At 36.7% G+C, this 57,671-nt stretch carries 44 protein-coding genes; 27 read left to right on the plus strand and 17 right to left on the minus strand.

The window, feature by feature from the left end; translation table 11 throughout:
- The first annotated feature begins 35 nt into the window (after positions 1-35).
- From IPI15_RS01895 to IPI15_RS01915, 5 genes are all read left to right on the plus strand, one after another.
- Positions 36-1,466 carry a carboxylesterase family protein gene (locus IPI15_RS01895; RefSeq protein WP_287402875.1) on the plus strand — a complete coding sequence of 477 codons (1,431 nt, stop codon included), beginning with the start codon at positions 36-38 and terminating at the stop codon, positions 1,464-1,466.
- A 91-nt stretch (positions 1,467-1,557) separates the two neighbouring features.
- Positions 1,558-2,556, plus strand: coding sequence for a PorP/SprF family type IX secretion system membrane protein (locus IPI15_RS01900; RefSeq protein ID WP_287402877.1), 999 nt, complete (start codon positions 1,558-1,560; stop codon positions 2,554-2,556).
- A gap of 17 nt (positions 2,557-2,573) precedes the next feature.
- On the plus strand, positions 2,574-4,601 hold the full coding sequence (locus IPI15_RS01905) for an OmpA family protein (RefSeq protein WP_287419014.1): 2,028 nt from the start codon (positions 2,574-2,576) through the stop codon (positions 4,599-4,601).
- Between the two features lie 36 nt (positions 4,602-4,637).
- Positions 4,638-5,603: an isoaspartyl peptidase/L-asparaginase family protein gene (locus IPI15_RS01910; protein ID WP_287419016.1), complete on the plus strand. Its 966-nt coding sequence runs from the start codon at positions 4,638-4,640 to the stop codon at positions 5,601-5,603.
- Between the two features lie 32 nt (positions 5,604-5,635).
- On the plus strand, positions 5,636-6,292 hold the full coding sequence (locus IPI15_RS01915) for a response regulator transcription factor (RefSeq protein ID WP_287402881.1): 657 nt from the start codon (positions 5,636-5,638) through the stop codon (positions 6,290-6,292).
- Positions 6,293-6,406: 114 nt separating this feature from the next.
- Here the strand turns inward: IPI15_RS01915 and IPI15_RS01920 are convergent, their stop codons facing one another.
- Together IPI15_RS01920 and IPI15_RS01925 are read right to left on the minus strand one after the other, a co-directional pair.
- Positions 6,407-7,435 (minus strand): hypothetical protein, encoded by a 1,029-nt coding sequence (locus tag IPI15_RS01920; RefSeq protein ID WP_287402882.1) that lies wholly within the window; start codon positions 7,433-7,435, stop codon positions 6,407-6,409.
- 808 nt (positions 7,436-8,243) lie between these two features.
- On the minus strand, positions 8,244-11,612 hold the full coding sequence (locus IPI15_RS01925) for a methylmalonyl-CoA mutase family protein (RefSeq protein WP_287419018.1): 3,369 nt from the start codon (positions 11,610-11,612) through the stop codon (positions 8,244-8,246).
- A 280-nt stretch (positions 11,613-11,892) separates the two neighbouring features.
- Here IPI15_RS01925 and IPI15_RS01930 point away from each other — a divergent pair, with 280 nt between their 5' ends.
- Positions 11,893-13,986 (plus strand): T9SS type A sorting domain-containing protein, encoded by a 2,094-nt coding sequence (locus IPI15_RS01930; RefSeq protein ID WP_287419019.1) that lies wholly within the window; start codon positions 11,893-11,895, stop codon positions 13,984-13,986.
- Between the two features lie 55 nt (positions 13,987-14,041).
- Here the strand turns inward: IPI15_RS01930 and IPI15_RS01935 are convergent, their stop codons facing one another.
- Complete coding sequence (locus IPI15_RS01935) at positions 14,042-14,599, minus strand: hypothetical protein (protein ID WP_287419021.1); 558 nt, start codon at positions 14,597-14,599, stop codon at positions 14,042-14,044.
- 239 nt (positions 14,600-14,838) lie between these two features.
- Between IPI15_RS01935 and IPI15_RS01940 the strand changes: the two genes are divergently transcribed.
- Both IPI15_RS01940 and IPI15_RS01945 read left to right on the plus strand, forming a co-directional pair.
- Complete coding sequence (locus IPI15_RS01940) at positions 14,839-15,207, plus strand: SpoIIAA family protein (protein WP_287402888.1); 369 nt, start codon at positions 14,839-14,841, stop codon at positions 15,205-15,207.
- 51 nt (positions 15,208-15,258) lie between these two features.
- The gene (locus tag IPI15_RS01945; protein ID WP_287402890.1) at positions 15,259-16,725 is read left to right on the plus strand and encodes a glycoside hydrolase family 130 protein; all 1,467 of its coding nucleotides are present in this window, start codon (positions 15,259-15,261) and stop codon (positions 16,723-16,725) included.
- Between the two features lie 368 nt (positions 16,726-17,093).
- On the opposite strand, the gene IPI15_RS01950 is transcribed toward IPI15_RS01945, so the two are convergent.
- Positions 17,094-19,373, minus strand: coding sequence for a glycosyltransferase family 4 protein (locus tag IPI15_RS01950; protein WP_287402892.1), 2,280 nt, complete (start codon positions 19,371-19,373; stop codon positions 17,094-17,096).
- Between the two features lie 366 nt (positions 19,374-19,739).
- Positions 19,740-21,845 (minus strand): prolyl oligopeptidase family serine peptidase, encoded by a 2,106-nt coding sequence (locus IPI15_RS01955; protein ID WP_287402894.1) that lies wholly within the window; start codon positions 21,843-21,845, stop codon positions 19,740-19,742.
- Between the two features lie 984 nt (positions 21,846-22,829).
- Between IPI15_RS01955 and acs the strand changes: the two genes are divergently transcribed.
- From acs to IPI15_RS01980, 5 genes are all read left to right on the plus strand, one after another.
- Positions 22,830-24,737, plus strand: coding sequence for an acetate--CoA ligase (gene acs / locus IPI15_RS01960; protein ID WP_287402896.1), 1,908 nt, complete (start codon positions 22,830-22,832; stop codon positions 24,735-24,737).
- 199 nt (positions 24,738-24,936) lie between these two features.
- Positions 24,937-26,943, plus strand: a complete 2,007-nt coding sequence (locus tag IPI15_RS01965) for a S9 family peptidase (RefSeq protein ID WP_287402898.1) — start codon at positions 24,937-24,939, stop codon at positions 26,941-26,943.
- A 512-nt stretch (positions 26,944-27,455) separates the two neighbouring features.
- On the plus strand, positions 27,456-29,636 hold the full coding sequence (locus tag IPI15_RS01970; RefSeq protein ID WP_287402900.1) for a T9SS type A sorting domain-containing protein: 2,181 nt from the start codon (positions 27,456-27,458) through the stop codon (positions 29,634-29,636).
- Between the two features lie 87 nt (positions 29,637-29,723).
- Positions 29,724-30,242 carry a hypothetical protein gene (locus tag IPI15_RS01975; RefSeq protein ID WP_287402903.1) on the plus strand — a complete coding sequence of 173 codons (519 nt, stop codon included), beginning with the start codon at positions 29,724-29,726 and terminating at the stop codon, positions 30,240-30,242.
- Between the two features lie 276 nt (positions 30,243-30,518).
- Positions 30,519-31,025, plus strand: a complete 507-nt coding sequence (locus IPI15_RS01980) for a hypothetical protein (protein WP_287402905.1) — start codon at positions 30,519-30,521, stop codon at positions 31,023-31,025.
- 706 nt (positions 31,026-31,731) lie between these two features.
- Here the strand turns inward: IPI15_RS01980 and trpA are convergent.
- Genes trpA through IPI15_RS02015 form a run of 7 tightly spaced genes read right to left on the minus strand, consistent with a single transcriptional unit; the run spans position 31,732 to position 38,230 of the window.
- Positions 31,732-32,508 (minus strand): tryptophan synthase subunit alpha, encoded by a 777-nt coding sequence (gene trpA / locus IPI15_RS01985; RefSeq protein WP_287402908.1) that lies wholly within the window; start codon positions 32,506-32,508, stop codon positions 31,732-31,734.
- A gap of 7 nt (positions 32,509-32,515) precedes the next feature.
- Positions 32,516-33,700 carry a tryptophan synthase subunit beta gene (trpB, locus tag IPI15_RS01990; RefSeq protein WP_287402910.1) on the minus strand — a complete coding sequence of 395 codons (1,185 nt, stop codon included), beginning with the start codon at positions 33,698-33,700 and terminating at the stop codon, positions 32,516-32,518.
- Positions 33,684-34,325: a phosphoribosylanthranilate isomerase gene (locus tag IPI15_RS01995; RefSeq protein WP_287402911.1), complete on the minus strand. Its 642-nt coding sequence runs from the start codon at positions 34,323-34,325 to the stop codon at positions 33,684-33,686. The genes trpB and IPI15_RS01995 overlap by 17 nt, the downstream gene beginning before the upstream one ends.
- Before the next feature lie 17 nt (positions 34,326-34,342).
- Positions 34,343-35,140 carry an indole-3-glycerol phosphate synthase TrpC gene (gene trpC / locus IPI15_RS02000; RefSeq protein ID WP_287402913.1) on the minus strand — a complete coding sequence of 266 codons (798 nt, stop codon included), beginning with the start codon at positions 35,138-35,140 and terminating at the stop codon, positions 34,343-34,345.
- A gap of 12 nt (positions 35,141-35,152) precedes the next feature.
- Positions 35,153-36,193 carry an anthranilate phosphoribosyltransferase gene (gene trpD, locus IPI15_RS02005; protein ID WP_287402915.1) on the minus strand — a complete coding sequence of 347 codons (1,041 nt, stop codon included), beginning with the start codon at positions 36,191-36,193 and terminating at the stop codon, positions 35,153-35,155.
- 1 nt (position 36,194) lies between these two features.
- Positions 36,195-36,761 carry an anthranilate synthase component II gene (locus IPI15_RS02010; RefSeq protein ID WP_287419023.1) on the minus strand — a complete coding sequence of 189 codons (567 nt, stop codon included), beginning with the start codon at positions 36,759-36,761 and terminating at the stop codon, positions 36,195-36,197.
- A 56-nt stretch (positions 36,762-36,817) separates the two neighbouring features.
- The gene (locus IPI15_RS02015; RefSeq protein ID WP_287402917.1) at positions 36,818-38,230 is read right to left on the minus strand and encodes an anthranilate synthase component I family protein; all 1,413 of its coding nucleotides are present in this window, start codon (positions 38,228-38,230) and stop codon (positions 36,818-36,820) included.
- 294 nt (positions 38,231-38,524) lie between these two features.
- On the opposite strand from IPI15_RS02015, the gene IPI15_RS02020 reads away from it, so the two are divergent.
- From IPI15_RS02020 to IPI15_RS02065, 10 genes are all read left to right on the plus strand, one after another.
- On the plus strand, positions 38,525-39,091 hold the full coding sequence (locus IPI15_RS02020) for a DUF4256 domain-containing protein (RefSeq protein WP_287419025.1): 567 nt from the start codon (positions 38,525-38,527) through the stop codon (positions 39,089-39,091).
- A gap of 278 nt (positions 39,092-39,369) precedes the next feature.
- Positions 39,370-39,951, plus strand: a complete 582-nt coding sequence (locus tag IPI15_RS02025) for a YdeI/OmpD-associated family protein (protein ID WP_287419027.1) — start codon at positions 39,370-39,372, stop codon at positions 39,949-39,951.
- Between the two features lie 175 nt (positions 39,952-40,126).
- Positions 40,127-40,774, plus strand: coding sequence for a hypothetical protein (locus IPI15_RS02030; RefSeq protein WP_287402923.1), 648 nt, complete (start codon positions 40,127-40,129; stop codon positions 40,772-40,774).
- A gap of 427 nt (positions 40,775-41,201) precedes the next feature.
- Entirely contained in the window at positions 41,202-42,929 is a 1,728-nt protein-coding gene (locus IPI15_RS02035) for an ABC transporter substrate-binding protein (RefSeq protein WP_287402924.1), read from the plus strand.
- Positions 42,930-42,952: 23 nt separating this feature from the next.
- The gene (locus tag IPI15_RS02040) at positions 42,953-44,245 is read left to right on the plus strand and encodes an ABC transporter permease subunit (protein ID WP_287419029.1); all 1,293 of its coding nucleotides are present in this window, start codon (positions 42,953-42,955) and stop codon (positions 44,243-44,245) included.
- Positions 44,242-45,381 carry an ABC transporter permease subunit gene (locus tag IPI15_RS02045; protein ID WP_287419031.1) on the plus strand — a complete coding sequence of 380 codons (1,140 nt, stop codon included), beginning with the start codon at positions 44,242-44,244 and terminating at the stop codon, positions 45,379-45,381. Before IPI15_RS02040 ends, IPI15_RS02045 begins: the two co-directional genes overlap by 4 nt.
- Before the next feature lie 630 nt (positions 45,382-46,011).
- Complete coding sequence (locus IPI15_RS02050; RefSeq protein ID WP_287402928.1) at positions 46,012-46,440, plus strand: QcrA and Rieske domain-containing protein; 429 nt, start codon at positions 46,012-46,014, stop codon at positions 46,438-46,440.
- An 89-nt stretch (positions 46,441-46,529) separates the two neighbouring features.
- Positions 46,530-47,114 carry a hypothetical protein gene (locus IPI15_RS02055; RefSeq protein WP_287419032.1) on the plus strand — a complete coding sequence of 195 codons (585 nt, stop codon included), beginning with the start codon at positions 46,530-46,532 and terminating at the stop codon, positions 47,112-47,114.
- A 50-nt stretch (positions 47,115-47,164) separates the two neighbouring features.
- The gene (locus tag IPI15_RS02060) at positions 47,165-47,341 is read left to right on the plus strand and encodes a hypothetical protein (RefSeq protein ID WP_287419034.1); all 177 of its coding nucleotides are present in this window, start codon (positions 47,165-47,167) and stop codon (positions 47,339-47,341) included.
- 306 nt (positions 47,342-47,647) lie between these two features.
- Positions 47,648-47,836, plus strand: a complete 189-nt coding sequence (locus IPI15_RS02065; protein ID WP_287419036.1) for a hypothetical protein — start codon at positions 47,648-47,650, stop codon at positions 47,834-47,836.
- Positions 47,837-48,635: 799 nt separating this feature from the next.
- Here IPI15_RS02065 and IPI15_RS02070 read toward each other — a convergent pair.
- Genes IPI15_RS02070 through IPI15_RS02080 form a run of 3 tightly spaced genes read right to left on the minus strand, consistent with a single transcriptional unit; the run spans position 48,636 to position 51,103 of the window.
- Positions 48,636-50,048, minus strand: a complete 1,413-nt coding sequence (locus IPI15_RS02070) for an MBL fold metallo-hydrolase RNA specificity domain-containing protein (RefSeq protein ID WP_287402934.1) — start codon at positions 50,046-50,048, stop codon at positions 48,636-48,638.
- A gap of 30 nt (positions 50,049-50,078) precedes the next feature.
- A complete protein-coding gene (locus IPI15_RS02075; protein WP_287402936.1) occupies positions 50,079-50,579 on the minus strand; it encodes a hypothetical protein in 501 nt (166 codons plus the stop codon).
- Positions 50,580-50,584: 5 nt separating this feature from the next.
- Positions 50,585-51,103: a hypothetical protein gene (locus IPI15_RS02080; RefSeq protein ID WP_287402938.1), complete on the minus strand. Its 519-nt coding sequence runs from the start codon at positions 51,101-51,103 to the stop codon at positions 50,585-50,587.
- A gap of 188 nt (positions 51,104-51,291) precedes the next feature.
- Between IPI15_RS02080 and bioB the strand changes: the two genes are divergently transcribed.
- The 4 genes from bioB (at position 51,292) to IPI15_RS02100 (ending at position 54,424) form a co-directional block, all read left to right on the plus strand.
- A complete protein-coding gene (gene bioB / locus IPI15_RS02085) occupies positions 51,292-52,374 on the plus strand; it encodes a biotin synthase BioB (protein ID WP_287419037.1) in 1,083 nt (360 codons plus the stop codon).
- Between the two features lie 185 nt (positions 52,375-52,559).
- Positions 52,560-53,324 (plus strand): triose-phosphate isomerase, encoded by a 765-nt coding sequence (tpiA, locus tag IPI15_RS02090; protein WP_287419039.1) that lies wholly within the window; start codon positions 52,560-52,562, stop codon positions 53,322-53,324.
- A 293-nt stretch (positions 53,325-53,617) separates the two neighbouring features.
- Positions 53,618-54,034 (plus strand): EVE domain-containing protein, encoded by a 417-nt coding sequence (locus tag IPI15_RS02095; RefSeq protein ID WP_287402945.1) that lies wholly within the window; start codon positions 53,618-53,620, stop codon positions 54,032-54,034.
- A 6-nt stretch (positions 54,035-54,040) separates the two neighbouring features.
- Positions 54,041-54,424 carry a hypothetical protein gene (locus IPI15_RS02100; RefSeq protein ID WP_287402948.1) on the plus strand — a complete coding sequence of 128 codons (384 nt, stop codon included), beginning with the start codon at positions 54,041-54,043 and terminating at the stop codon, positions 54,422-54,424.
- 745 nt (positions 54,425-55,169) lie between these two features.
- Here IPI15_RS02100 and pruA read toward each other — a convergent pair.
- A complete protein-coding gene (gene pruA, locus IPI15_RS02105) occupies positions 55,170-56,807 on the minus strand; it encodes an L-glutamate gamma-semialdehyde dehydrogenase (protein WP_287419040.1) in 1,638 nt (545 codons plus the stop codon).
- 219 nt (positions 56,808-57,026) lie between these two features.
- A complete protein-coding gene (gene coaD, locus IPI15_RS02110) occupies positions 57,027-57,497 on the minus strand; it encodes a pantetheine-phosphate adenylyltransferase (RefSeq protein WP_287419041.1) in 471 nt (156 codons plus the stop codon).
- Positions 57,498-57,671: the final 174 nt, after the last annotated feature.

The following is a 57,671-nucleotide window of genomic DNA, read 5'->3' on the forward strand; positions in this document are numbered from 1 at the left end:
CATGACTTTTTTCTACATTTATAAAATTGAATACTATGTTGAAAAATGGTCTTTTCTTCTTCCTAACAATATTTTTTGTTCAAACTGCCATTTCACAGCCTTGGGTTGATTCGGAATACGATATTGAAATACACAAGGATTCTGTCTATGGTTATGCCATCGATTACACCGGAAAAGAACAGGCATTGCGCTGCGATATTGCATTTCCCATAAATGATACTATTCCTGAATGTGGTCGACCACTTGTCCTGGTGGTGCATGGAGGTTCCTTTCTTGCAGGAAATAAAGAAGAATATGACATCCAGTTGTGGATGAAAGAATTCGCTAAAAAAGGATATGTAGCTGTGGCTATCAATTACCGGCTTGGCATGTTTCAAACGGAAGAATACATCACATGTGCTGTTCAGGATTGGGGTTGCCTTAATATGGCAGACAGTGCTGAATGGTATCGTGGCAACTATCGTGGTATGCAGGATTGCAGGGGCGCCATTAGGTACATGATTTCCAACAAAGACCAATTTAATATTGACCCGAACAATGTTTTTTTAATTGGAGAAAGTGCCGGAGGATTCATAACAATGGCAAGTGCTTATCTGGATGATGAATCAGAAAGAAGTGAGTTGACAAAAGAAATAGCTGAGGTTTCTGCTCCCGCTATGCAATATCAAAATGCTTGTGTGCCACCTGAAGCCTTTCCAATCGGAATGATGGATCTTCGGAGGCCTGATTTAGGAGGAATTCAAGGAACTATTCATTTGGAAAACAATAATTACAGAATTAAAGGTGTAGCTTCATTTTTCGGTGGAATTATGAATGACTTCTTAGCCTCACAAGACAATACTTATCCGCTCCCTGCATTATATATGTATGCGCAGCCGAATGATCTAATTGTTCCTTTTGGACGTAGTAAGGTCATGGCAGGGCTATCTGCATGCGCTGTCCAATACTCAGGTTGTAACTATCTTAAGAATGTTCCGGAAGTATATGGCAATGGAGGCATTAGAAACTTAATTGTAAATAATGAAGCTAACGGAGTTACGATGCCTACTTTCAATGCAGAATTTACAGAGAACTATGCAGATTGCTTGCTTCAGGGTTTATTTCCCGGATTAACAGGTCATGCAGTCGATGATATATTTGTTCGGACAAAATCTCTCGCTACTTTTTTTGCAAAGCAAATTGGGTCGGCCAGTGATTGTTTATCGTCGAATAAAACCGTCAACGATTTGAGCTTTGAAATTTATCCGAATCCAGTTCAAAACGTCATTCAAGTTAAAGTATCAGATAATAAGGATCGTCTCATTATAGAGGTTTTAGATATGAGTGGACATATGCTGTCAAGAAAATCGGTTGATACAAATTCGGATATTGAAACTATGGATATGACTGCTTATGGAAAAGGATTCTTTATAATTAAGTTGATCGGACCATCTTATATTGCATCGCAAAGGATTATAATTCAATAGCTTATTCTAATCTATTGATATTTTTTATTTCTAAACCATAAATTTACCTATTTTTATCCCGTTTCTAATTCTAAACAGGCAAATGACTTTTATGAATTTAAAAAGTTTACCATTTTTATTGTGCATCTGTCTATCATGGACCAATCTGATTGGACAAGATATTCACTTTACCAGATTCTATGATGCACCGATTACCTTGAATCCGGCTAAAACAGGGGATTATCTAGGTACCTTCAGAGCTGGTGGTATCATACGGGATCAAAACTATAATCTTTCACATGTATATGTCACGCCTTCCGTTTATGTAGATGCGCCCATCATAAAAGGATTTAGAGCTAATCATTGGGTAGGTGTAGGATTAACATTTCTTCAGGATCAGGCAGGAGCTGCAGGTTTGAAAACCTCAAATTTTACCGGTTCAGCGGCATATCACATCGGTTTGAATAAGGATTTAACATCCTCAATAACCATTGGAGCCTCTTATGGTCTGGTCGCAAGATCTGTAAGTGATAAAAATAAGATCTTATTCGAAGATGGGATCAACAATCCTGTGCCATCAACAGATCTCATGAGCATCAATGATCAGAAAGTAAATTATGGGGACATTAACGCAGGTCTGCAATATACCCTAGGACTTCAGGAAGGTGGTGTAGTAAAGATGGGCTTTGCCGTCATGCATATAAACAAACCGAAATATGGCTTGGTCACATCAAGTGCAAGCCGAATGCCAATGCGCTTTAATATATATGGTACGGCTGATGCACCTATTGCAGAGAAAATTGACATAATACCTGCATTATATGTCAGCACGATGGCAGGCCAAAGAGATATCGCCCTTCAAATCGCCGGAGGTTATAAATTAAATAGCTTAAAGGGCAATCGAATCATTGGTGGAGTGGGATACAGGTTTGGAGATGCGGTCCAACTTCTTGCAGGAATGGATATTAAGAACACAAAAATAGGTATATCTTATGATATCACCTTGAACGCTATCAAACCTACAGGCGGCTTTGAACTATCAGTGAGTCATATTTTCATGATTTACAAAAAGCCAAAAGACAACCCCGTAATTTTATGTCCAAGAATCTAAAGTTTAAAAAAACATTCATGAAGGTTTTAACCATTATTATATGTATACCTATGTTGGTATTTGGAGGAGCACTACTTGCTCAGCCTTTGACAACAATTCCTTATCAGGCTCATTTGGAAAAAGCATCAGAATATTCTGAAACCAATAATTATGCCAGCCAGTTAGATGAGTTAGAGGAAGCTTATAAGAAAAAGAGAGATAAATCTATGATTCCCCTGATGGCAGATCTCAACAATAAATTGAGAGATTATGCTAAAGCAGAGACCTTATATAAAAGGATCGTAGATGCCGATAAATCAGGTAATAACATGGAAGCAATGTTCAAATATGGACGTATGCTTAAGATGAATGATAAATATGGGGAAGCTGCTGAAGTACTAAGAAAAGTTAAAGACTCTGATGATGAAAAATGGTCATCTTTAGCTATTCTGGAACTGAAAGGGATATTATTAGCAGTTCAGACTGATTCCACTATCAATCAGGTTGCAGTAACTTCTGCAGGTCCAAAGATCAATTCTAAAAGTGGCGAATATTCTCCATTTATATTTGAAAATGAATTGTATTATACATCTACTGCTTTAGAGAATGGTGCAGATCCAGGGAAAGTATATCTTGTTAAATTATTAAAATCTCAAAGAGATAAAGAAATGGCTTGGGCTAAGCCAGTCGAGGTTAGTGCAATGCTGACAGCCTCAAGTCCCGCCCTCGGCAATGTCGCGATATCCATGCAAGATCAAGTCATGTATGTTACCAAAGTGACATTCAATGGCGAAGAAGTAGCTACTTCTAGAGTTTATTATTGCGTTCGCGATGGCAATGGTTGGTCAGATCCTGCCATTGTAAAAGGGCTTCCTGACTCATCCATCGTTAAACATCCGATGCCGGGAGAATTATACGGCAGGGATGTTTTATTTTTCTCTTCTGATGCACCAGGTGGAACAGGAGGATTCGACTTGTATTATGCAACAAAGCTTTCTACTGGAGTTTTTGACTCACCAGTCAATCTGGGTTCGATGATCAATACGCCAGCTGACGAAATAACTCCGTTTTACAAGGATGGAAGATTGGTATTCGCCAGTGATGGATTGCCAAGCTTTGGAGGACTTGATCTTTATTCTACTGAATGGAATGGTACCTCATGGTCACTTCCTGTCAACATGGGTTTTGGTTACAATTCTCCGGCTGATGACATGGGATATGTGGTGGATGAAGAAGGATATGAAGGCTTTTTAGTATCGAATAGAGTAGGGACAACTTCATTGAGAGGTAAAACGTGTTGTGATGACATCTTTACTTTTCAAAAGTCAAAACCTGTCATAGACCTCGACGTATATGTTCTGGATGAAAATAAGCCTTTAAGAGGAGGTAATTTAACCATAGGAGAGCAATTCAAGCCTGAAACTAATATGACTGAAGGCAATGACAATAATTATAAATTTTCATATGAATTAGAAATCAATAAAGGCTACTTTATAAAAGTCGCTAAACTTGGCTATTTCCCTGATTCAACTTATGTTAAGACAACAGATATAAAGGTGGATACAGCTTTTGTTGTAAAGATCAATCTTGTACCAAAGCCGGAGATAGAGGTAATTAGTACGAACCAGCCGATTAGACTGAATAGTATTTATTATGACTACAATGATGCTAAGATCCTCAAAGCATCTAAGCCTGATCTTGATTATCTAAATGAGTTGATGATCCAGTATCCAACTATGGTTATTGAATTATCTTCACACACGGATTCACGTGGTAATGATGAATTTAACCAGAAGCTATCTCAACGAAGGGCTGAATCAGCTAAAAACTATTTAGTAGATAAAGGTATTGATACCGCCAGAATTCAGGCTGTAGGATATGGAGAAACTATGTTGCTTAATAATTGTGTCAATGATGCCAAGTGCACTGAGGAGGAACATCGTTTTAACAGACGTACCGAGTTCAAAATCATTTCAGGCCCCACCAGCATCGAGATCAAAAAACAAATTACAAAAGAAAGAGGTAAGGTCATAGATACCAAGACGCTCGAAACTAAGGCAAAATAATTGTCAAAATTATTTTATTCAAAATATTCAAATCTGATGGAAAGGAGAAAGTTTATCAAAAACTCAAGCATTGCTATGGGTTTGAGTACTTTAGGTCTGAATAATTTGGATTTAAGTTCGATGAATAAAAAAACTGAAAAACCTGTTGTAATTTCCACTTGGGATTTCGGACTTGCAGCAAATCAAGATGCCTGGAAAATATTGAGTAAAGGTGGAAGAGCGCTGGATGCTGTCGAACAAGGAGTAATGGTTCCGGAAGCTGATGCATCAAATTCTTCAGTTGGATTAGGTGGAGCGCCTGACAGAGATGGGAGGGTCACATTGGATGCATGTATCATGGATGAAAAGGGCAATGCCGGCAGTGTCACTGCTATAGAACATATTGTCCACCCGATAAGTGTTGCCAGAAAAGTAATGGAAAATACCCCTCATGTTATTTTAACAGGTGAAGGTGCATTGCAATTTGCGCTGGATCAGGGTTTTAAAAAAACCGATCTACTAACTGAGAAATCCAAAAAAGAATGGCAGAAATGGTTGGAGACTTCCGATTATAAACCGGTAATAAATATTGAGAATCACGATACGATAGGGATGTTGGCCATCGATAGCAATGGTGACCTTTCAGGTGCCTGCACTACAAGTGGTCTGGCATATAAGATGCATGGTAGGGTAGGAGATTCACCGGTGATCGGAGCCGGCCTCTATGTGGACAATGAATATGGTGCTGCTGTCTGCACTGGGTTAGGAGAGGTTGTTTTGAAAAATTTGTCTTCTTTTCTAGCAGTAGAATTAATGAGAAATAAAAAATCTCCGCAAAAAGCTTGCGAAATAGCTATTGAACGGTTACTGGCTAAAACACCCAATTACAAAGATCTTCAGGTTGGAATGATCGCAATTAATAAAAAAGGAGAGACAGGTGCATATGCCATTCATCCAAATTTCACCTATGCAAAAACAAGTAACACTATCAATAAAGTATTTGAAGCAGCGCATAAAATTTAGTGTGTGGCATACAACTCATTTAGGACTTTCGCATGGAAAAATTAAGTGTAGTAATCATTGATGGAAGCGAATTGTTCGCCCAAGGAATTCAAAACCAGCTGGTTCAAAACAAAATCGCACCCTTATCCAATATTTTTATATCAACTCACAGCTCAAATGTTGATCTTCCTTCTAATATTGATTTAATTATTGTAGGTCAGGCATGTCTTGATAATATTCAGTTTGAAGATATACTCAAAAATCTTAAGTCACTTAAACAAGAATCACACGTCCTTTTAATTCCTGAGATCATCAATTCTAAAACTGCCAAAGGATTATTCTCAAATAAGTTAGTTGATGGTATAATTTCCAGAAATTGCAGTCTGAATGACTTCAGAATTGCTATCGAAACGCTTACAAAAGGAGATGTTTATATCGGACCGGACATAAGTTTGCACCAAAGTAATGAAATGACCGTGCAGGTAACTAAAAAGGATAATCCTTACTACCTACTTCAAAAACTAACTATTCAGGAGAAAAAAATTATGGAGTTGGTCATCGAAGGAAAATCATCCACAGACATCGCCCAATTATTGTTTAGATCGGTGCATACTATTAAGACTCACCGAAAGAATATGCTGCACAAACTTGGAGTTAGTAATACAATAGAGTTGATTAGCTTCCTGGATTCTGTAGATTACAACAAGTAGACTATTAAAAAAATAAAAAGAGAGAACTGATTAGATTAATCAATTCTCTCTTTAAGTACAATTATTTCTAGGTATATCTCCTTGAAGGAGCCTATTATTTTAAGATCAGGTCAATTATTTCTTTACCAAAAATACTGCAGATGCAGATTTCAAAGGTATGTTAACAGTTGGATTTAAATTTCCTCCTTTTGTAGCGCCATTGAATATCAACAAACTTCCACCGCCATTGCCGGCTTCAGCTATGTAAGCGATATCTTTTGAACTATCATATGCCACATCAACAGGATTTCCAAGTAGAGTAGCAGCTCCTGAAACTCTTGTTTGTTGTGCTAATGTAATCATACCTCCGTTAGAAGCTCCATTGAATTTAGTCAAAAAGTCCTTGATAATGTGGAATCCTCCATCATCTGTTGTATTCATTGCATTCCCTATATCAGTCATGATCATCGTGGTTCCATCATATGTTAGACCATGAGTCCTGACGATGCCTTCTACTTCTACTCTTTTTGTTGCTGAGAGTGTAGTATTGGATGTATTCGATAAGAAGTTAGTATAAACTGCGATTTCATTATCAGCATCAACTACTGCATAAAGATCATTACCTATAAATGTAATTCCCCACAATTTGAAATCGGTTGTAATTACATTTCTCAAGGAGAATGTGTTTCCGCTTTTCGTATAAATGTATAATTTTCCATCTGCTGTTGCTGTATTGCCATCGGCATCAGCATTGTCTGCTACTACATAAGTATTGCCAATTACTGCCGTCTCTCTAGGGCTTTTCATGTCCAATGTTCCAACTATTCCTGTTACACCACTGGCGCCACTTGATAATGAAGATACATTAATAATCCCCTCTAAGCCAAACGTTGTCCTGGAAGCTTGAACGACAGCATCAGATGAAGCGTCATAAAATATGCCATCTGCAGCTACTGAGGGAGTCACTATATTTGTTGCAATGACATTTGAAAGGTCGGTGACGTCATAATAATTAATATTACCATCTGCATTGTTAGATGTGTAAATATAAGTTTTTTGACTTTTTACTACATCGTCATCCTCTTTACATGAGGTAACTGAAGCGGTTAGACTTAGTGCCAAAGCACCGTACATCATCATTTTTGCATTTTTTCTAAATTTCATAAGTATTTTATTTTATTGTATAAACTTCCATACCTACGAACTCAATTTTATTTCGGATTTAAATGGAGAAAAAAATAAAAGGTTATTGTGAAATTTTGAGTCAAGTTTTTATGGGGAAATGTCATCCGTTTGCCTTTTATTATTCGATACTCACCATTTCAGCATTCGACGTCCAAAATTCATCATTTCAAAATGTCACGGCCTTCGGGGTTTTGATTCCTTCACAAGATATATATTATAATAATGTCGCCGCCTTCGGGGTTCAAAAGTATTTGGGCTTTCATACTTTTGTTGGCTAACATCCAACTTCCAACTCTCTAAATTCATTATTTCAAAATGTCACCGCCTTCGGGGTTTTTATTCCTTCACAGGATATATATTATAGTAATGTCACCGCCTTCGGGGTTCTAAAATCTTTGGGCTTTCATACTTTTGTTGGCCAACATCCAACATTCAACTCTCGAAATTCATTATTTCAAAATGTCACCGCCTTCGGGGTTTTTATTCCTTCACAGGATATATATTATAATAATGTCACGGCCTTCGGGGTTCAAAAATATTTGGGCTTTCATCCTTTTGTTGGCCAACATCCAACATCCAACTCTCTAAATTCATCATTTCAAAATGTCACCGCTTTCGGGGTTTTGATTCTGTCAGAGTATTTATAATATAATAATGTCATCGCCTTCGGGGTTCAAAAGTCACTGGGCATTAATACATTTGCGATACTATTCAACACTCTTAACGCCTGCTATAAAAAAGCAGAAGTAACAATTAACAATTAACAATTAACTACTAATAATTACCGCTACATATTCCTCCTATATTGTCCACCCACCTCAAAAAGCGCATGCGTGATCTGTCCCAAAGAACAATATTTGCCGACTTCCATTAATTCATGAAATAGGTTTTTATTTGCAATGGCGGCTTCCTGTAATTTTTTAAGGCCATCTTCGATCAAATGACTATTAACTTCATTTAATTGCTTTAAAGTATTGATCTGGAATTCTTTTTCTGCTTCTGTTGCACGGATCACTTCTTTTGGCAAGACTGTTGGGCTGCCATCATCTGATAGGAATGTATTGACTCCGATCAATGGTAATTCTCCGGTATGTTTTAGTGTTTCGTAATACAAACTTTCATCCTGGATCTTACCTCTTTGGTAACCTGTCTCCATAGCTCCTAATACGCCACCACGTTCAGTAATGCGGTCAAATTCCAGCATTACAGCTTCTTCTACAAGGTCAGTTAATTCTTCTATGATAAATGATCCTTGAGTTGGATTTTCATTTTTAGCAAGACCTAATTCGTGATTGATGATCAGTTGAATGGCCATCGCGCGACGAACAGATTCTTCTGTTGGAGTGGTTATTGCTTCATCATAAGCATTCGTATGCAATGAATTACAATTATCATAAATGGCATAAAGTGCCTGAAGTGTGGTACGAATATCGTTGAATGAGATCTCTTGTGCATGCAATGATCTACCTGAAGTCTGAATATGGTATTTTAATTTCTGAGCACGTTCATCCGCACCATACTTGAGTTTCATAGCCTTTGCCCAGATTCTTCTTGCTACACGTCCTATGACAGCATATTCAGGATCGACTCCATTGCTAAAGAAGAAGGATAGATTTTTTGCAAAATCATTAATGTCCATGCCTCGTGACAGATAGTATTCTACATAGGTAAATCCATTGGACAATGTAAAGGCAAGCTGTGATATAGGATTGGCGCCCGCCTCAGCTATGTGATAACCTGAGATCGACACAGAATAAAAATTATTTATTTTATGATCGATGAAATATGATTGAAGATCACCCATCAATCTCAAAGAAAATTCTGTTGAAAAAATACACGTATTTTGCGCCTGATCTTCTTTCAAGATATCAGCTTGGACAGTACCCCTGACGGAATTTAAGGCGCGCTCTTTTATCTCTTCATACACATCCGCTGGTAATACTTTATCGCCTGTAAGCCCAAGTAACATCAGACCTAAGCCATTATTTCCTTCAGGTATATCTCCTTTATAAGTCGGTCTTTCGATTCCTTTGACATCGTACGTGTCCTTAAGTTTTTGTTCGACAAGATTTTCAAGTTGATTTTCAGTGATGTATTTTTCGCATTGCTGATCGATGGCCGCATTCATAAAATAGGCGCAAATCGTCGCTGCAGGACCGTTTATGGTCATACTCACGGAAGTTCTTGGATCGCAAAGGTCAAAACCTGAGTACAATTTTTTGGCATCATCGAGGCAACAAACCGAAACCCCTGAATTGCCAATTTTACCATAGATATCTGGTCTGTAATCTGGATCTTCACCATATAAAGTAACAGAGTCAAAAGCTGTAGACAACCTATTGGCAGGCATTCCGATACTAACATAGTGGAATCGCCTATTAGTCCTTTCTGGATGACCTTCTCCTGCAAACATCCTTGTTGGATCTTCTTCCTTTCGTTTAAAAGGAAAAACTCCTGCTGTGAAAGGGAATTCTCCAGGGACATTTTCCATCAATATCCATCTTAGCAGATCTTGCCAGCTGTGATATTTCGGTAGGGAAACTTTCGGTATGGAAATGTGTGATAGGGATTGAGTGGTTGTTTTTAATTTTATTTCTTTACCACGAACGAAGTAAGAGAAATATTCTCCTTCATAGTTTGCTTTTTTAGCAGGCCATGAAGTAAGAATTTCTTCATTTTCTTTGGTGAGTTTGTTACTTATTTCTGCTAATGAAGATTTTAAAGATCCGACAAGCGTTTCATTATTTTTTAATAGATCAATCGTAGTCTGAATGGACTGGACCTGACCTGCTATTTCGGCTTGAGATGCAGTCCAGGCATTGTATTTGCGACTTTCTTCTGTTATTTCTGAAAGGTATCTTACTCTTGAAGGTGGTATGATGTATTGTTTTTCTGAATCGCCATATTCGAGTTCCATTTGGCTGGCGAATTTCCCATCTGCTTTTATACTTACTAGATCCAAGATCTTTCTGTAAAGTGCATTTGTGCCCGGATCATTGAATTGTGAAGCAATGGTGCCGAAAACAGGCATTTCTTCGAGAGGATCATGCCATCGCTGATGATTGCGCTGATATTGCTTGCGAACATCACGGAGTGCATCAACAGCGCCTCTTTTATCAAATTTGTTGATGGAGATGACATCCGCAAAGTCAAGCATGTCAATCTTTTCCAACTGACTAGGTGCGCCAAACTCAGGTGTCATGACATACAAAGAAATGTCAGAATGATCAGTGATCTCTGTATCAGATTGCCCAATGCCACTCGTCTCGAGGATTATCATGTCGAATCCTGCGGTCTTCAGGATATCCAATGCGTTTTTAACCTGCTTAGAAAGAGCAAGATTGGATTGTCTGGTCGCCATGGAACGCATGTAAACATTGGATTTGTTGACTGCATTCATTCGAATTCGGTCACCAAGCAGTGCGCCACCTGTTTTTCTTTTACTTGGATCTACAGAAATAATTCCCAGTGTTTTTCCTTTGTATTCCATGAGGAATCGGCGAATGAGTTCGTCGATGAGACTTGATTTTCCTGCACCACCGGTGCCTGTAATACCGAGAACTGGAATCTTTGTTTCTGCAGCTCTGTCATGCAATTTGTCGAATAGATCCTGATGCAACTCCGGATAGTTTTCGGCTGCTGTAATGAGTCTTGCGATATTATGTGGGTGCTGGATGTTGAGATGGTCAATTTCATTGTTTAATGATTTACCGATTTCATAATCACATTTTCTCAATAGATCGTTGATCATCCCTTGCAGACCCATCGCACGACCATCATCTGGTGCATAAATTCGAGCGATACCATATGCATGGAGGTCAGCTATTTCTTCAGGAAGAATGGTACCACCTCCACCTCCGAAAAGTTTGATATGCCCTGAATTTCTTTCTTTAAGTAGGTCGTAGATGTACTTGAAAAACTCATTGTGTCCACCCTGGTATGAAGTGATGGCGATACCCTGAACGTCTTCCTGGATGGCAGTATTGACGATCTCGTCGGCCGTTCTGTTGTGGCCAAGGTGAATGATCTCTGCGCCTGATGCCTGAAGGATCCTGCGCATAATATTAATCGCAGCGTCATGGCCATCAAATAACGAAGCTGCAGTGACGATGCGGATCTTGTGGGTGGGTTGGTATGGTATGGTTTCTATAGACATGTATACGCTTTGTAGTCTTTAAAAGTCGACTTAATGTAATATTTACAATAAGAACGGAGCTTTAAGATTTTGGGCAAATATAAGAAATAGGGACTCAAAAGCAATGTAAGGCGGAATCATAAGTTTTAATTAAAAATAATAAAACTTGATTTTCAACTTACAATAAATCAATCCATCATATAATTGCGACCATTCGTCATGCAAATCGGTATATCCATGTAATTCAATTTTATAAATAAATTATTAAATCAATATTGTGCTGAATTTAAAATTAGCGACCATGAATCAAAATACTATTCATCATAATGGAGAGAGAATTTTACCTCTGTTAAAAAATAAAATAGTTTGTGCATTAATGCTATTTTGTTTCTTTTCGACTGATGTATCTGCTCAGAAGACTGTAGTAGATTGGGGAGAAGCAATATCATATACAGGATTCGCATTTTTTAACACTAGCGCCATAGATAAATTAGGTAATGTTTATTATTTGGGCAGTTTTTATGGGACAAATGACTTTGATCCTGGTCCGGGTATTCATAATGAATCCTCTACGAGTTCAGTCTCTAATTCCTTCATAGTGAAATTGGATAACCAGGGTAAATTTAAATGGGTAAGAATAATTCGGGGTGGTTATAATGAAGCGAGAGATATAAGTTTTGATTCAGAAAATAATTTGGTGGTCGTTGGGGATTTTAGATCGACTATAGACCTGAACCCTTTAAGTGAAAGTTTTAATATTACTAGCGCTCTACCTAATGTCAGCGATGGATATGTGGTTAAGTTAAGTTCGTTTGGTTTATTTATTTGGGGAGATCAGATCAAAGGCATTAAAGAAAAGGGGCTAAGAAAGGTAAACATAGATACATCCGATAATATTTATTTTGGCGGATATTTTGCAGGAAGTGTAGATTTCGACCCGGGAGCCGGCGAGGTTTTGGTTATGAATGATGGTGGTGCAGATGCTTTTCTGTGTAAACTTGACAAGGAAGGCCATTTTTTATTTGTGAAAAACTTTTTCTCGTCTGGCACTAATATAATGTTGGGTATTGAATTTGATCAGCAAGGAAATACCTTGTGCACAGGGACATTTTATGGGAAAATAGATCTGGACCCTGGTCCTTTAAATGATTTTCATGAAGTTTCCGGAGATGATACTCATCCTTTTTTGTTAAAACTAGACGCTTCCGGAAATTATATTTGGGGAAAGCATTTTGAAGGGACAGGATTTTTTGATCCACAAAATCTGTTTTCTAGCCCTGATAATGATATTATTTTGACAGGCACATTTAGTGATAAAATTGATGCAAATCCCAGCACAGGCACTGTAAAACATAATTCACACGGCAAGGTTGATGTTTTTGTAATAAAGTTAAATTCTACGGGCAAATTAATCTGGTCATTGACCTATGGTGGACCAAAGGCTGATGCAGCATATGAGGCCGCAATTGATAAGTTTGGAGATATTTATCTGACAGGATATTTTTCGGATAAAGTTGATTTTGACCCCAGCACAAATGTTTATGAATTGCAAACCTATGGCATTGTAGGAGATAATGCCTATATTTTAAAATTAGATCGCAATGGAAAATTTCTATGGGTTAAACATATTGGCAGCCCTGGCGTAGCGATTGGACAACAAATAGCTGTCGATCAGAACCTCTCAATTTATTGTACAGGTGAATTCGCACCGCAAGTGGATCTTAATGTAGGTGGGGCCCCTATAACTGTAACCGGCACCGCGGAAAATGATGATTATGTAGCGAAAATTGATCAATTATATGGAACTCAAAATATTACTACTTGTCACGCTTATACTTGGATAGACGGTAAAACTTATACTGAAAGTAGTAGTCCCGCTAATTATTATTTTAAAACCACTAGTGGTCAGGATACTATGGTGGTGTTGAATTTAACTTTTGTAAATCCAGATTTATCTGTTACACTTGATGACAATAAGCTTACGGCCTCTGCATCCGGGGTTAACTATCAATGGTTGGATTGCAATGATGGCTATAATCCGATATCAGGGGCTACGCAACAAACATTCAACCCCACATATAATTCTTCCTATGCAGTTGAAATTAGTTCAAACGAATGTAGAGATACATCCGAATGTTTTGATGTTAATGTATTGAGTTTAAATAATGATGAACAAAGTATCAATATTTATCCCAATCCAACAACCGGTAGAATTATTATAAATGGAATTAATAATATTAAGATGGCGCGTATAACTGATGTATTCGGACGATCACAATTTATTAAACTAACAAATAATGAAATTGAACTGTCAAATCAAATAAGTGGTTTTTATTTTGTTGAAATACAGGATGGAAGTAATAACAAATATTTTTGCAAGGTGATGAAGTTGTGATACATCTCGATTTAAGCTTAATGATAAATAGAGAAGATTACCTATTTGTATGAATTTAAGCTATTAAACCTTTAGCTAATGACTTCCATTGAGGATAAGAGAAACCAACTTTGGCACTCATTCCAACTATCATGTTCCTAAGATTGTCGGATATGATGCTTGTTTGCGAATTTACAATTTCATTCCTGCCATGCACTTCAGCTTTGACAGTATTGCCGGCTCGTGAGATTATGAAAGTTGAAGAAGCATCTGCTGTGTAAAAGTGCGATGTTTCTTGCCCATTGTTTATTGGATTTGGTGCCGGTTGGACAACAATATAAATAGCTTGATAATTTATTTCCTCAATATAGGTGACGTTTCGGATGATAACCCAGTCGAAGCCTGCACCCATTTTGGTAGCGGGACCGGGAATGTCGATTTTTATATATAGCCCAATTATTGGATCACTTTCTATTAATTGATTATAAGAATCTACGAGGTAAAATTTTGATAAAGTTGACTTACATACTTTATGCCAGTTGTTAATATCAAGTAATCGAGCTTCCATATTTTGATAAAATAATATGGCTTCTGAATCTAATCCAAAGTGCTTTATTTTCAAGAATGTCAACATGACTACCTTTCTCTTGTTTTGGTATAAGTTCCTGATTTATAAGCACCATATGTTATATAATTTAGGATTTAAGTAAACTAATTTTGAATTTCTAGCGTTCAGATTAATAGTGTTTATATTTTGCCAAAAGCTTTTATTCTAACATGTTTTTTTAATTCATCGTTTCTTTCCAAATCAAAATAAATAAATAAATTATAAACTTCATTTGAATTCTTAATATTTAAAAAAATTACTTATCCATGTTGAAAATTATTGATAACCTGCCTGAATATGTATTTGGATTGAGAGCCACGGGTGATGTATCAGGAGATGAAATAAAGAATGTTTTAGTGCCTGGCTTAGAATCATTATCTGCGAAATTTGGTGAAATTTATTATATCTTAGTTCTTGAAACCAAAGTTGAAAATTTTAGTGCAGGTGCATGGATAAGAGACATGATCACATCTATCAAACATTTCACAAAGTGGAAGAAAATAGCCATAGTTACCAATCAAACTGCCGTTAAGAAATTTGCTGACGCCTTTAATTATGTTAGCCCGGGACATGCAAAAGGCTTTTCGCCGAACGATTTAGAGGAGGCTCTTATTTGGGTTAGTTTAAAGTTATAATCTATTGCCATTTCTGAAATCAACAAAAATTGTTTTATACAAATTCTATTTATGAGATTACCGATTGAAAGAAAAAATGTTAAAGTACTGCCGGACGTAAAGAGAGTAATCGCCAGATATTTTTTTAATGGAGAAGATAGGGCGAAGGAAGTTATAAAAAAGGTGATGGCATTGAGGGATGAACGTGTTTTTGCAATTATCTCACCACTCCTTCAGGAATATTCAAAACGTCACAGAAATATCACAAAAATATTGCTCAGAAATGGCCAGAAACTCGCCGAGTTGATGAAAACCATGGATATAGATTTTGAAGCAATCGACCTTCCCAAAAAATTACTTTTGGGATCTTACTTTACACATGAATATTCTATTGAATCGGCAGCATTTTTTAATCCATCCATCGTTGAAGATCCTGATCAAAGTGACCTAGAGGATGGTGAGAGGAGGCTGATTATTAGTTTCAGAGCTGTGGGTGAAGGCCATATATCATCAATTGTATTCAGAAGAGCATTAATAGATAGGAACAATGATATCACAGTGCTCCCGGCAGGTGATTATATCGTAGAAGCTGAAGTAATTAATAATGCTATTTATAATAAAAAACATTTTATTAATAAAGGTATTGCTGCACTAATAAGTGAAAATATCCTAGCAGAATTAGATGGCAGGTTAGGCGACCATTTTGAGTATCAGACGCTTAAGGATGTTATTTCGAAACTTCAAGAAGATGATCCGGATCCTGAAAGGGACCGAGAATTTGAAAAAGTATTATGGCTTTCAGATTCTTATTATGAAATCATTTTTTCAATGGATACAGATATTTCGGACAGAGTCATCTTTCCAATATCAGAATTCGAGAAGAAAGGAATTGAGGATGCCCGTTTTACTAAGTTTCAAAATGATGATGGCACATATACCTATTATGCTACTTACACTGCTTTTGATGGCAATATCATTATTCCAAAACTATTGAAAACAAATGACTTCTACGATTTCAATGTGGGACCATTATTTGGAGCAAGCGTTTTAAATAAAAACCTTGCACTCTTCCCAAGAAAAATCAATGGTAAATATGCCATGCTTTCCAGAATCGATGGCATTAATAATTATATCATGTTTTCAGATAAGATTAATGTCTGGGAAACTGCCACTAAAATACAGGAACCGAAATATAGTTGGGAATTTGTTCAAGTTGGAAATTGTGGGCCACCGATCGAGACATCGGAAGGTTGGCTGGTCATAACTCATGCGGTAGGGCCAATGAGGCGTTATTGTTTGAGCGCCTGTTTGCTCCAATTGGATAATCCTTCTATTGAGATAGGCAGGTTGGATTCGCCTTTATTGGTGCCAAATATGGATGAGCGGGAAGGTTATGTGCCTAACGTCGTGTATAGTTGTGGTTCCATAATTAATAATGGTCAGGTCATAATTCCTTATGGTTTGTCTGATTATTCTTCCTCTTTTGTAGCAGTGGATCTTGATAAATTGTTGGCGAGGCTGAAAAGAAATCCTATTTAAGATTAATCAATGGAAGGTTGGAGATCAGATTTATATCTATAAAATTATTAATTGATTTGGAACAGCTAAAGCAGTTAAGTCTAACAAATTTATAGACCGACTAAAGTCGGGAGTTTTTGTGGGATCTTGGACCGTTGGTTAAAACCAACGGCAAATTATGGATGGATTCATAGAATAGAGAATAGAAATAAATAATGCCAAAAATCAAAATTTTGAAATGCAATATTGCAAAATATAGGATCAATATCTCCTTCGCGTTCAATTGCCGTTGACTTTAGTCACCGGATAAAAATAAAAAATTTATACATAATACTCCATAAAAAATACCCTGCACATCACTATACAGGGCACCTGAGATTATTATGTTACTATTGATACATGAGTACCTTTTCTTTCATTGTTCCAATTAGTTTCTGATCATATTCGATAGCCTTGATTACAGTCAGATGAGATAGCAGATAAGCCAAGGTGCTTTCAGCGCCTTGGTTTTTATTGACTCCATTTGATTGAAGTCCATCGCCACAACCTTTAGATTCGCTATCATAAATCGGCAGCTGCAATGAATTTTGTCCAAGGAACCATAAATGACAGTTAAACATCGTCTCAAGATGTTTGCTTTCTTTTGTCACGATGAAAGCTTGGTAATACATAAGCACCATAGCCATAACATCTATGGCCTGTTGATCATATAGAGCCATTTTGTTTGTATCTTTGAAATACCAACCATTATTTCCGACAGGATTTATAGTCCCGCTTGTAAATGTGAGATTTTCTAAATGTTTTAATGCTTCATCTGCTATTGTGACCAATTGATCATCCTCAGTAATTTCTGCTGCATGATATAATGCAAGTGGTAAAATGCCATTGTCATATGTCAAATGATTTTCAAACCAATGCCAGTTGGAATCGCTTGCACTTTGGTAGGAAGCAACTAATTTATTTATTAAATTATTTAGCTCACTATTCACGCGCTCATCTCCTGGGCAACTTCTTAAAAAATACGTAATACCAATTATTGTATTAGCAATTCCTCTAATATGAGTTAGTTTTGAAAAATGTTGTATCGAGTCCTGAAATAATTGCCTTCCAAAATCCGCGTAATGCTTATTGGGAGCGTTATTTACAAGAAATCCCAAAGACCATATAGTACGGCCAAAAGAATCATCGGAACCTTCTTCGTCTAAAAACCTTCTATCAAAACTTAGGAAGTTTCTGAAATTTCCATTTTCCAAATGCATATGATGGATATAACTCATATATACTGGTATCATTTCCAGTGATTCTATACTAGCAGTCTCCTTATATGCCATCAATGCAGTGATCAGCGCCCTCGAATTATCATCAATACAATATCCTTCATTTCTATTAGGAATGCCGTATTTAGCATGCTGAAATATTCCGGTATCATCAGTCATTCTTTTGATATAGTTTAGACTAAGATCAGGCAGAGCACTTCTGTCAATGATAGGAAATACTGAGGCATCATGTTCTACAGCTTCTTCAATTGACTTCTTTATTACTTTAATGAATGCTTTTCCAATTTTTGGCCACCTTATTTGTTTTCCATAATTGTAGGCATTCTGCTTAATTTGTTTTAATTTGTCTGGTTTTGAAAGCAAATCATTTACCACATTGGCAAGTCCAACTTCATCTTTAAATCCAAAATAAGCGCCTCTATTATTGTCAAGTAATTCTTTAGCATGCCAATATGGAGTAGACACGACTGCAGCTCCGGCACCGACTGCGTAGGAAAGAGTACCACTTGTGATTTGTGCTTCATTAGGATAAGGTGTCACATATATGTCTGCAGCTCCCAGATATTGGATAAGTTCAGCTTCTTCCACATACCTTTTTATAAATACCAGATGGTCTGACACATTCAATTCTTCAGCTAGATCCTTAAGGTAATCCCGGTATTCTTCACCGGAGTGTTTAAGTATTCCTGGATGTGTATTTCCCAATATGACATAGACCGCTTCAGGATGTTCTTTGGTGATAGCAGGAAGTGCTTTAATTACAGTTTCCAAGCCTTTGCCTCTACTTATTAAACCAAAAGTGAGAAGTATTTTTTTTCCTTTTAATGCCGGCAATTCTCTAACTGGATTGTTTTCAGGGACTTCAAGGTCGGGAACGCCGTGTTCAATAATCTGAATTTTATGTCTTGGGACATTATATACCTCTGTGAGAATAGAAACACCTTTCTTACTCATCACTACAATCTTTGAAGAAACCTTCACTATTTTTTTAATAATAGATTTTTGAATAAAAGATGGGTCATCAAGAATGGTATGAAGAATCGAAATGATTGGGACTTTAATTCTATTAATGAATGGCCAAACAAAAATTCCATTATCACCTGCGTAGATACCAAATTCATGCTGTAGAATACACGCGTCAACATCACTTGAATTGATATAATTAGCCGCTTTAATGTAATCTTCGTTGACGTTTTGTCCAACGACAAATTTTACTTCAGGAGGATATACCAACTCTTCACCACCTTCTATATTGTTGAGAGCGATCACATAACTACTATCTTCAAGGGTCTGGTTTTGAAAATTACCACTTATTGCCTTTACCAAATTCTGATTGAATGTGGCAATACCGCATTGACGGGGAGGATATGTAGAAATATAAGCTATTTTCATAAATCAATTTGCTTTTAATATTCGTTAATAAATAAGCTATAAAAAAATGCTTCACAGGACTGATGCTCAAAATGAAAAATGTTTCAAACTTATATTAAGATATAAATAAGTTTGAAAAGGTCCGTGATTTGATGAAATTGAAGTCGATAATGGATTATTGTATTGTCAATCAATACTTTAGAAACGTGAAATCCAATAACGATGATATGATTAAAAAGCAATTTGACTATATTTAGTTCCAATTAATTGTTATTGAAAACTAAATGCAATACTAGAAAGGAATAATATATCTTTTTATTCAATTAAATTTTTAAAAAAAGGCTCCGAAAATCAATTCGAAGCCTTATTAATTCTATTACCGTAAAATTACTTTTTGAATGTCGGTTGATAACCCATATTATACCATATAAAGCTATAGATGTACGCCATTGTTTCTATATTTTTTTTCGTATTACTCGCACCATGTCCTGAATTGACATCTACTCTGATCAGCAATGGGTTGGTGGTAGATTTGCCGGCCACTTCCTGCAATGTCGCTGCATATTTGAATGAATGTGCAGGCACCACTCTGTCATCGTGATCCGCTGTAGTAACCAAAGTAGCAGGATAATTTACTCCAGGTTTGATATTGTGCATCGGAGAGTATCCATAAAGTGTTTTGAATTCCTCCCCATTATCAGATGAACCATAATCAGCGACCCAGTTAAACCCAATCGTAAACTTCTGGAAACGTAACATATCCATTACGCCAACCTGTGGAATAGCCACTTTGGCGAGGTCAGGTCGTTGATTGATGACTGCTCCCACGAGTGTGCCTCCATTGGATCCACCTCTCAATGCCAAATGTTCTGTATCGCAATATTTTTCACTCTTTAGATATTCACCGGCAGCTATAAAGTCATCGAATACATTTTGCTTCTTAAGCTTCATGCCTTGCTCATGCCATGCTTCCCCATATTCTCCACCACCACGAAGATTGGCTTGCGCATATACACCACCTTGTTCAAGGAAGGGAATTAATAATGGATTAAATCCGGGGTTCAAACTAATGTTAAATCCACCATAACCATATAGCAATGTTGGATTCTTGCCATTCATCTGAGTACCTTTTTTCATGACGATAAACATGGGGATCTGAGTACCATCCTTGCTAGGATAGAAAACCTGCTTCGTCACATAGTTGTCCGCTTTAAAATCGATCTCCGATTTTCTATAGACCTTTGACTTTTTTGTCATAATGTCATATTCATATATCGTAGAGGGGCTTGTAAACGACGTATAAGTGTAAAATGTCGTCTTATCCTTTCGCTCTCCGCCGAATCCTCCCACGTTGCCTAGTCCGGGAAGCTCTATTTCATTTTCCAGTTTGCCATTGTAGTCATATACATATACTTTCGAACAAACATCCTTCATATATCCTACGAAAAGTTTGCCACCTGCTGCACTTACAAATTGCAATGGTTCCTTAGCTTCAGGAATAATGGTCTTCCATTTTTTTGTTGTTGTATTATAGCCTAATACTTTTTTATTTGGCGCATCTTCATTGGTCATAATCACAAAATCAGCCCCAGTATTGTCCACAATGCTGTAATCAATATCTGTGATTTTTTCCACGATAGGAGTCCATGCAGTTCCACCTTTTTTCATATAAAATAGGGAATTGCCATCGAGGCCTTTTCCTCTGTCTGATCTAGATAGGATAGTATAGAATTCATCTTCTGTGGTATATCCAAAGTTGAAAGCCTGCGGCATAGAAGCATCTTCGAATATCAATTTGTCTTTATCCTGAGATTGGCCGACTTTGTGAAAATATACTTTGTGATTTTCGTTGATGGAAGCTAATGCACTTCCTTCCGGAGCGGGATATCTGCTGTAATAGAATCCATCGCCCTGCCATGAAGCTCCTGAAACTTTGATCCAGCTTAAAGAGTCTTTCAAGTATTTAAGTGATGTCATATCCATTACTTTTCCGGTACTCCAGTCTGAACCTCCTTGTGAAAGGTACACAGCGGCATATTTTCCGTTTTTAGAAAGTGAAAATCCGGCCAGTTTTGTGGTGCCATCAGCACTAAGATTATTTGGATCTATTACCAACTCCGGCTTTCCTTTAGATCCTTTGGTGCGATATAATAAAGATTGGTTTTGTAATCCGGTATTATAATAGTAATAATAATATTCTCCATTTCTGAAAGGAGAGGAATATTTTGGGTAATTATATAAGGCATTGAGCCTGTCTGTCAATGCACCGATGTAAGATATTTTGTCAAAATATGCTGAAGTGACCTTATTTTGTTCGGTCACCCAATCTTTAGTTTCCTGTGAATTGTCATCTTCCAGCCATCTGTAAGGATCAGCAACAGTCGTGCCATGATAATCATCTTTCTGGTCCGATTTCATGGTGGTTGGATAGGTATATTGTGCCTGCATACAATAGGGAAGAATTAGTGCAATAATTAATGTTTTAAAATTCATATGTAAATTTTTTTGTGAGGATACAAATATGGTCAAATAATTTAAATTATTGATCTACAACAAATTTCTTGTTCAACATATTATACCTGGATGTAAAGTTTCTAACCAGGATAATGTTTAGATACTTTTATTGTTTGTATAACAAATTGCACCTACACATAATTTTTTTTGCAATTTGATTTTCAGATGAGGGCATTTAAATTTTGCTTTGATGAATTAGAATCAAAATATGATGCAGTGCAGTGTAGTCTTTGTGCCTATGTGTTTCAGGAATTTTTATAAAACACATAGGCGTTCTAATAATGAGTATTTGTTTAGAGATTATTTAAATTTTGCTTTGAAGAATTAGAATCGAAGTATTATGTAGTGCAGTGCGGCCTTTGTGTCTATGTGTTTCAAGTATTTTTATAAAACATATAGGCACATAGGCGTTCTTATAATGAGTATTTATTTAGAGATTATTTAAATTTTGCTTTGAAGAATTAGAGTCAAAGTATGATGCAGTGCAGTGTGGCCTATGTGTCTATATGTTTCAAGTATTTTTATAAAAAACTTAGGCACATAGGCGTTCTTATAATAAGTATTTGTTTAGAGATTATTTAAATTTTGCTTTGACGAATTAAAATCAAAGTATGGTGCGGTTCAATTTGGCCTATATATGTTTTCAAAATAATTTAATGAAACACATAGACATAGAACACATAGTTTCAGTTTTTAAGGTATCCCATAAAATTATTTCTAAACCTGAAAAATAGCAAAAGTCTTTAATATTTGGCGAACGGCCTATGTGCCTATGTGTTTCAAGAAAAAATGAAATTAACAAGTTACAGTTGTGAAAGAACACAGGTGTCAACATGCCATAATACCTTCTTGCGCATTAATTGTATAGATTATTATCCACACACTTTTAATTGAAACAAGTGCCTAATGTTTCATTTTCCCAAATGAAATTGTATTTTTAGCAAATATAAATCAGAAATTACGATGGGCAGTTACAACATTAAAAATCTCGAGCACTACTTCAAACAATACAATAAATCAATAAAAAACCCTGCAAAATTCTGGGGAAAAATAGCTGATAAAAACTTCGACTGGCAACAGAAATGCGATAAAGTGGTCGATTTCGACATGCGGGAAGCTCAGTTCAAATGGTTTGAAAATGCCAAACTTAACATTACTCAGAATTGCATCGACAGGCATTTGAATGAAAGAGGTGAAAAGACAGCCTTTATTTTCGAGCCAAACGATCCGAATGAAGCAGCACAGCATATCAGCTATCAAGAATTATATAGTCGGGTGTCTAAGATGTCCAATGTACTTATCTCACATGGAATAAAAAAAGGTGACAGAGTATGTATTTATCTTCCCATGATACCTGAGCTCGCGGTGGCAGTGCTTGCTTGTGCCAGAATCGGTGCTGTCCATTCTGTCGTTTTCGCCGGATTTTCTGCTTCAGCAGTCGCAGCAAGGATCAATGATTGCGATTGTCGGATGGTCATTACCTCAGATGGCTCTTATCGTGGAGCTAAAACGATCGATCTTAAGGGGATAATTGATGAAGCATTAAAAACATGTCCCGGCGTGTTGTCCGTGATGGTTGTAAAGCGCATTAATTCTAAGATAAATATGACAGAAGGCCGCGATCATTGGTTGCAACCTCTGCTGGATGAAGCACTGGGTATGCATGTGGCAGAGGTCATGGATGCCGAGGATCCACTATTTATATTATACACTTCTGGTTCTACAGGTAAGCCAAAAGGCATGGTGCACACGATCGCAGGATATATGGTTTACACCGCCTACACTTTTAAAAATGTTTTTAAATATGATTTGGACGATGTTTTTTGGTGCACAGCGGATATTGGCTGGATCACCGGTCATTCTTATATTGTCTATGGCCCATTACTGAATGGAGCGACGACGATCATATTCGAAGGAATTCCATCATTTCCTGATTATAGCAGATTTTGGCAGGTTATAGAGAAACATAAAGTCAATCAGTTTTATACAGCGCCGACAGCCATCAGAGCATTGGCAAGAGAGGATGTTGAATTTGTACAAAAAAACGATCTGACTTCTTTAAAAGTAATAGGTTCTGTGGGCGAACCGATAAATGAAGAAGCGTGGGACTGGTACAATGAACATGTAGGTCATAGAAGCTGCCCGCTGGTTGATACCTGGTGGCAAACCGAAACTGGCGGTATAATGATTTCTCCAATTTCTTTTGTCACACCTACAAAACCATCCTTTGCGACATTACCGTTACCGGGAATACAACCTGCTCTAATGGATGAATTAAGCAATGAATTGTCAGGAAATCATGTAAGCGGTTCGCTATGTATTAAGTATCCATGGCCGGCCATCGCAAGGACTATTTATGGAGATCATAAGAGATACAAGGAAACATACTTCACTGCATATCCCGGGAAATATTTCACAGGAGATGGCGCATTAAGGGATGAAGTTGGCTATTATCGAATCACGGGTAGGGTAGATGACGTAATAATTGTATCTGGTCATAATCTAGGCACAGCGCCGATCGAAGACGCTATCAATGATCACCCTGATGTGGCGGAAAGTGCTATTGTCGGTTTTCCTCACGATATTAAGGGGAGCGCATTGTATGGCTTTGTTATACTGAACGAATCAGCTGAAGACCATGATCACGAGACTCAAAGAAAAGAAATCAATAAGCACATTGCTGAGCAAATCGGAGCCATCGCCAAACTCGACAAGATCCAGTTCGTCAGCGGACTACCAAAGACCCGATCCGGAAAAATCATGCGTCGCATCCTCCGCAAAATTGCTGAGAATGATTTTTCAAATCTTGGAGATACTTCCACTTTGTTGAATCCGGAGATCGTTGAGGAAATTAAGGATGGGAAAGTATGAGTTTGAATGATAAGTGGTTAGTGATAAATGGTGGAGGATAAATTGTTGGTTATGATTAATTGTCACATTTTGCTGAATATTTATTATTGATAATTTTTAAGCAGAATGGGCTTTATTTGAAACCTTTAACATATATTTATATGAATTATTTCTGCATAAAAATCATCACTTTGGTTCATATAATAATACCTGCTTAATTATGTCATTTAATAGATCATTAATTTTAATTGCCTTACTATTGTCTTTGACTCCCAGTGTCTTCGGACAGACTAAATTTGGACTTTCAGAATATCCCAAAATGGTTAATTTATCTGATTCCCAGATTTCTCCTGATGGTAAAAGCGTCGTTGTAGTGGTCTCGCGCCCGGATTATGATAAAAATAGAAATAATGCTGAGTTGGTAATGATCGATGTGAATTCTGGTAAAAAGAGGGTTCTTACTCAGAATAGATCCGCTGTGTCCAGCCCTAGATGGTCTCCAGATGGAACTCTATTGGCCTTTATTTCAAAAGCTGGACTGACTAAAGAATCCTTGAATCAGATATTTGTACTTTCCATGAATGGGGGAGAGGCTCGGCAGGTAACTCATGCCATCAAAGGAGTCCAGCATTTTGCATGGAGTCCAAATTCGACAGACATCGCCTTTGCAACTCTAAATGAAGCAACAAATAAAGAAGAGGTTGAAAAAGGTTATACCGCATTTGAAATAACGAATAATGATATGTTTGTCAGCAGCAAACCTTTAGTATCTCATATATGGTTAGCAAATACTGAAACAGCTGAAACGAGAAGATTAACAGATGGCACCTGGACGCTGCCTCAAGTTATTCCCCCTAGTGCACCATCTTCTCCCTTTTCATGGTCTCCTGATGGGAAGAGTATTTTATTTGTTAAGGTGGAATCGCCCTACTCTGGAGATGCGATGACGAGAAGTATACAGTTGTTGAATGTGGCAGATAGTACTTTTAAGCCATTGACAAAAAGAACAAAATTGGAGGCTTACCCTAATTTCTCTCCTGATGGCAACAAAATATCATATTGGTATAAACAAGGCGATCATATATCAAGCATTAATGAGCTTTGGATCACTGATTATTCTGGGAATGAAGGAAAGGTTATTAGTTCAAATTTGAACCGGGATCTATATCTTTCTGCTTGGCTGCCTGATAGTAAATCTTTTTTGGTAGGAGGGCATAATGATAATAAGACATCATTATGGTCAATGACTATGGATGGGAAAACTACACCTATTGATCTGGGAAATATTTGTCCTTCCTGGGGTTTTTGGATGGACGCGACAGTTAGTAAAGCCGGGTCTATTGCTTTTACAGGATCCGAACCTGATAAACCGATTGAATTATATTATCTGGCATCTACTGCTTCAAAACCTAAGCAATTGACTAATTATAATGAACCAATAAGCAAGATGACTCTTGGTAAAACTGAAACTATTCGCTGGGAGAATGACAAATTTAAACATTGCGGCATAGTTACCTATCCTGCAGACTATGTCAAAGGCAAGAAATATCCTTTAGTTTTATTGATTCATGGAGGGCCGAATTCTGCATCTGTGGAGGCTTTCTCCCGCATGGGACAGTTAATGGCTAGTGAAGGATTTTTTGTTTTTGAACCAAATTATCGAGGTAGTGACAATCTGGGGTATGAGTATAAGTTGGCTATCATTGAAGATATGGGAGAAGGGCCGGGAAGGGATGTAATGGCTGGTCTGGAAAAATTGAAATCGAGTGGTTTGATTGATGTAGATAGAATTGCTGTTACTGGATGGTCTTATGGAGGATTCATGACTGTCTGGTTGGCAGGCCATTATGGCGGTTGGAAGGCGGCAGTCGCAGGAGCAGCAGTCACGGATTGGGTGGATCAATACAATCTCAGTGATGGAAATGTCATGCGTATACGCTTGCTCGGTGGATCTCCATGGGTAGGGGATAATATGAAAAAATATATTGCACAATCACCGATCACCCAGGCCAAAAATATAAAAGCTCCTACATTGATTTTATCAAATACTAGCGATCCAAGGGTTCCAGTTACTCAGTCCTACAAGCTATACCATACATTGATCGATAATGGAACAGTCACCAAATTTGTTGGCTGGCCAGTTGCTGCTCACAATGCCTCCGATCCAATCACTATACGGGAGCGGGACAAAGAGTGGCTTAATTGGTTAAAGGAATATATGAAGTAATAAAAAATTAAAAATTAGAAATTAGAAATCAGAATTTTTCCCGTCAAAGTTCATGGACAGCACGGAAATTACTTTGAATTTACCTGGCAAATTATCTGGCAAATTATACAAGGCAGGGAAATTAATTTATTCCTTAAGGCTAAATTTATCTATTTGATATGCTTTTGTCAGCTCACTTTCTCGCTTATCGCTAATTGCTACTGGCTGATAGCTGATGGCTTCGTTTTGGAAACGAGATGCTCTTATTCATAAAGACTGTTTGTGAATAATTCCTCCTCACCTTATCACTTCCTCACCTTCTCATCATACCGCCACTTTGGCTTTGGCAGGCAAGCTCCTCCATTTTCAACACATTTCTTTCATATTGCTATTATTACAAATAAAGAATAATCGATATATATGCTTTAAATACATGCTACATATAATAAAAATTCTATCTTTATTCCCAAATTGAGCGCTGTTTCGCAATTTCGAAAGAATTGATTGCTTAGAATTTTATTAAATGATGTTAGATGAATAATATTTCTACAACTATTATCTGTTTTTTGATCTTTTGTTCTGCTGTGATTACTTCTGCCCAGAATGGTCAAATAGACAGCACATACGGAAATTATGGAAAACAAAATTATGCTGATTTCCATCCTTATTTATATTCCATTGAGGAGATAACAAAGTTGCCACAAAGTGAAGAAAGTTTTCTATTGCTAGGGAATATTATTTCTAAAGACGATGAGGGGAAAATGTGGTTGCCGGTGAGTACATTCAAGAATGATTATTTGGTTAGTGAGAAACAAATGCCTTTGAGTGAAACTCAACAAAATTTTAATCTTAAATGTGCCATTGCTTCTACAGCTGGATATGCCAGTAGGTTTGTGATCGCAGGAGGTCGAAATGGTAATTTGTTTTTAAAACAATTTGAAGTAGACGGCACTCCTGTTGATAATTTCGGTATCCACAGTGAGGTGGTTAGAGACCTTGGAAGTGATGACTATGTAAGTTCTATGGTCCGGTTATTCGACCGTACATACGTAGTTTTTGCCAGGACAAAAAATAAGATTGTTTGTTTAAAATTGGATGATGCCGGTGAATGGGATCCTAGTTTTGGTGTGGGCGGGAAACTTGAATTTCCAGTTTCGGGAGACTTTAAAGTTTATTCAACTATTACTTCGCACAATGATATTTATTTTACAACAGGAATTCAGCAACTGCGCAAAATGAATCAATATGGAGTGGAAGATTTAGAATTTTTCTCATTAGCAAATCAATATGCAGATCTGAAAGTATCGAGCATGCAGATAATGGATGATGGGAATTTATTGTTAGGCGGTAATGAATTATTCAGCCCGAAATCACTTATTTTACTAAAATTAACCCCGGATGGAAGTCCTGTAAATTCATTTGGTAACCAGGGAAAAACGTTGATCAATTATCAAGGTAATTTTAATACAATTAATTCTGTTCGCATCTTTAAAAATAGAATTTTTGTAGTTGGGGGTATTGACCTGAATTTTTTTGTAGCCAAAGTTTCAATCGATGGGTTGCTTGTTCCTGAATTTGGGGTGGATGGGATTGTAAAAATCAAATATGGCAATAGCATTACAACTTGTCTTGACATAAATTTAAATAATAATGGCACAGCATTGTTAATGGGTTCAAGGGAAGGCTGGCTTGCCACTGCAAGGATTAAAAGTGGTGCTCTTCCAACAGTTAATGCTTCAATTTCTGCGGAATTTGTCTGCCCGGGAGATATATTTCAACTGTCAGCAACTGGCGCTGACAGCTATCATTGGGTAGGAAGCGATGGTTTTGAAAGTTTTATTGCCAATCCAACTATCAGTATTAATGACACATTCTCAGGCGCAGACGTCCTTTATACGGTGACGGGACAGAATGCTGATGGCTTTTCTGATGAAGCTCAAACTGCAGTTTTTCTGAAGAATGATATTGAATTTAGTTATACAGAAAAATTACCATGTTTTGGCTCGGAAGCTGGACATTTAGTGAAGATTTTGAAAGGATCAAACTTTGACTCTAATATCCAATTAAATTACAATCCAGCATTCGCTACCAAGGTCTCAGAAGATGATGAAAGTGTTATTATGGCTTTTAATTTTGCAGCGAGCCCACTCGAATTATCCTTCAATGATTCTGAAGCGAGATATTGTCCTAAGACGTTGTCCGTAGATTTTAGAACGCATGAGGCAATACTGGCCACATTGGAAGTTAACTCCATTGATAGCACATGTATAGGTGTGATAAATCCATTTGATGAATCAGATCCATTGACTTATCTATGGACCAATAGCAGTACAGGAAAGATTGCGGCCGGCCTATCTGCTGGGCCATTTGAAGTAACTATAACTAATACAGTGACAGGATGTACCGCAACCTTTGGCGCTGAATGTGCACCTGTATTAAGTTCTGATAATCTTCAAAATAGTATAAACGCAATTTTCCCTAATCCTACATCTGATGAGGTAAGTGTTGTATTAGACAAGTCATTCAACGATGCATCTTTAATGACTTTCATGGATAGTCAAGGTAAGATCATTGTAATTCAAAAATTAAATAATCAAGCTAATGGAATTTATAAGATAAATGTCGGGGAATTTAGTGCCGGGCTTTATTTTGTAAAAGTCCAAAATACTGAAAATAAGCTCTTTACTGGCAAATTTATTAAGATAAGTAATTAGTATATTTACAATAGTCTTTAGCCTTAAGATTTCTTTTATTTAGAAATGATTTTTAATACATCAATTATAAATTCAAACAAATAAAACATGAAAAACTCAATGAAACTATTTTTATTTATTTTTTTTGTATTTCCATTTATCGCTTTTTCTCAAAATGAAATTTCAGGTAATATTCAATACAAAAATTTCTCAAATTCTGCCAATTTGCACTTTATGGAATTACCTACTTCTCCAGACATTTTGTTGGGCACCAACTATGGAATGAAGGCTCCAAAAGATAAATGCATCACTTACAAGAGGATGAAAACTACAGGGCTTATACTTACTATTGCAGGTTCTGTTGTAATGGCTGGTGGTATAGCTCTAATCTTAAGTGTAGTTGAAACAGAAAATCTTCTAGGATTAGATGATGGTGATGACACTGATCTCAACAGATTGATAGCAGGATATGGATGTAGTTTGATGGGCGGTGCGAGTCTATCTGCGGGTATTCCACTTTTGATAATAGGAAATATAAAATCTAATAAATTCTGCTCCGGAAAAGAAAGCTCTTACTTGAGTGCTGGTGCTCAGGATAATGGAGTTGGGATGAAATTGACGTTTTAGTCGATGTGAGATGTGAAATGCCTAAAAGATTGGGGAGTATTATTCTGAAGTCTGGTTGTGGCTTTCAATTAATTATTATTAATTTTCTAATGCGCCACCCAGTCTTTGGCCCCCCCGCCTGATTAGTCGGGCAAGCATCCGACCGGAGGGGAAGTATAGTCGTAATTTTGCTAAAATTAAAATTTTGAAAAGATAAAGTTTATTTTTCTAATTGAGAAATTCTTACTAAATTGTTTAATATTTATTGATATTTAATTTAAATGTAAATTATAACAAATGAAAAATAATTCAAACCCCCTTCTTTTCGTAGTATTTCTTTTTCCAATATCTTTATTTTGCCAAAAAGAATTAGCCTCTTCCACTAATTATAAATCATATTCATCTTCTTTGAACAATGAATTTTCAGAATCGAGTACAACTTTAGTTTTACCCATTAATATGAAACTAAACTTAGTAGCCAAAGACAAATGTAGAACCTATAAATCGATGAATACAGCAGGAGCTGTTATGACAATTTTCGGTTCAATTTTCTTTGTTGGAGGAACTGCTATGCTATTTATTTCTGCAGGTGATAATTATGAAGATAAAAGTGGCAACAAAATTGGTGGATTGGTGATAGCAGGAGTGTCAGGTGTGGTAGTTGGTGGAATGGCACTGGGTGGCGGTATTCCTCTAATGATCATTGGCAAATTGAAATCTAGGAAATATTGTAGCGGAAAAGAAAGCTCTTACCTGAGTGTGGGTGCTCATGATAATGGACTTGGGATGACATTGACGTTCTAGTTGATGTGAGATGTGAGATGTGAGAGGTGTGAGATGGGGCAAAGATTTGGGAGTATTACTATGTGGTCTGGTTGGCTTTTTAAAAAATTATTATTAATTTTCTAATGCGCCACCCCGCCTTTGGCACCCCTCCGACCGGAGGGGAAGTATAATCATACCTTTTATAATATTTTGAACTACAGTTGTAACGAGATTCTTCCCATTTTCGAAAGTATTGTTTATTCCAGAAACGAAGGCCATACTTCCCCTCATGCTGAGGGGTGCCGAATGGCGGGGTGAGATCTTTTTTTTGTCAATAGACTTGACTAAGGGCAGATGGTTCTGATGTAAAACCGAGATTAGTTTTTCTTATTCTGACCCGCCGCCGCTAAAGCTTTGTCGGGCAAGATTCTGACTTCTAATTTCTTCCTTTAATTTCGTAATTGTAATACTTTTAGGATTTATTCATTAGAAAGAAAATTCAGTTGTTAATTATCTAATACGCCAGCCCGCCTTTGGCCTCCACGACTCTATGCGCAGGCAAGCCTCCGACCGGAGGGGAAGTATAATCGAATTTTTGTTAATTGTATCTACCTAATTTGCATCTAAATAAAATAATTATAAGCGAAAAATTAGAATTTAGAATTGCGTTCCCTAAAACATCAATCTTTGTGATTACCACTCATCATTTATCATTTATAATTCACCATTTATAATTCTTTGCCCATCACCCTTTTCTCAGCTCACTAATACATTTATTTACATTATTTTTCAAGTCACCATCCTGAGAAAGTGCATTTACAAAATGACTACCAACGATAGCTCCACTAGTATAATGGCCAAGTACCTCAAGGTCTTCCTTGTTTTTTACACCAAATCCTGCGATCAAAGGATGTTGTAAATTCATTGAATTTACCCTTTCAAAATATTGCTGCTGATCTGCATCATTTTTTAGTCCTCCTCCTGTCGTTCCCGGAGCTGTAACCATATAAATAAAACCTCCACTTGCTTCATCTATTGCTTTAATACGCTCGGGAGAAGTGTTAGGTGTAATTAAAAAGATCATGTGAAGTCCATGTTTTGCAATAATTGGCTTCCATTCTCTTTCGAAGACGATGAGCGGAAGATCGGGAATTATGAATCCATCTATACCTACATTTGCCGCCATCCTGCAAAATTTTTCAATTCCAAATTGCATCACAGGATTGATATACCCCATCAAGATCAGAGGCAGTGTTGTTTTGGTTCTGATTTCTTTTAATTGATCCATTAATAGATCGATGGACATCCCATTAGCTAAAGCTGCCATGCTGCTATGTTGTATGACAGGACCATCAGCTATTGGATCAGAAAATGGAATTCCTATCTCTATCATGTCCACCCCTGCTTCATCCAATGCTTCTATGATGCTGACTGTATCGTCTAGATTAGGATATCCAGCCGTCATAAAAATGGACAAAATGCCATTGTCTTTTTTTTCAAAAAGTAAGTCAATTCTATTCATTATTATTTCATTTATTTGGAGCATGTTCCATGAAGGCAGCGAGGTCTTTGTCCCCACGGCCTGATAAACATAATACTATTTTATTCGATGGATTTAACTCAAGTTTCTCAAGAGCGGCTATGGCATGAGCAGATTCCAACGCTGGAATGATGCCTTCGAGTTTCATTAATAAATATGCTGCATCCAGTGCTTCCGTATCGGTAACTGAGACGTATCTGGCACGACCGGTTTCATTCAAGTGTGCGTGAATAGGTCCTATGCCTGGATAGTCCAAACCGGCTGATATGCTGTATGGTTCTATGATTTGACCATCTTGTGACTGTATAAGCATTGTTTTGGCACTGTGGATGATTCCAATTGAACCTTTGGCAATGGTTGCAGCATGTTCTAAAGTATTTATTCCTATTCCTGCGGCCTCTATTCCAATTAATTCTACTGAAGGATTATCAAGGAAATGAGCAAATGATCCGGCAGCATTTGAACCACCACCTACACAAGCGAGCACGGTATCAGGAAGTTCAGAACCAGTTTGCTCTTTAAGCTGGGTTTTGATTTCTTCACTTATGACAGACTGAAAATGCATTACCATCTCAGGATAAGGTGCTGGTCCAACTACAGACCCAATAATGTAGTGCGTATCAGAAGGATGGCTGATCCAGTACCTTATGGCTTCATTGCAGGCATCTTTCAGTGTTTTATTACCACTGGTGGCAGGAATTACTTTCGCTCCCAGTAGCTTCATCCGATCTACATTGGGTTGCTGCCTTGCAATGTCTGTTTCACCCATGAATACCGTGCATTCCATATCCATAAGTGCGCAGACAGTAGCTGTAGCGACTCCATGCTGTCCAGCCCCGGTCTCAGCGATGATCTTTCTTTTCCCCATCCTTTTGGCAAGAAGTACCTGACCGATGGTATTATTGATCTTGTGAGAACCTGTATGATTCAAGTCCTCTCTTTTTAGAAATATGGAAGTTTTATAATGATCAGAAAGTCTGGTTGCTAAGTAGAGTGGACTTGGCCTGCCTACATAGTCCTTTAGTAATGCATCAAAATCATTTTTAAATGAAACATCATTTTTTAATTGATCAAAATGAAGATTTAATTCTTCGATATTATGATGTAATATTTCAGGTATATATGCACCGCCAAAGTTGCCATAATATCCAAATACATCAGCTGTGTATTGCATGTACGAAAGATTTAATTTTATCAATATTTTTCATTCCCGGCTTTGTTTCGAACCTACTATTTATATCTATTCCCCACAAAAGAGGTAAACTCAATTGACTGATCCTTTGGTCAAGGTCGGCATGGATTCCTCCAGAAAGGATAAAAGGCAACGGTATATTTTTATTGTCTAACAGTTCCCAATCAAACAGTTTGCCACTGCCGCCTTGCTGCAAACTGTATGTATCGAAAAGTATATAATCGCAAGAGGTTTTATATTTTTCCAATATTTTAAAATCAAAGAACTCATCAACTCCAAAAGCTTTGATCACCTTAACTTTATTTGTAAAAAGTGAACAAAAGTCAGCGCTTTCCTGGCCATGCAGCTGAATATAATCAAGCTTATACTGATCTATTTGCTTTGAGACTAGCGCAGCAGATGGGTTGACGAAAACACCAACTTTCTTTACTTGAACTATTTGAGAAACAAAATCAATGATAGCTTTCTTGTCTTTTAAAAATCTTTTTGATGTGGGGACGAATATTAAACCGATCATATCCACGCCAATGTCCAATACCTTTTTTATATTTTCTTTTGAGGTCATTCCACAAACCTTGATCTTAATTTTCTCCTTATCACTATTCATATCCTCATTTTTAAATTTTAATTTTGTTGGTGCAGCTGTTGTACAAAGCTGGAAAAAGCTAGCCCGGGATCCGGTTCACTCATAAACAACTCCCCGATCAAGAGTCCCGTAAAACCCGCATCAAGCAGCATTCTGGCATCCTGTACATTTCTAATTCCACTCTCTGAAATACATGGTTTATGTTTCGGAAGCAGCTTTATTAATTCCAATGAAGTATTCAAGTCCGTTTTGAATGTTTTAAGATCCCTGTTATTAATGCCAATGATGTCCACCGATTCATGATATTTATTTAATTCTAACTGATCATGTATTTCCAAAATTACTTCCATATCCAATGCATGGGCCAATTCAGTAAAGGAAATTATTTCATCTTTATCCAGAATTGAAGCGATCAAAAGGATGACATCAGCACCGATAGCTCTAGCCTCTATGATCTGATAAGGATCAATGATAAAATCCTTACGTAACATAGGGCATAATGGATTAACTACTTTGGCTGAAAAAAGATCTTCTACAGAACCGCCGAAAAATTCTTCATCGGTCAGAATGCTAATCCCGCTTGCCTGGGCCAAAGCATATTTGGGAATGATATCAAGTACATCCGCGAATTCATTCAGAAATCCCTTTGAAGGGGACTTCCTTTTAAATTCTGCTATAATTGATGTCTTTAATGGGTCTTGAAGTGAATTTACCATTGAAACTACAGGAGCTGATTGCATGGCTAATTGCTCAAGAATGTCCATTGGTGTATGTAATTCTTTTTCTTTTACTTCTTTAATTTTCGACTCAACGATCGTATTTAATTGATTTACCATCTTTTTTCTATATTAAGTATTACTGATAATTTTTTTGAAGGTATTAAGTGCTGCACCATTTTCAATTAATTCTCTGCTTAGTTCTACAGCGTCAGACAGAGAAAGTTTATGATTAATTAATTGCATTGCAATGGCGCTATTAGCAATAACTACATTAATCTGTGCCGCTGTAGCATTGTTTTCCAAAACTTCCATAAAGATACGCGAAGCCGAGTTAGCAGTTTCTCCGCCAGATATTTCTTCCGGTTTTATTTTATTAAAGCCGAAAGATCTTGGGTTAAGGAGTTTTTCTTCTTTATTGCTATAAATCTTGCATTCTGCTGTCAAAGAGATCTCATCATATCCATCTATGTTGTGCAATATGAGGTAATCTTTTTTTGTATCCTGAAGCAAATAGTGATACATCCTGGCGATACTCAGCGAATTCGTGCCGAGAACCTGGTAACCTGGCTGAACAGGATTAGTCAATGGCCCTAATAGATTGAAAAATGTTCTTATTCCTAGGTTTTTTCTGATAGTTGCAACATTTTTCATCGCAGGGTGGAAGAGGGGAGCATGAAGAAAACAAATATTAGCCTCATCTAACTGTCGTTGTAGAACATCCTGCTGATTAGAAAATTTATAGCCAAATGATTCTAGTACATTGGAGGAACCACTTATAGACGTCGAGCCATAATTTCCATGTTTTATTACCTTTTGCCCCGAAGCTGCTAATACGATGGAAGTCAAGGTTGAAATATTAAAGGTGTTTTTGCCATCTCCTCCTGTCCCCACGATGTCGAGTGCAGCCTCCTGGCCATCTAGTTTTATCTTGAGACATTGATCCAATAATGCTTCTCTAAATCCTTTCAACTCATCAAAAGTTATCCTGCGCATTACGAATGCGGAGATAAAAGCTATTGTTTGCGCCTCATTGATGAGTCCATTAGTGATGCCCTGCAGTGTATCATAAGCTTCATCATGCGAAAGACTGTCATAATTGGCTAGTCTGTTAAGGATCTTTTTCATGAAATGTGGTAAGACACCTTCTGTATATGTCGTTGTTTGTACCATGTTATATTTTTATCCAGTTTTGAATTATTTTTTTTCCATCTGGTGTCAGAATGCTTTCAGGATGAAATTGTACGCCTTTTATATCTAATGAGTTATGACTGATGGCCATGATGAGCCCTTCATCATCAACGGCAGTGACGCTAAGGTCGACAGGCAAACTTTCAGGATCTATGATCCAGGAATGGTATCTACCTACTTCGAATCGCGATGGCAGACCTTCAAATAAATCATCTGTACCTTTATGTTCTATCGGTGTGGCAATGCCGTGAAACACCTTTGAAATATTAATTAATTTTCCGCCAAATGCTTCCCCTATAGCTTGATGTCCGAGACAAACCCCTAATATGCTTTTGGAAGAGGCATAATGCTTTATTACATCAAGTAAAAGTCCTGCTTCTTCCGGGATTCCCGGACCTGGAGAAAGTACGATCTTATCAAATTGGTCAAGGTCGCCTATTTCAAACTGATCATTGCGCAAGACGACAGGTTTACATCCTGCGACGACCTCAACGAGTGAAGCGAGATTGTAGGTAAAGCTGTCATAATTATCAATAATGACTATGTTCATTTTATTCGTTTTTATGTTAGTTGCATTTAATGCACTATTTGTTAGTTGTGACATAGCTAGTTGGTTGATGTTTCCTGAGCTAATTGAATAGCTGTCCTCAGTCCGCGCAACTTATGACTGACTTCATTTAATTCATTCAAAGGTATTGAATTAACGGTGATGCCGGCTCCAGCCCTGTAGTGCAATGTATGCCCTTTGCTAAGGAATGATCTGATCATGATAGCTTGATTTGTTTCTCCTTGCGGCTGAATATAACCAACGCAACCTCCATAAAAAGAACGGTCTGAATGTTCTAATTTATCTATGAGTTGAATTGCTTTATATTTTGGTGCTCCTGAGAGTGTTCCGGCTGGAAATGTTTCAGCGAGTACTTTTAACGAATTATCATGCGTCATTTTTTCACCAACCACTTCAGAAACCATATGGATGACATGAGAGAATTCTTGAATATTTTTATAGTAAGATACGCTCACCTCCTTGAAAGATTTACTTAGATCATTGCGCGCCAGATCTACCAGCATCACATGTTCTGCATTTTCCTTTGCATCATTTTTCAAAGCAATGAGTGCAGCATTATCTTCTTCTGGAACACCGGTTCTACTAGCTGTACCAGCTATAGGATGAATAATGGCTCTTCCTTCATTGACCTTAATTTGTGCCTCAGGGGAGGACCCAAACAACCTGTAATCGCCGTAGTCAAAATAAAATAGATAAGGTGAAGGATTGACCATTCTCAAAGCCCTGTAAACATTAAAATCATCTCCTTTAAAATCAATTTCAAATGCTCTTGATAAGACAATCTGGAAGGTATCGCCCCTGCGACAATGATCTATGCCTAGATTTACTATGTCCATATATTCCTGGTCATTGCAACTGGTTCGTTCCTCCCCGGAAACTTTGAATCTGAAATTATTAAAATAATTGATCCTGAGTGATGACTCTATATGTATCAATTCGTCTTCAGCTGCTTCAGAAAAATTATGTTGCGTCAAATAAATAGCATGATGATAATGATCAAATACGATTACAAACTTATATGCGTATAGTCTGATGTCGGGAATATCTATTTTATCATCTGCAGCCGTAAGCGTCATAGAATCGAAATACTGAACTGCATCATAATTAAAGTGACCAAAGAAGCGACCTTGGGTGGCAGGTCTTTGTGCTTTGATGAAATGAAATGATGTTAAGTACTGATTGACCTCTTCCAGGACCTCAGCATTGGGAGTGGTCTGCTTTTCAGAATATGGTAATTCCTCATTCAGATAAACGATCTCTCCATTTTGCACACTTATGCCACATAAGGGTTGGAAACAGATATAAGAGTAGTTTTTTTCATTGCCATAATAATCTGAGCTTTCCAGCAGAATGCAGCTAGGGTACAGATCGCGCATCTTGAGATACACACTCACAGGAGTGTGGGCGTCAGAAAGGATTTTCTTTTCAAAGTGGTATATAGTATTTGACATTTTAATATTTTAGAGTGGAATAGGCATAAAAAAAACCGACTGGCATGTACAGCAGTCGGTTTAATATTATTTTAACTTTCTATGATTCTTTCAATATAAATCGCTGTCCATGCCTTGCCAGGTTGGACGCCACCATATATTTAGAAGAATAGAATGTTTCATTAGACTCAATTTCGTGGTAAAGATAGTTTTTAATTTAAATTATGGTAAAAAAATAAATCTTTGAATTTTTAAAGCACTTATTTAAGTTTCTAAAGCCAAATAAATGATTAATTTTAATTAATAAATATATAAATGGACAAAGTTAGCAGGGAATTAAGCAACGATCAAAAGCGAGATATACTTAAAGTGCTGCAAAGCCGTTTTGAAAAAAACATAGATCGTCATAAGGGAATTAATTGGGCAGATGTTCAAGCAAAATTGGAAACAAAGCCATCAAAACTTTGGTCACTGCATGAGATGGAACTAACAGGTGGAGAACCGGATGTGGTTGGAATGGATGAAACTTCTCATGAATATATTTTCTTTGACTGTTCGCCGGAAAGCCCTAAAGATAGAAGAAGCATTTGTTATGACAGGAAGGCGCTTGATTCCAGAAAAGAAAATAAACCAAGAGATAGTGCTTTGGACATGGCGGCAGCAATGGGTGTTGATTTGTTGACAGAGGCCCAATATAGATCACTGCAAGAGTTTGGGAGTTTCGAATTGAAGACTTCAAGTTGGGTAGTGACTCCGCCTGAAATCAGAAGACTGGGTGGAGCATTATTTTGTGATCGGCGATACGATACAGTATTCACCTACCACAATGGGGCAGAATCCTATTATACTGTCAGAGGCTTTCGTGGAGTTTTGAAGGTTTAATTTAGAATATGAATTTAATTTAATTCATGTTTCGGCAGTTGATAAACGATGGTAGATGGCTGATGTTAGAAGGTAGATGGTAATTAGTTAATTGATTAATATTTTTCCTCTTATTTGATTTATAAGATAAAAATTCCCATTAATTGATGAAAAGCCAGCTAAAATCTACCCCGCCTTGTTCGGCGGACAAGCTTCTAGCATCTAACATTTTATTAAGATTCTAATTTTCCTTAAATTTAGGCTAATTTGATCATCGAAATTTGAGTAATTTAATTGAAATGAATTCCAAAGTAAGTATTTTTATAAGCGAGTCTAAACAATGGCGCGCAGAAATGGAGGCATTGAGGTCTATTCTGCTTGATTGTGGTTTGGAGGAGGAAGTTAAATGGAGCAAGCCATGCTACACGTTGGCCGGTAAAAATATCGCAGTGATTCAGCCATTTAAAGATTATTGTGCACTGTTGTTTATGAAAGGGTATTTGCTAAAAGATAAAGACAATATTCTTGTTAAAACTAGTGAAAATACTAGAGTTGGAAGGCAAGCTCGTTTCACAGAGGTTCAAGATATTTATGATTCAGTAAATAAGCTCTCATCAATAATTCGTGAGGCGATAGAAGTTGAAAATTCAGGAAAAAAAGAAGAAAAAATTGAAAAAAGCAAGCCTGAATTTACAAAGGAGTTGACTGAAGAATTTGAAAAAGATCTGTTATTCGACAAGGCTTTTAAGGCCTTGACTCCCGGTCGTCAGCGCTCTTGGATTTTTTATTTTGCTTCAGCTAAGCAATCCTCAACCCGCATATCTAGAATAGAAAAAAGTAAAAAGAAAATCTTTGAGGGTAAGGGTTATAATGAGTATTGAAGGGAGAAATCCTAAAGCGAAATTTTAAAATTTAATTTGGATGGTTTTTGAAAGATTTCTCAAATATCTGCCATACTATTAAGATTATAATCTGCTTATTTGGCCCTCTAAAAAATCTTTCATTTTCCGACATTCTTTCAAATTATATATATTTGCCTTATAAAAATACTTGACTATGTCTATTCTCGTTCTCGGTCTTATTGCCTTTTTGGGATATTCAGTTTACTCGAAGGGATATTTCACATTTCAACCTGAGGGTAAAAGATATCAGAAAAATTCTGGCTTGGTGCAAGATTATTTATTAAGCCAGCAGCCATATCTTGTAGATTTCGGTGATGATGAATTGGAATTACTTTCCGGCAATAAACAAAGGGAAAAGAATCGTTCCTTTTTTAGTCAACCGACTGAAGGGATATTACTTTCTATTTATCATGAACCATTTATCGCTTTCAAATCAATCTTTCATACCAACGAATTAAAAACTGGTGTCATTGGTGTTGCTACACAAAAAGAGCAATATGTCTACATCCTCAAAAAGGACCATGTAGATATTTTTGTCAATAAAAAACCATTCGGCACTATCAAAGGTGATGGTCAACTCATTAGTCCAAATGATAAAGAGGCACTCGCCAGCTATACTTTAAAAAATGATACTTCCTATCTTATCCGAGTGAAAAATTCTCCAGAGGCTGAAGTCAAACTTAATATAGAATCTAATAGTTTGCCACAAAGAATCCTCGATCTATATGGCCCCTCCACACCTGAAATAAATGATCTTGTGAAAATTTTGTCATTTTATTTAATTGGGTTGGGCGTTAAGTAGGTAAAAAAAATTGAAAATTGAAAATGAAGATGAGAAAGGGCGTTACTGTTCGATCTACTTCATAACTTAAAGCCTATTTCTATGGCTTATGGAATATAGTGATGGTTGATAGCTCCGTTGCGAAAATGAGGTTAGTTTTTCAAAATAAGGACTATAAAAAGTTAGAATTATCTCACAGAAGGAACTCAATTGGCTATGCTTGACTTTTTGATTACTGATTACTGATTACTGATTACTGATTACTGATTACTGATTACTGATTACTGATTACTGATTACTGATTACTGATTACTGATTACTGATTACTGATTACTGATCACTGACCACTGATTACAGACCACTGAGCCCTGATTCCTGACCACTGATCAACATCTTCTTCTCGTATGATTTCTATTTATTATCTTCACCATATGTTAATCTAATTTCTATGCAGTTTATTAAAGCATTTTATTATACTATTTCTGTTGCCCTGCTAATGTTTTCAGTTGGTTGTAAAAGTGACACCAAAACTTCTATTGACATTATAAATGTTAGGATTAATGAAGGCCCTGATGGTTTATTTCCGCTCACTTCTAAAACTGCAGTGGCGGGACAAATTAGTTCAAAGGTATATTTGCCTTTGGCAGATTTTAATCCCGAAACACTCGTTTTGGAGCCTGTATTGTTAGAGGAGATACCTGAACCGCGCATTGATACCTTAGGCGAGACTTATGATATGAGGATCCTTAAGGATGCAATATGGAGTGATGGAAAACCAGTTACAGCCAACGATGTTTTATTTACCTTGAAACTGATCGCTAACCCTTATTCAGAATTTGGTTCTATCGAATCAACCGTTAAAAATATTGTGTCTTTATCTTCAGCAGACCCTGCAGGAAAGTCTTTCAAGATAGTTTTCAATGGCAAGTATCATCTTGATCTTGAGGCTTTTACAAACCTACCTATTTTGCCTGCACATATATTCGACTCCAAAAATAGTATGAGCAATTATGATTATTCCTCTCTTGTGGAGCATGGTGATTCTCTCAAGACAACAGCAGATTCAACGATATTTAAGACAATCGCAGAAAATGCACTTGTACAAAATAAAGATTTCAAAAATATCATTGGCTGCGGAGCTTATAGTATCTCAGAATGGATGCCGGGACAGCGCTTGACTTTGATTAAAAATAAAAACTATTGGGGAGATAAGGAAGGGAAAAAACGAACTGAACTGCAAGCATTCCCTAAGACAATCAATTACCTGATCTTACCTGAAGAATCTACTGCCATGGCGGCGCTAAAGGCAGGACAAATTGATATCTTATCAGATGTACCTGAAGAAAGCGTGGATCAGATCAAAAATGATCCAAATCTTGCAAGTCATTATGAAATAGCAACTCCGGATGTGCTTCAGTATTTATATATTGGTATGAACAATAATGGAATTATTCTCCAGGATGTCAATGTTAGAAAAGCGCTGGCCCAATTAGTAAATGTAGATCAGTTGATTCAATCTCTTATGGGGGGGGAGGCCACTAAGGTATTTAGTCCAATACTTTCACAAAAACCATATGCAGTAAATAATTTAAAACCTGTTGTATATAATCCTGAAATGTCTGCTGCTATTCTGGATCAAAATGGTTATTCAAAAAAAGGAAAAGACGGCATAAGACAATTTGTGAAAGATGGCAAGACCTATAGAATGTCTTTCTCCCTGCTGACCACAGGAAAGCAACTTGGAAAAGACATCGCCGGATTATTTAGTGAAGAAGCTCGAAAAATAGGCATCGAAATTAAGTTAGAAGTAATGGATTTTCCGAAGATTCTTGAGCGCATAAAATCTGGTAATTATGATATGGCCAATCTCGCTGTAAAACAATTTCCAGGATTGGATGATCCTTATCTCGCATGGAATTCAGCTAACGCATTTGGTAAAGGGAGTAATTATTGTAATTTTTCAAATCCACTTGTGGATAGAATTACGGAGTCAATTAGAACTGTAAAATCAAATAAGGAGCGAACTACACTTTACCAAAATTTTCAGAGAGCTATTATTTCGCATTATCCTGTAATATTTCTTTTTACTCCTAAAAACAGGATCATAGTTCGAAAGGATTTGAATCCTGTGTTTTCAGTTAAAAGGCCAGGATATTTTGAAAATACAATGCATTGAATACCTGACCAAATATATTGAACGTGAAAGCTGGTCTCATCAGGTATAGTCTCAAAGCACTGCTGTCATTCTTAAAGGTAGTGCTAAAGGTAACTTTAACTATACTCACTCTTTACTTTCTCTCGATAGTCGTAAGAAAGGAGGAGATAATTGAAGTTACTACTTCCTCCAGCGTATTATTCAAAACTCAACAACCCGCTTTTTATTTTTCTTTGTCTCCATCCTGGTATGATGCAAGATTGTCACTGATAGCTCCTTCTCAACTTAAAAAGACCGGGATAGCTCTCATGCGTAATGGAATGTCATATGAGGATTGGATGAAGTGGCAGGATTATGTCACCCGATTAAGTAATATTGATGGTCAGGGAAGTAATGAATCGTTAAGGTATATTGATGATTTAAATGTTGTAAAACAAAGGGTTAGTGAATTAATAAGTCCGACTAATGATGGTGTAAAACAGTTGGGAGCACAAATGCTTCAGTTGGTCAGTAAAGTTCGGCCATTAAAATTTTCGGATTGGTTTCCGGAGATTCATTATTGGGGCAAGAAAAATGAGTTTCATCAAACTATGTTCAATACCTTTGATGGAGAACGCTTATCGGTCTTTAGACCTGCATTAAAACTCTCAGCCATCCTTAGTTTATTTGCTTTTTTATTTTCGGTAATAGGAGGAACATTAATTGCTTTAATTTATATGAATTGCTCCGGAATGTGGCAAAAGATAATCAATTTCAAACTTCAGCTTTTTTATGTTTTTCCGGTATTTTGCCTAGCAATTTTAGCAGTCCAGTTTTTAACTTCATCTTATTATAGTCCGCTTTTAAACTTATTTCCCGGTCCCGGAGCATTTTTGATGTTAAGCTCAGATAGTTCTTTTTTGAGTTTGTTAGTCAATCAAAGTGCTTATATGATATTACCTGCCATAATTATTGCCATTCCATTGAGTGCCGGTATAGCCTTGCGATGGATAGGAGGAATGAATAGCGAGATGACAAATCCATATATTACGACGTTAAGATCGAAAGGTCTTTCTGAACGTAAGATTTATAAAAGACACATTCTGCGTAATGTTGCAATTCCAATGGTCATTTATTTCGCCATGTTGCTTCCTGCGCTTTTGAGTGGCTTGGTCTTAATTGAAAACATTTTTGCAATTGGAGGTATCGGCAGATTAACATTGCAATGTGTCATGAATAGAGACCTTAGTTCACTTCTATTGATCGTTGGATTTATTGTTATTGTAAGTATTGTTTTCAATAAGATTGGTATTTTTTTCACGAGGATTGTCGATCCCAGACTAAAGGAGCGCGCGTGAAGAAGTTGAGTCAGGGAAGAAAATACAAACAATATGGATGGCTTATATTCATACTGATATTCTATATAGTTGTTAAAATGGTTATCAATTCAGAGCCATTGATCTCTATATCAAACAGTTCATTGAAAATAGGACTATTTAATTTTTATAAAAAACCTTTAGCGGTAGAGCCTGAATATCAATTTGCTCTGCGTCCATTAATCCAAATTTCAGCCTACCAGACTGATTTAACGGGCAATCATCCACTTAAGCCTTTTTCTAATGCTGATCAGCATGGTGTTAGACATTGGCTTGGAACAGATAAATTGGGGCGCGATGTTTTGGCAGGATTTATTGGAGGATTTGAGTTAGCTTTGATAATATCCTTGAGTGTGGGCATATTGAGTGGATTAATCACTGTTTTAGCGGGTGCTATGGGAGCTTATTATAGGCGGTATCCCAAAAAAACTACCAAATTAAGACGTTTTATTTTGGTTATTTGCCTTGTGAAATTCGTATTTCTGTCAGCATGGTATCTGTTGGGAATATATTCAATTATTCCCTTTATTATGTTCACATTAATTCTATTAGGAGCTGTCATTTTAATTTTGAAATTACCTATAAAATCGAATAATGTAAACGTTACTATTCCGATTTCATCATTTAACAGACGGTTTTTAGAATTTTTTCAACCTATTCCTGATTTAATATTTTTGATGCTTTTTGCATTATTATTTGAACGAATGAGCTTGACAGGTCTGATATTCATATTAATCATTCTTCGGGTTCCATATGGATCCTACTACCTCCAAAGTCTTGCTCATCAATTCGTTCATAAGCAGCATATCGATCAGGCAAAGTCAATGGGACTTTCATCCATGAGGATTGTATTTCAACACTTGATCCCATTGATGATACCCGGAACGGCGGTTTTTATGGTACTTTCTGCATCCAGGGCAGTATTGTCGGAAAGTGCTCTTGCATTTCTTGGAATTGGACCAACAGGAGATTATATCACCTGGGGCTCGATGATCAGGCTTGGATTAACGAATCTGGATATGTGGTGGGTGAGTTTCTTTCCAATCCTCGGACTTGTATTGCTTTCACTTGTTTACCAAAAAATAGCTAAAGCATTTCAAAAAGTGCAAGCTAAATAAGCTAAATTAATTATTTCTTATGTCTAAAACTTTTTATAGAAGAATTCTATAAAACTAATTTTATAATTATGATAATCAATTGAATACAAAATTATAAGTTTTTAATATTAATTGTTGTTAAAGGAAGGTAATTTCACAATGAAGTATAATATTTGTATTAAGAAAATGACTGAACGGTGTAGCTGTGGCCTTATAAAATTTAGTGAATGAATGGAGAAAATCCCAATAAATAGCTTAGCCCTATACAACGGAGGTACGGAGCCTTATAGGGTTAAGCGTAATTTATTGAGTATTTTCGAAGTGAGTGAGCGTTAAAAATTTTGCTTCCCCTCTGGTAGAGGGGTGCCGAAGGCGGGGTGTCTAGCCTTGACTTTTTTGTTACTTTTTGTGTCAAGACAAAAAGTAAAGAATAAACTTTCGAGCTTTATCCTTTTGATTTTGGAACCAAAGCATTACTGGTTAACTAATTTCTTATTTCTAACTTTAAGTTGAGTGATATCTAAATGTATATAGAAATTTATTTCCTCCGAAACTTTATCTAATTATATTGAATCTAAATATCATTATTAGTCAACTCTAACGAAAATATCATTTATCTTTATAAATTAAATAATCAAAAAAAATTGACTTATGGATCGTAGAGAATTTATCGAAAAAGTAGGTATGATGAGCATTGCAGGCATCGCAGCAGGTTCCATTATTTCTTCCATAGGCTGCAAAGCTCCGGCATCTTTATATACCAAAAGTGCATTTGAAGGAAACAGGGTTAAGGTCATTAAAACTGATTTCCCGGCCAATACTTCCTACATAGTTGTTCAGCATCCAACCAACGAGTACCCAATTTACATTCATCGCGAAGGCAATGATTATCTGGCACTGCACATGGAATGTACGCACAAGGGTTGCGGATTAAAAGCAGAAGCTACACAATTGACATGCCCGTGCCATGGAAGTATATTTGATACAAACGGTCAAGTTACTGAAGGTCCTGCTAAAAAGCCACTTGTTAGATATAATACAAGCGCTGACGCAACTTCTATCTTCGTCGAAATATTGTAATATCATCTAGAGATAATTGGTGATTTATAAATACGAAAACAAAGGAATAATTATTGAGAACTCAATTAATTAAAAGGCGAGATGAATTTTTGAGAGCCATTGAAATAGGTGACTTGATAGTTAAAAATAGTGATTGGACAGAAGCAAGAAAAGTAAATCACTTTGAATACTCACAAACAAATATTAATTACGCCTCGGGTTCAAACTTAAAGGCAGTATCTTTAAATAGCACAATAAGCACCTACTTCATTATCTGGAATGAGTCTGTAAGTGTTGAATGCGAACTCTTCTGGCAAGCACTTGAACATGAAGGTTTAAAATTTTTAAGAAAAGAACCTTTGCGATTCGCATTAAAAAAAGGGTGGTTCTACAATGTGCATGAGGCTATTGAGATCAGAATAAATTGGGATGCAGTTATTGAAGGGAAATATTTAGAAAGTCGTTATTCAGCCAAAGAAATAGAATTTCTTAATAACTTGATTAAAGCGGAGGAATTAAAACGAGTAAAAGAAATAAGACTTGCTTTAACTAAGAAAAAAATAACCTTTAGAAATATATTGCGATTTGGTGATTCAATGGCATATCTAAGACAATGCGGTTTAATAAAAAAATATTTCACCTTTTGGGAAATAGATGAGGTGATTCAAATATGGAAACATACAGGTCCAAATTAAAAAATTAGGATCAAATGTTAGGTTAAAATCAGCTATTAAAATTGAATTTTATGAAGTATTTAATTGCTGTATTTTATTTTTTAGTCGTTCAAAACTCTTTTGCCCAAATTATTGAAGGTAGGTACATTAATAACAATCAATTTCTTGAATTTAAAGGAGATTCCTTAAATTTTAGTATTCATGGAAGTGGAGGCCTAATCATAAATTATAAGGGTATTGGCAGCTAAGAAGTAATTGAAAATTTCCTTATTATACATACAGGTGAATTCAATGGACCCAAATCTAGTTTTCAAAAAATTGATAATCAGGATGTTTCCTGTATTATTGTTTCTGATATAATTGGTAATCCAATTATAGGTGCTACGATTCGTTACCTCAAACTCGATTCAAAAATTATAGGAGGAACCGTTACTTCTGAAGATGGAGTAGCTAACATTGATAAGGATAAAAATATTGCTAAATTAAGTATCAGTTACTTAGGCTATGATGGAATAATTATTGATTATAGTCCATCATATGATTATCAAGTAAATATGAATGATGGCGAAATAATCGAATTTAAGGCAGTAGTTTTTAGAATAAATAAAAGTGACGGCAATTCACTCAACTTGACTTTGTTAAGTGTAAATATTGATGAAAATCTTTTATTAAAAGAATTAAAAAGTATTGCAAATAAAGAAAAGGATTATAATGTTGATAGAATCAATTTTGTCAAATATTAATGATTAATTTTCTCTATTATTAAAAACTTATATTAATCGCTTCCGTCCTTGTTGCATTATTTTTAGTGAGCATCTTTATTCCTTTTCTTTGAATAATTTTTTTACACGATACCTGTAATACGGAATGGAAAAATTGAACCTAACCAAAAAAGAAAAGACCTTGCGAATAAAGATTCCTCGCTTCGCTCGGAAAGACGCTAAGTCGATGGGATAGTTGTAAAAAATGTGGCGGCACAGCCGCCACATTTTTTTCCCCCTCAAAACTAATGTTTTGTCATTCCGACTGAAGGGAGGAATCTGCCAAAATAATGGATGAGCCATTAAAGCTTGATCTTAATTAATTGCATAACTTACTTAAGTTTCGGTAGTCAAATTTTTCTTTTTGAAGATTTTTTTTAAATTTTAATAAAATGTTAGATGCTAGAAGCTTGCCCGCCGAACAAGGCGGGGTAGATTTTAGATGGCCTTCCATCAATCACATGGATATTTTTTCTAATAAACCTATTAAAGAAAAAATACGAATCAATTGACTAAACCCCATCTAACATCTAACATCAGCTATCAACCTTTGTTTCTTAACTGACGAAACTTGAGTAACTTATAAGAAATTAAATTATATAATTGGTCTTGTTTATATTTGCGTTTCGTATAAAACAAACCTATGTCTGGGCTGTTGCAATCACCTTATCACCTTATCACCTTATCACCTTATCACCTTATCACCTTATCACCTTATCACCTTATCACCTGATCACCTTATCACCCTCTAACTCTCTCACCCTCTCACTTCCTCTCCCCCTCAACTCCATTCAAAACTATCACCAAGTCTAGGCATCTCAATATTACTGAAACCATTACTTTCCAGGTGTGCCTTGAATGAGATCATGGCATCCTCATCTCCGTGTACGAGAAAGATCTTTTTGGATTTATCCTTCTGATTCATCAAGAATGCTGTCATTTCATCCCTGTCTCCATGCGCGGAAAAAGAGTCCATCACCTTTATTTGAGCATTAACTACTTTGGTCTGACCATGAAGTGTCAACGTAGAAACTCCATCCCTCAACATCCTGCCTGGTGTTCCTGGGGCACAGTAACCAACGATAAGAATTGTAGTATTGGGTTTTTCAACATTGTTGATGATGTGATGCTGGACTCGGCCGGCATTTGCCATTCCTGATGCAGATATTATTACACAAGGTTCATTTGACTCATTTAAAGCCTTGGATTCGTCTACATTTTTAATATAGGTCAATCCATTAAACCCAAATGGATTTTCATCTTTTAACAAATACTTCATCAACTCTGCATCATAGCATTCTGTATGGGCTATATATATAGAAGTAGCATTGACAGCAAGAGGACTGTCTACATAGACTTTAACATTATGAATCTTCCCGGCATTTGCCATTTGATCCATCATATAAATTATCTCCTGGGTTCGGCCAACACTAAAGGCAGGAATGATGAGTTTGCCTTTATTGACGATGCATGTTTCATGGATGATAGCTTGCAGTTGATTGCTATCTTCCGGAGCTGAGTCATGGAGTCTATCTCCGTAAGTCGATTCTGTAAGGATTATATCAGCTGGGTCCATAGGAACAGGATCTCTGAGTATTGGTCTGTTTGGTCTTCCAATATCTCCTGAAAATGCTAGTTTGGTTTCCTTTCCGTTTTCACGGATCTTAATATTTACCGACGCACTTCCCAGGATGTGTCCGGCATCAATGTATTTGACTTGGACATCTTCGTGAATATTGAACCACTTGTCATAACCATAGGAGATCATTAGATCCAATACAGGAGGAACATCATCAGGAACATAAAGAGGCTCCATGATGCGGGTATGATATTTGATACCTTTTTTTAGCCATTTTTTATTGGAATATTCCGCTTCCCTCTCTTGTATCATGGCGCTATCCATCAACAAGATGGCAGAAAGGCTGCGTGTGGCATGTGTACAAAAGATATTTCCTGAAAAACCATCTTTGTGAAATTTTGGAAGTCTACCTATGTGGTCGATATGTGCGTGACTCAAGACGACACAATCTACATTGGCAGGAGGATATAGCCATGTCTCATTGAATTTTTTCATATCATCGTCATGTCCCTGATACAAACCAACGTCCATGGCAAAGGTAAAGCCGTTGTCTAATTCAACGACATGGCAACTACCTGTTACCTCTCTGTTTGCTCCGCAAAAATGTATTTTCATTTTAAATCATTTTAAAAGTAAAAAGATTGATTAATTACCTTGTTTTTTTGATAAGATAAACCTAAATCCAAGACCGAAGGCGATATAGTCATCATTATCCTTACTTTTCAAATATGTGCCATATTCAAGAGATGGTTCAATGATGAAAATGCTTCCGGCATAAAAACTATAACCAACGATGCCTTGAAAAAGATTACTATTTAAATTATTAAATAAATAGGCAGCCTGAATATTTAATCCTGCCAGTAAATATTGTCGGATAAATATTCCGCTACTATATGTCGACGTAGATTTTCCCGAAATTGTTCTTCCGCTTTCCAAACCTGCCTTCAATCCAACAGAGGTTTTTTCTAAAAAATTATATTCTAATGAAAGATTTATGCTAACATCATAGGCAAAGCCCGATTTGTAAGCATCATTGTTGCCACTGAATGCAACGCCTGTTCCTAGGATGAAATGACTTTTTTTATTCACCTGAGCATGAATTCCAAATGGCAAAAAGAATAATGCGATAATTAATAATTTCCTCATAGCCTTTATTTAAAGAAATAACTTGCGCCGATGGAGAAATTTGTATGAAAGGGTCGGGGTGCGTATTGGTAAAAATTATGGTTAAATTCGATTAATGGTGTGAAAGCAACCCTTTTACTGAAAAAGTGGCTATATCCAAGTCCCCAATGTATATTTACCTGATAGTTGAATTCAAGTACATACTGAGTGCCGGCAAAAATGGATAATCCTTTGTAGAGAAAATACTTCAAGTAAGGCTGCAAAATTTGATTGGTGCTGATCTCAGTAAAACCATTGTTTGTCAACTTTGAGTAATCTATTATACCTTTAAATCCAATACCTAAATTATTGATGGGGTAATATTCGACGAGTGGTGCGATATATATACTGCCACTCGGGTCAGCAGATTTAAGTGTAAAATAAAGAGAAGCATCTGCTCCGACCGCCCAGGTTCCGGAAGGAATGATTTGGCTGAATCCATTGTGCACTATCATGAATAACAATGCCAGTATGATATTTATTATTCTAAAACTTCTTAAATTCATTATTAGATGTCATTATCAAATATACAATTATCATAGAGTAATCCTCATTTTAAAGATTAATTTGTGCATAATTTAGTGAATTTCAAGCTTATGATGCCTTCATGGATAATACTTAAATCACTTTAGATCTCGGGAATGGCCGATTTTCAACTAAATTTGTACATTTGACATTCAAAATAACTTAACCTATGTCAGCATATACTCCGAAAGAAATCCTTGAGATATACAATACACCTTTAATGGATCTTGTATATAGGGCCGCAACGGTGCACAGAGAAAATCATGATCCATTAGAAGTTCAAGTCTCTACCTTACTCTCAATCAAAACGGGTGGATGTCCTGAAGATTGCGCTTATTGCCCTCAAGCCGCAAGGTATCACACTGGTGTGGAAAGCCAAAACCTTATGTCCCATGCAGAAGTATTTGATGCAGCATCAAAGGCTAAAGAGATTGGTTCTTCCCGCCTATGTATGGGTGCAGCTTGGAGGAATGTAAAAGATGATAAAGATTTTGACCATGTGTTGGGCCTTGTTTCAATGGTCAATGATATGGAAATGGAAGTATGCTGTACTCTTGGTATGGTAACTGAAACTCAGGCTAAGAAGCTTTCAAATGCAGGACTTTATGCATATAATCATAACCTTGACAGTTCTGAAGAATTTTACAAGGAAATTATTTCTACCAGAGGATATCAGGATAGACTTAAAACTATGGATAATGTTCGAAAGGCAAATATTACTTTGTGTTCAGGAGGCATTATTGGTATGGGAGAAAGTGCAGAAGATCGATGCAGTATGTTGTACACGTTGGCCTTATTAGATCCTCAGCCTGAGTCAGTTCCTATCAATGCACTGGTGCCCGTAGAAGGTACTCCTTTGGAAAATCAGCAGGTGGTTGATAGCTGGGATATGATCCGCATGGTTGCAACGACAAGAATAGTACTACCACAATCAGTCGTAAGATTGTCCGCAGGAAGAACAGAAATGTCTAAAGAGGCTCAGGCACTATGTTTCATGGCAGGAGCGGGTTCTATTTTCGCTGGTGAAAAATTGTTGACTACACCTAATCCAGATACGCATGAAGACCTCGAAATGCTGAATGCCTTGGGTTTAAAGGCAAAGGCTCCATTCAAAGGAGGAAGGAAGGAAAAGCACTTATTCGATGTTGAACAGAACTCTGAAGAGAAAATTCGCTGGTCGCGACCAGAACATAAGATAGAAGCCAATGAACTGTACAAAAGAAAAACAGTAGTGAAGCAGGAAGGATTATAAAAAACAATTGAAATGTCATCAAATAGCTGGATACATGATTTTATCTGCTGGACAAAATTATCGAAGTTTCATTCTAATTTCTAACTTCTAATTTCTAATTGAATAATATCAATGGTTTCATAGAAATTTATATACTCTGAAACTCCATATTATAATTAACAACTAACAACTAACAATTAGTAAAAGTGCGCAGAAAAATAATCGCAGGCAACTGGAAAATGAATACCATACTCGCCGAAGCAACAGATTTAGCTAAGGCAATTTCTTCAGGAGTTAACCCTGAAAAGTCGACTGTAATATTTTTTCCACCATTTCCCTTTTTACAGAATGTAAGAGAAGTGATCGCAAATGCTAGCAACTTTAGTATAGGCGCACAGAATCTAAGTTCCAAAGAGGGTGGGGCATATACTGGAGAAGTATCCGCAAAAATGCTTACATCCATTGATATGGAGTATGTTTTGGTTGGACATTCTGAAAGGAGAGAGTACTTTAACGAAGGCGACAATATTCTCTTTGAAAAATTAAATCAGTCTTTTGAAAATGGTCTTAAACCGATCTTTTGCTGCGGCGAACCTTTGGGGGAAAGATCATCAGGTAATCATGCGCAGTATGTAGGTGACCAAATTAGAAATGTATTATTTCTTTTAACTCCTCAACAGCTGAACTCAACTATTATAGCATACGAGCCAATTTGGGCTATAGGCACAGGGCAAACTGCATCACCGGAGCAGGCGCAGGAAATGCATTTATTGATCCGTGATGTGCTAAAGGAGAAATTTGAACCTGAAATGGTTGAAAGTATTTCTATTTTGTATGGTGGAAGTGTCAATGCAGGCAATGCTTTAAGTATTTTTGGGCAAAATGATGTAGATGGTGGATTGGTTGGTGGGGCTTCCTTAAAAGTAAATGACTTTTTAGATATTATAAAAGCAATGGAATCAATAGGGTAGTGCCTTATTAATTAAATTTTTTTTAAATAAATAAATAACTCAAGTTTCGGCAGTTAAGAAACAAAGGTAGATGACTGATGTTAGATGTTAGATGGAGGTTAGTCAATTGATTCATATTTTTTCATTAAAAAGTTTAATAGAAAAAATATCCATGTGATTGATGGAAAGCCATCTAAAATCTACCCCGCCTTGTTCGGCGGACAAGCTTCTAACATCTAACATTTTATTAAAATTTAAATTATTTCTTCAAAAAAGGAAAATTTGATTACCGAAATTTAAATAAATACTAAAATATGAATCATTGGCTCGTAAAATCAGAACCTGCAGAATTCAGCTTTGATGATTTGAAGAACGATAAAACTACTGAATGGACAGGGGTCAGAAATTATGCTGCCAGAATTCATTTGAATGGCATGAAGAAAGGCGATATCTGCTTGTTTTATCATAGCCTAACAGAAAAAGCTATTGTCGGCCTTTGTAAGGTTACCAAAGAGGCATATCCTGATCCTACTGACGAAACCGGCAAGTGGGTTGCTGTGGAATTGGCCTTCTTAAAACCACTAAAGAAGAAAGTTCTATACAGTACATTAAAAGAAATGGAACATATGAAAAGTTTCGATCTCATCAGGATATCCAGACTATCTGTCATGCCTGTAGCAGATGTATATTGGTATGAGATAATGGAAATGGCCGAAACGCCAGCTGATTAATGACGTATGAAAGGTTTGCTATTTATTTTTATAAGTCTTACTTGTATTTTTGCAGCTTGCAAAAAGAAATTGCCTAAAGAAGAAATTGTATTGCAAGGGACTTGGAGGGCAGGTAATCTTGTCATAGGAGATAGTATTTCTCCAGTAGATTTAAGTCCGGTTAGACTAACCTTTTCGAAGAATTCTCGGTATAATTATTTAAATAATATCGGCCAGATGCAAGCCGGAACATATTTTTTAAAAGACAGCCTACTAATCACTACAGATACTACAATAAAACCTATCAAAGAAACAGCTGTCCATATTATTAAATCAACAAAAGATACCCTTGTCTTAAGAATGAATATGGATTCCGTGGAAACATTGATGTATCTACTTAAGGAAATTTGAAATTTATCTAGACGTTCCTAAAAATAAATCCCCCAAAAAAATGTTAGTTAATACGTACGTATCGTCTTATTATTGAAATATTATTACTCCAATGTAGGATAACGGTTTGCAACGGTTGAGCACGGTTCCAATTATGACCGATCATCTATAGCCCAGGCACGACTTAACCCAAATGGTTTTTAAAAATAGCCTTGAAAAGGAGTTAAATATTCGAACGAAGCACATTGTAAGTACTTGGTTAACAGTTGAGTATGGACATAACGGTTCGCAACGGTTGGGAACGGTTCCCAACGGTTATAATATTAGCATAACCAAGAGCGTCCGAGAACAAGTCATACCAATGACTTTGAAAAAATGGCAGTAAAAAGGAGGTATATTTGCGAACGAAGAACCTTGTATGTACTTGATTAACAGTTGAATATGTACATAACGGTTCGCAACGGTTGGGAACGGTTCCGAACGGTTATAATATTTGCCTATCATTGACTGTCCGAGAACAAGTCACACCAACGACTTTGGCAAAATGGAAGTAAAAAGGAGGTATATTTGTGAATGGAGTATCCTGTAAGCATTTGATTAACAGTTGAATGTGAGTGTAACGGTTCGCAACCGTTGGGAACGGTTCCGAACGGTTCCGCAAATTCTCGAACATTCAGCGGTTCTAACAAGCTATTACCGCTGGCTCAAGTTTTTAACTTGTGACCTAAAAAAAAAGACCGGAATAAATCCGGTCTCTTCATATTTTTTATTTGCTTTCTTCCCCTAAAAAAGGATATCTATAATCTACAGGAGTAACGAAAGTCTCCTTTATAGTTCTTGCGCTGACCCATCTGTATAGATTTAATACAGAACCGGCTTTGTCATTAGTTCCTGAACCTCGAGCCCCTCCAAATGGCTGTTGGCCAACGACTGCACCTGTCGGCTTATCATTGATGTAGAAGTTGCCGGCACAATTTTCAAGAGCTTTTACTGCTTTCTCTATGACATATCTGTCTTTAGCAAATATCGAACCAGTCAAAGCATATTCAGAAGTCTGATCAAGCAATTCCATCGTTTCCTCAAACTTATCATCAGGATATACGTAAACTGTTAAAACTGGTCCGAATAGTTCAGTACATAGTGTGTCGTATTTTGGATTCGTGGTTTCGATGACTGTTGGTCTTATGAAATAACCATCTGAATCATCATATTCTCCTCCGATCACTACTTTTGCATCTGATGAATTTTTAGCTGCCTCAATATATGAAGTGATGAATTTAAATGCTTTTGCATCTATCACAGCATTGATAAAATTACCAAAATCTTCAGTGGAACCCATCTTCATAGATGCAAGATCTTGTTTCATTCTTTCCAAAACATCAGGCCATAAAGATTGTGGAATATATGCCCTGGATGCGGCTGAACATTTCTGCCCCTGATATTCGAAAGCACCGCGTGACAGTGCTGTAGCTACTTGTATTGCATTTGCAGATGAATGAACCATGACAAAATCTTTTCCACCAGTCTCACCTACGATACGCGGATATGATCTATAATCATCCAAATGACTTGCTATCTTGCGATAAATTGTGTTGAAGGTATTTGTGCCACCTGTAAAGTGTAATCCAGCAAATTCCTTATGGCTAAATATAATGTCTCCTGCCACAGCACCTGATACGAAAACAAGATTAATTACTCCGTCCGGAAGTCCAGCCTCCCGCAATACTTCCATAATTACGTTCGCGGAAAATATCTGAGTTTCTGATGCTTTCCAAACTATAGTATTGCCCATTAATGCAGGAGCGCACGGCAAATTTCCAGCTATAGCTGTAAAATTGAAAGGGGTCAAGGCAAAAACGAATCCTTCTAAAGGTCTCCATTCCAATCTATTCCATATTCCTGTGGATGACTCCGGCTGCACATTATAGATCTCTGTCATATAGTATGCATTGAATCTTAAAAAATCGATCAACTCACACGCGCTGTCGATCTCTGCCTGATAAGCGTTTTTAGACTGACCAAGCATGGTCGCAGCATTGATTTTCATTCTGTAAGGGCCTGATAACAACTCTGCTGCTTTCAAGAAGATGGAAGCGCGATGCTCCCAAGATAGCGCTGACCATTGTGGTTTTGCTTTCAAGGCCGCATCTATTGCCATGTTGATATGCTCTGAGCCACCCTTATGATAATGGCCTAGTAGATGTTTTGTCTCATGTGGTGGACGCATTTCAACCTTCTCACCAGTACGGACTTCCTTTCCTCCTATAAACATTGGAATATCATGTGTTTGGGATTTTAGTTCAGCTATCGCCGCCTGGAGATCTTTTCTGTCAGCACTGCCTGGAGCATAGCTCCTCACGACTTCATTGACAGGTATTGGTGTTTTAAAAATGCTGTTTGACATGTCTTTTTATTATTAATTGTTATTTGTTAATTATTATATTTTCCTTAGTTAAACCTACCTGTTTGATGAAGTCAGGAATCAGAAATTAGAAATCAGAAATTAGAATGAGACTCCGGGAGCAGTGTTATTCATTACCCATTACCCATTACCCATTAATGATCGCCTTCACTTCAGACCAAGTAGTTGCGCCCACTCTCATTATTCATTATTCATTGTTCATTACTCATTACTCATTAATATCACAACTCCTTTAGGTAAAAATGGTTCAACATTACCATTGCCTTTAATAACCTCCCTAACGATAGTAGAACTTATGTGACTATATTGAGGATTACTGATGAGGAAAACGGTCTCGATGCCATGACTAATAATCTGATTAACCTGTGAAATGGTTTTTTCATAATCAAAATCAGAAGAGTTTCTTAATCCTCTGATCAGAAAATTAGCATGCACATGATTACAATAATGTGCTGTCAATCCTTCAAAATGATCAATGCTTATTTTCGGCTCATCCTTAAACACAATTTTTAACCAGCCAAGTCTTTCCTCGAGAGGAAACAAAGAACTCTTTGTTGAATTCGTTCCAACTGCTACAATAATCTTATCAAAAAGAGGCAACGCTCTTTTGATAAGATCATAATGCCCAATGGTTATGGGGTCAAAAGATCCCGGGAAAACAGCTATATTCATAAGACTTTGATAATTTATACAAGACTATAAAAAAAAACTTTAGTGAGAAATAGTCTAATGGTATTCAACTTGCTTTTGGTCCTTTGTATTTTTTAAATAATTTAAGTGGAAAGATATGCCTTTTTTGTTTTTTATACAAATTAGAGTTTTTATGGATAAAGCTTTCACAAGCAG

The sequence above is a fragment of the Candidatus Brachybacter algidus genome, from assembly GCF_016707225.1.
Taxonomy (GTDB): domain Bacteria; phylum Bacteroidota; class Bacteroidia; order Chitinophagales; family Saprospiraceae; genus Parvibacillus; species Parvibacillus algidus.

What these genes read in the sequence shown, in the direction of transcription:
- coaD (WP_287419041.1), bottom strand. Translation starts at nt 57,497, where the DNA reads ATGAATATAGCTGTTTTCCCGGGATCTTTTGACCCCATAACCATTGGG.
- IPI15_RS01950 (WP_287402892.1), bottom strand. Translation starts at nt 19,373, where the DNA reads ATGAAAATAGCTTATATTTCTACATATCCTCCCCGTCAATGCGGTATT.
- IPI15_RS02020 (WP_287419025.1), top strand. Translation starts at nt 38,525, where the DNA reads ATGGACAAAGTTAGCAGGGAATTAAGCAACGATCAAAAGCGAGATATA.
- IPI15_RS02010 (WP_287419023.1), bottom strand. Translation starts at nt 36,761, where the DNA reads ATGAACATAGTCATTATTGATAATTATGACAGCTTTACCTACAATCTC.
- trpB (WP_287402910.1), bottom strand. Translation starts at nt 33,700, where the DNA reads ATGCAATACACAGCTGATGTATTTGGATATTATGGCAACTTTGGCGGT.
- IPI15_RS01955 (WP_287402894.1), bottom strand. Translation starts at nt 21,845, where the DNA reads ATGAATTTTAAAACATTAATTATTGCACTAATTCTTCCCTATTGTATG.
- IPI15_RS01970 (WP_287402900.1), top strand. Translation starts at nt 27,456, where the DNA reads ATGAATAATATTTCTACAACTATTATCTGTTTTTTGATCTTTTGTTCT.
- IPI15_RS02070 (WP_287402934.1), bottom strand. Translation starts at nt 50,048, where the DNA reads ATGAAAATACATTTTTGCGGAGCAAACAGAGAGGTAACAGGTAGTTGC.
- IPI15_RS01920 (WP_287402882.1), bottom strand. Translation starts at nt 7,435, where the DNA reads ATGAAATTTAGAAAAAATGCAAAAATGATGATGTACGGTGCTTTGGCA.
- IPI15_RS01995 (WP_287402911.1), bottom strand. Translation starts at nt 34,325, where the DNA reads ATGAATAGTGATAAGGAGAAAATTAAGATCAAGGTTTGTGGAATGACC.
- IPI15_RS01925 (WP_287419018.1), bottom strand. Translation starts at nt 11,612, where the DNA reads ATGTCTATAGAAACCATACCATACCAACCCACCCACAAGATCCGCATC.
- IPI15_RS02065 (WP_287419036.1), top strand. Translation starts at nt 47,648, where the DNA reads ATGAATGATGGCGAAATAATCGAATTTAAGGCAGTAGTTTTTAGAATA.
- trpA (WP_287402908.1), bottom strand. Translation starts at nt 32,508, where the DNA reads ATGAATAGAATTGACTTACTTTTTGAAAAAAAAGACAATGGCATTTTG.
- IPI15_RS01935 (WP_287419021.1), bottom strand. Translation starts at nt 14,599, where the DNA reads ATGTTGACATTCTTGAAAATAAAGCACTTTGGATTAGATTCAGAAGCC.
- IPI15_RS01900 (WP_287402877.1), top strand. Translation starts at nt 1,558, where the DNA reads ATGAATTTAAAAAGTTTACCATTTTTATTGTGCATCTGTCTATCATGG.
- IPI15_RS01910 (WP_287419016.1), top strand. Translation starts at nt 4,638, where the DNA reads ATGGAAAGGAGAAAGTTTATCAAAAACTCAAGCATTGCTATGGGTTTG.
- trpC (WP_287402913.1), bottom strand. Translation starts at nt 35,140, where the DNA reads ATGGTAAATCAATTAAATACGATCGTTGAGTCGAAAATTAAAGAAGTA.
- IPI15_RS02035 (WP_287402924.1), top strand. Translation starts at nt 41,202, where the DNA reads ATGCAGTTTATTAAAGCATTTTATTATACTATTTCTGTTGCCCTGCTA.
- pruA (WP_287419040.1), bottom strand. Translation starts at nt 56,807, where the DNA reads ATGTCAAACAGCATTTTTAAAACACCAATACCTGTCAATGAAGTCGTG.
- IPI15_RS01895 (WP_287402875.1), top strand. Translation starts at nt 36, where the DNA reads ATGTTGAAAAATGGTCTTTTCTTCTTCCTAACAATATTTTTTGTTCAA.
- IPI15_RS02060 (WP_287419034.1), top strand. Translation starts at nt 47,165, where the DNA reads ATGAAGTATTTAATTGCTGTATTTTATTTTTTAGTCGTTCAAAACTCT.
- IPI15_RS02080 (WP_287402938.1), bottom strand. Translation starts at nt 51,103, where the DNA reads ATGAATTTAAGAAGTTTTAGAATAATAAATATCATACTGGCATTGTTA.
- IPI15_RS02015 (WP_287402917.1), bottom strand. Translation starts at nt 38,230, where the DNA reads ATGTCAAATACTATATACCACTTTGAAAAGAAAATCCTTTCTGACGCC.
- IPI15_RS02075 (WP_287402936.1), bottom strand. Translation starts at nt 50,579, where the DNA reads ATGAGGAAATTATTAATTATCGCATTATTCTTTTTGCCATTTGGAATT.
- IPI15_RS01975 (WP_287402903.1), top strand. Translation starts at nt 29,724, where the DNA reads ATGAAAAACTCAATGAAACTATTTTTATTTATTTTTTTTGTATTTCCA.
- IPI15_RS01915 (WP_287402881.1), top strand. Translation starts at nt 5,636, where the DNA reads ATGGAAAAATTAAGTGTAGTAATCATTGATGGAAGCGAATTGTTCGCC.
- IPI15_RS01945 (WP_287402890.1), top strand. Translation starts at nt 15,259, where the DNA reads ATGAGATTACCGATTGAAAGAAAAAATGTTAAAGTACTGCCGGACGTA.
- IPI15_RS02025 (WP_287419027.1), top strand. Translation starts at nt 39,370, where the DNA reads ATGAATTCCAAAGTAAGTATTTTTATAAGCGAGTCTAAACAATGGCGC.
- IPI15_RS02100 (WP_287402948.1), top strand. Translation starts at nt 54,041, where the DNA reads ATGAAAGGTTTGCTATTTATTTTTATAAGTCTTACTTGTATTTTTGCA.
- IPI15_RS01940 (WP_287402888.1), top strand. Translation starts at nt 14,839, where the DNA reads ATGTTGAAAATTATTGATAACCTGCCTGAATATGTATTTGGATTGAGA.
- bioB (WP_287419037.1), top strand. Translation starts at nt 51,292, where the DNA reads ATGTCAGCATATACTCCGAAAGAAATCCTTGAGATATACAATACACCT.
- trpD (WP_287402915.1), bottom strand. Translation starts at nt 36,193, where the DNA reads ATGGTACAAACAACGACATATACAGAAGGTGTCTTACCACATTTCATG.
- IPI15_RS01980 (WP_287402905.1), top strand. Translation starts at nt 30,519, where the DNA reads ATGAAAAATAATTCAAACCCCCTTCTTTTCGTAGTATTTCTTTTTCCA.
- IPI15_RS02095 (WP_287402945.1), top strand. Translation starts at nt 53,618, where the DNA reads ATGAATCATTGGCTCGTAAAATCAGAACCTGCAGAATTCAGCTTTGAT.
- IPI15_RS02030 (WP_287402923.1), top strand. Translation starts at nt 40,127, where the DNA reads ATGTCTATTCTCGTTCTCGGTCTTATTGCCTTTTTGGGATATTCAGTT.
- IPI15_RS01965 (WP_287402898.1), top strand. Translation starts at nt 24,937, where the DNA reads ATGTCATTTAATAGATCATTAATTTTAATTGCCTTACTATTGTCTTTG.
- IPI15_RS01930 (WP_287419019.1), top strand. Translation starts at nt 11,893, where the DNA reads ATGAATCAAAATACTATTCATCATAATGGAGAGAGAATTTTACCTCTG.
- IPI15_RS01905 (WP_287419014.1), top strand. Translation starts at nt 2,574, where the DNA reads ATGAAGGTTTTAACCATTATTATATGTATACCTATGTTGGTATTTGGA.
- IPI15_RS02050 (WP_287402928.1), top strand. Translation starts at nt 46,012, where the DNA reads ATGGATCGTAGAGAATTTATCGAAAAAGTAGGTATGATGAGCATTGCA.
- acs (WP_287402896.1), top strand. Translation starts at nt 22,830, where the DNA reads ATGGGCAGTTACAACATTAAAAATCTCGAGCACTACTTCAAACAATAC.